This is a genomic window from Streptomyces sp. NPDC048664, from assembly GCF_040650555.1.
In the GTDB taxonomy this organism is placed as follows: Bacteria; Actinomycetota; Actinomycetes; order Streptomycetales; family Streptomycetaceae; genus Streptomyces.
On sequence record NZ_JBEZHK010000012.1, the window covers coordinates 113026 to 170409 of the forward strand.

Annotated in this window: 47 protein-coding genes (1 of these 47 only partly in view); 18 read left to right on the forward strand and 29 right to left on the reverse strand. The window is 72.1% G+C overall.

Translation table 11 applies throughout. The annotated features are described in order from the left end of the window. Positions 1 to 107: 107 nt before the first annotated feature. Both AB0C59_RS15960 and AB0C59_RS15965 read right to left on the reverse strand, forming a co-directional pair. On the reverse strand, positions 108 to 1613 hold the full coding sequence (locus AB0C59_RS15960) for a DUF4192 domain-containing protein (RefSeq protein WP_363004791.1): 1506 nt from the start codon (positions 1611 to 1613) through the stop codon (positions 108 to 110). Between the two features lie 142 nt (positions 1614 to 1755). Continuing rightward, on the reverse strand, positions 1756 to 3915 hold the full coding sequence (locus AB0C59_RS15965; RefSeq protein ID WP_363004793.1) for a DEAD/DEAH box helicase: 2160 nt from the start codon (positions 3913 to 3915) through the stop codon (positions 1756 to 1758). Between the two features lie 535 nt (positions 3916 to 4450). Here AB0C59_RS15965 and AB0C59_RS15970 point away from each other — a divergent pair. Beyond that, positions 4451 to 5086 (forward strand): hypothetical protein, encoded by a 636-nt coding sequence (locus tag AB0C59_RS15970; RefSeq protein ID WP_363004795.1) that lies wholly within the window; start codon positions 4451 to 4453, stop codon positions 5084 to 5086. 73 nt (positions 5087 to 5159) lie between these two features. Here AB0C59_RS15970 and AB0C59_RS15975 read toward each other — a convergent pair whose 3' ends face one another. From AB0C59_RS15975 to AB0C59_RS15995, 5 genes are all read right to left on the reverse strand, one after another. Continuing rightward, positions 5160 to 5768, reverse strand: a complete 609-nt coding sequence (locus AB0C59_RS15975) for a hypothetical protein (protein WP_363004797.1) — start codon at positions 5766 to 5768, stop codon at positions 5160 to 5162. A 70-nt stretch (positions 5769 to 5838) separates the two neighbouring features. After that, entirely contained in the window at positions 5839 to 6540 is a 702-nt protein-coding gene (locus tag AB0C59_RS15980; protein WP_363004799.1) for a ribonuclease HII, read from the reverse strand. A 412-nt stretch (positions 6541 to 6952) separates the two neighbouring features. Next, a complete protein-coding gene (locus AB0C59_RS15985) occupies positions 6953 to 7858 on the reverse strand; it encodes an ADP-ribosylglycohydrolase family protein (protein ID WP_363004800.1) in 906 nt (301 codons plus the stop codon). A gap of 86 nt (positions 7859 to 7944) precedes the next feature. Then, positions 7945 to 8601, reverse strand: a complete 657-nt coding sequence (locus AB0C59_RS15990) for a histidine phosphatase family protein (protein WP_363004801.1) — start codon at positions 8599 to 8601, stop codon at positions 7945 to 7947. 79 nt (positions 8602 to 8680) lie between these two features. Then, a complete protein-coding gene (locus AB0C59_RS15995; RefSeq protein WP_363004803.1) occupies positions 8681 to 9286 on the reverse strand; it encodes a YdbC family protein in 606 nt (201 codons plus the stop codon). A 160-nt stretch (positions 9287 to 9446) separates the two neighbouring features. Between AB0C59_RS15995 and AB0C59_RS16000 the strand changes: the two genes are divergently transcribed. Beyond that, positions 9447 to 9995: a TerD family protein gene (locus AB0C59_RS16000; protein ID WP_363004805.1), complete on the forward strand. Its 549-nt coding sequence runs from the start codon at positions 9447 to 9449 to the stop codon at positions 9993 to 9995. 121 nt (positions 9996 to 10116) lie between these two features. Here the strand turns inward: AB0C59_RS16000 and AB0C59_RS16005 are convergent, their stop codons facing one another. Both AB0C59_RS16005 and nrdR read right to left on the reverse strand, forming a co-directional pair. Beyond that, entirely contained in the window at positions 10117 to 13002 is a 2886-nt protein-coding gene (locus AB0C59_RS16005) for a vitamin B12-dependent ribonucleotide reductase (protein ID WP_363004807.1), read from the reverse strand. Between the two features lie 150 nt (positions 13003 to 13152). Then, entirely contained in the window at positions 13153 to 13704 is a 552-nt protein-coding gene (gene nrdR, locus AB0C59_RS16010) for a transcriptional regulator NrdR (RefSeq protein ID WP_363004809.1), read from the reverse strand. A gap of 555 nt (positions 13705 to 14259) precedes the next feature. Between nrdR and lexA the strand changes: the two genes are divergently transcribed. After that, positions 14260 to 15039, forward strand: a complete 780-nt coding sequence (gene lexA / locus AB0C59_RS16015; RefSeq protein WP_363004811.1) for a transcriptional repressor LexA — start codon at positions 14260 to 14262, stop codon at positions 15037 to 15039. Between the two features lie 169 nt (positions 15040 to 15208). Here the strand turns inward: lexA and AB0C59_RS16020 are convergent, their stop codons facing one another. The 4 genes from AB0C59_RS16020 to AB0C59_RS16035 all read right to left on the reverse strand — a co-directional run bounded on the left by AB0C59_RS16020 (position 15209) and on the right by AB0C59_RS16035 (position 22342). After that, a complete protein-coding gene (locus tag AB0C59_RS16020; RefSeq protein WP_363004813.1) occupies positions 15209 to 17248 on the reverse strand; it encodes an ATP-dependent DNA helicase in 2040 nt (679 codons plus the stop codon). Positions 17249 to 17458: 210 nt separating this feature from the next. Next, the gene (locus tag AB0C59_RS16025) at positions 17459 to 18193 is read right to left on the reverse strand and encodes a GNAT family N-acetyltransferase (protein WP_363004915.1); all 735 of its coding nucleotides are present in this window, start codon (positions 18191 to 18193) and stop codon (positions 17459 to 17461) included. Between the two features lie 507 nt (positions 18194 to 18700). Beyond that, entirely contained in the window at positions 18701 to 20656 is a 1956-nt protein-coding gene (locus AB0C59_RS16030) for an IucA/IucC family protein (RefSeq protein WP_363004815.1), read from the reverse strand. Positions 20657 to 20902: 246 nt separating this feature from the next. Beyond that, complete coding sequence (locus AB0C59_RS16035) at positions 20903 to 22342, reverse strand: diaminobutyrate--2-oxoglutarate transaminase family protein (RefSeq protein WP_363004817.1); 1440 nt, start codon at positions 22340 to 22342, stop codon at positions 20903 to 20905. A gap of 350 nt (positions 22343 to 22692) precedes the next feature. Between AB0C59_RS16035 and AB0C59_RS16040 the strand changes: the two genes are divergently transcribed. Then, positions 22693 to 23919, forward strand: a complete 1227-nt coding sequence (locus AB0C59_RS16040) for a hypothetical protein (RefSeq protein WP_363004819.1) — start codon at positions 22693 to 22695, stop codon at positions 23917 to 23919. Between the two features lie 98 nt (positions 23920 to 24017). On the opposite strand, the gene hflX is transcribed toward AB0C59_RS16040, so the two are convergent. The 6 genes from hflX to miaA all read right to left on the reverse strand — a co-directional run bounded on the left by hflX (position 24018) and on the right by miaA (position 32561). Then, positions 24018 to 25508, reverse strand: coding sequence for a GTPase HflX (gene hflX, locus AB0C59_RS16045; RefSeq protein WP_363004821.1), 1491 nt, complete (start codon positions 25506 to 25508; stop codon positions 24018 to 24020). Between the two features lie 211 nt (positions 25509 to 25719). Continuing rightward, positions 25720 to 27306 carry a M1 family metallopeptidase gene (locus AB0C59_RS16050; protein WP_363004823.1) on the reverse strand — a complete coding sequence of 529 codons (1587 nt, stop codon included), beginning with the start codon at positions 27304 to 27306 and terminating at the stop codon, positions 25720 to 25722. A gap of 126 nt (positions 27307 to 27432) precedes the next feature. Next, positions 27433 to 29610, reverse strand: a complete 2178-nt coding sequence (locus AB0C59_RS16055; RefSeq protein WP_363004825.1) for an HD domain-containing protein — start codon at positions 29608 to 29610, stop codon at positions 27433 to 27435. A 443-nt stretch (positions 29611 to 30053) separates the two neighbouring features. Then, the gene (gene dapF, locus AB0C59_RS16060; protein WP_363004827.1) at positions 30054 to 30959 is read right to left on the reverse strand and encodes a diaminopimelate epimerase; all 906 of its coding nucleotides are present in this window, start codon (positions 30957 to 30959) and stop codon (positions 30054 to 30056) included. Between the two features lie 66 nt (positions 30960 to 31025). Then, positions 31026 to 31514, reverse strand: a complete 489-nt coding sequence (locus AB0C59_RS16065; RefSeq protein WP_363004917.1) for a hypothetical protein — start codon at positions 31512 to 31514, stop codon at positions 31026 to 31028. 108 nt (positions 31515 to 31622) lie between these two features. Further along, positions 31623 to 32561 (reverse strand): tRNA (adenosine(37)-N6)-dimethylallyltransferase MiaA, encoded by a 939-nt coding sequence (gene miaA, locus AB0C59_RS16070; protein ID WP_363004829.1) that lies wholly within the window; start codon positions 32559 to 32561, stop codon positions 31623 to 31625. 207 nt (positions 32562 to 32768) lie between these two features. Here miaA and AB0C59_RS16075 point away from each other — a divergent pair, with 207 nt between their 5' ends. Continuing rightward, a complete protein-coding gene (locus AB0C59_RS16075) occupies positions 32769 to 33017 on the forward strand; it encodes an antitoxin (RefSeq protein ID WP_363004831.1) in 249 nt (82 codons plus the stop codon). Between the two features lie 43 nt (positions 33018 to 33060). Here the strand turns inward: AB0C59_RS16075 and AB0C59_RS16080 are convergent, their stop codons facing one another. From AB0C59_RS16080 to AB0C59_RS16090, 3 genes are read right to left on the reverse strand one after another with little or no spacing between them, the layout of a single operon-like run. After that, positions 33061 to 33777, reverse strand: coding sequence for a class III extradiol dioxygenase subunit B-like domain-containing protein (locus AB0C59_RS16080; protein WP_363004833.1), 717 nt, complete (start codon positions 33775 to 33777; stop codon positions 33061 to 33063). A gap of 46 nt (positions 33778 to 33823) precedes the next feature. Next, positions 33824 to 35347, reverse strand: coding sequence for a tRNA (N6-isopentenyl adenosine(37)-C2)-methylthiotransferase MiaB (gene miaB, locus AB0C59_RS16085; protein ID WP_363004835.1), 1524 nt, complete (start codon positions 35345 to 35347; stop codon positions 33824 to 33826). Between the two features lie 3 nt (positions 35348 to 35350). Next, on the reverse strand, positions 35351 to 36535 hold the full coding sequence (locus tag AB0C59_RS16090) for an MFS transporter (RefSeq protein ID WP_363004837.1): 1185 nt from the start codon (positions 36533 to 36535) through the stop codon (positions 35351 to 35353). A 298-nt stretch (positions 36536 to 36833) separates the two neighbouring features. On the opposite strand from AB0C59_RS16090, the gene AB0C59_RS16095 reads away from it, so the two are divergent. After that, a complete protein-coding gene (locus AB0C59_RS16095) occupies positions 36834 to 38393 on the forward strand; it encodes an LCP family protein (protein ID WP_363004839.1) in 1560 nt (519 codons plus the stop codon). 12 nt (positions 38394 to 38405) lie between these two features. Here AB0C59_RS16095 and AB0C59_RS16100 read toward each other — a convergent pair whose 3' ends face one another. Then, positions 38406 to 38810 carry a MazG nucleotide pyrophosphohydrolase domain-containing protein gene (locus AB0C59_RS16100; protein WP_363004841.1) on the reverse strand — a complete coding sequence of 135 codons (405 nt, stop codon included), beginning with the start codon at positions 38808 to 38810 and terminating at the stop codon, positions 38406 to 38408. A gap of 95 nt (positions 38811 to 38905) precedes the next feature. On the opposite strand from AB0C59_RS16100, the gene AB0C59_RS16105 reads away from it, so the two are divergent. Continuing rightward, on the forward strand, positions 38906 to 39904 hold the full coding sequence (locus AB0C59_RS16105; protein WP_363004843.1) for a TAXI family TRAP transporter solute-binding subunit: 999 nt from the start codon (positions 38906 to 38908) through the stop codon (positions 39902 to 39904). 208 nt (positions 39905 to 40112) lie between these two features. Here the strand turns inward: AB0C59_RS16105 and AB0C59_RS16110 are convergent, their stop codons facing one another. Together AB0C59_RS16110 and AB0C59_RS16115 are read right to left on the reverse strand one after the other, a co-directional pair. Then, a complete protein-coding gene (locus AB0C59_RS16110) occupies positions 40113 to 41537 on the reverse strand; it encodes a HAMP domain-containing sensor histidine kinase (protein ID WP_363004845.1) in 1425 nt (474 codons plus the stop codon). Between the two features lie 9 nt (positions 41538 to 41546). Beyond that, positions 41547 to 42236: a response regulator transcription factor gene (locus AB0C59_RS16115; RefSeq protein WP_363004847.1), complete on the reverse strand. Its 690-nt coding sequence runs from the start codon at positions 42234 to 42236 to the stop codon at positions 41547 to 41549. Positions 42237 to 42566: 330 nt separating this feature from the next. Between AB0C59_RS16115 and AB0C59_RS16120 the strand changes: the two genes are divergently transcribed. The 8 genes from AB0C59_RS16120 to AB0C59_RS16155 all read left to right on the forward strand — a co-directional run bounded on the left by AB0C59_RS16120 (position 42567) and on the right by AB0C59_RS16155 (position 49428). After that, positions 42567 to 43343: an amino acid ABC transporter ATP-binding protein gene (locus AB0C59_RS16120; protein ID WP_363004849.1), complete on the forward strand. Its 777-nt coding sequence runs from the start codon at positions 42567 to 42569 to the stop codon at positions 43341 to 43343. A 94-nt stretch (positions 43344 to 43437) separates the two neighbouring features. Then, the gene (locus AB0C59_RS16125) at positions 43438 to 44271 is read left to right on the forward strand and encodes a glutamate ABC transporter substrate-binding protein (protein ID WP_363004851.1); all 834 of its coding nucleotides are present in this window, start codon (positions 43438 to 43440) and stop codon (positions 44269 to 44271) included. A 102-nt stretch (positions 44272 to 44373) separates the two neighbouring features. After that, positions 44374 to 45042: an amino acid ABC transporter permease gene (locus AB0C59_RS16130; protein ID WP_363004853.1), complete on the forward strand. Its 669-nt coding sequence runs from the start codon at positions 44374 to 44376 to the stop codon at positions 45040 to 45042. Further along, a complete protein-coding gene (locus AB0C59_RS16135) occupies positions 45039 to 45941 on the forward strand; it encodes an amino acid ABC transporter permease (protein ID WP_363004855.1) in 903 nt (300 codons plus the stop codon). Before AB0C59_RS16130 ends, AB0C59_RS16135 begins: the two co-directional genes overlap by 4 nt. Positions 45942 to 46137: 196 nt before the next feature. After that, positions 46138 to 47829, forward strand: a complete 1692-nt coding sequence (locus AB0C59_RS16140; RefSeq protein ID WP_363004857.1) for an FAD-dependent monooxygenase — start codon at positions 46138 to 46140, stop codon at positions 47827 to 47829. A gap of 370 nt (positions 47830 to 48199) precedes the next feature. Continuing rightward, the gene (locus tag AB0C59_RS16145) at positions 48200 to 48418 is read left to right on the forward strand and encodes a putative leader peptide (RefSeq protein WP_363004859.1); all 219 of its coding nucleotides are present in this window, start codon (positions 48200 to 48202) and stop codon (positions 48416 to 48418) included. A 72-nt stretch (positions 48419 to 48490) separates the two neighbouring features. Then, positions 48491 to 49027: a cysteine dioxygenase gene (locus AB0C59_RS16150; protein WP_363004861.1), complete on the forward strand. Its 537-nt coding sequence runs from the start codon at positions 48491 to 48493 to the stop codon at positions 49025 to 49027. Then, positions 49024 to 49428: a rhodanese-like domain-containing protein gene (locus tag AB0C59_RS16155; protein ID WP_363004863.1), complete on the forward strand. Its 405-nt coding sequence runs from the start codon at positions 49024 to 49026 to the stop codon at positions 49426 to 49428. The genes AB0C59_RS16150 and AB0C59_RS16155 overlap by 4 nt, the downstream gene beginning before the upstream one ends. Positions 49429 to 49501: 73 nt before the next feature. Here the strand turns inward: AB0C59_RS16155 and recX are convergent, their stop codons facing one another. Both recX and recA read right to left on the reverse strand, forming a co-directional pair. Next, complete coding sequence (gene recX / locus AB0C59_RS16160) at positions 49502 to 50275, reverse strand: recombination regulator RecX (protein WP_363004865.1); 774 nt, start codon at positions 50273 to 50275, stop codon at positions 49502 to 49504. Between the two features lie 3 nt (positions 50276 to 50278). Next, positions 50279 to 51403 carry a recombinase RecA gene (gene recA, locus AB0C59_RS16165; protein WP_363004867.1) on the reverse strand — a complete coding sequence of 375 codons (1125 nt, stop codon included), beginning with the start codon at positions 51401 to 51403 and terminating at the stop codon, positions 50279 to 50281. 282 nt (positions 51404 to 51685) lie between these two features. Between recA and AB0C59_RS16170 the strand changes: the two genes are divergently transcribed. Further along, on the forward strand, positions 51686 to 52456 hold the full coding sequence (locus AB0C59_RS16170; RefSeq protein ID WP_363004869.1) for a hypothetical protein: 771 nt from the start codon (positions 51686 to 51688) through the stop codon (positions 52454 to 52456). 22 nt (positions 52457 to 52478) lie between these two features. On the opposite strand, the gene AB0C59_RS16175 is transcribed toward AB0C59_RS16170, so the two are convergent. After that, positions 52479 to 53723 (reverse strand): AI-2E family transporter, encoded by a 1245-nt coding sequence (locus tag AB0C59_RS16175; RefSeq protein WP_363004871.1) that lies wholly within the window; start codon positions 53721 to 53723, stop codon positions 52479 to 52481. A 60-nt stretch (positions 53724 to 53783) separates the two neighbouring features. Further along, entirely contained in the window at positions 53784 to 53978 is a 195-nt protein-coding gene (locus AB0C59_RS16180) for a DUF3046 domain-containing protein (protein WP_363004873.1), read from the reverse strand. Positions 53979 to 54058: 80 nt separating this feature from the next. Between AB0C59_RS16180 and AB0C59_RS16185 the strand changes: the two genes are divergently transcribed. Then, on the forward strand, positions 54059 to 55003 hold the full coding sequence (locus AB0C59_RS16185; protein ID WP_363004875.1) for a hypothetical protein: 945 nt from the start codon (positions 54059 to 54061) through the stop codon (positions 55001 to 55003). 413 nt (positions 55004 to 55416) lie between these two features. Beyond that, positions 55417 to 57384 carry the beginning of an ATP-dependent helicase gene (locus AB0C59_RS16190; RefSeq protein ID WP_363004877.1) on the forward strand. The gene runs 3090 nt beyond the window's last position, so 1968 of the gene's 5058 nt are visible here — the first part of the coding sequence; it begins with the start codon at positions 55417 to 55419; its stop codon lies off the right edge, out of view.

The window sequence follows — 57384 nt, forward strand, 5'->3', positions numbered from 1 at the left end:
AGGGCGCCCTGCCGGACGCACCGGACGCGAGGGTCCCGAAGCCGGTCGGACGGCGCCGGCGGCTCGGCCGGCCCCCGACCCGGAACGATCACGCGCCCGGGAAACGATCACGCGGTGCCCTCGCCGCCCTCCCCGTCCGGACCTCGGCGGATCGTGAACCCGTGCGAGGCGGCACCCCTTCCCGCACGCGAGGGCGCGTCGCCCCCGGTCGGGCCGCCATCGCCGGGATGCCGGGGCCGGGTGACGTCCACAGCGGGGGGACGTCGGCCCGCCTGCCCACCGTGCCGGGGCGGGCGCGCCCTGCGGCGCCGTCGGGAGGCGGCCCGACGCCCCCGCGACGTCGCGGGGGCGTCGGGCCGCAGAGCGGAACGGCCCGTCTCCCGCCCCTCCTCCCCCCGCTCCGTGCGTGCCGACCGCAGGCAGCGGCGGACGGACTCTGGATCCAGACCCTCGTTGCACGCCTGGTGCAGCAGCCGGGCGAAGAGGTAGTCCGAGTCGGCGCCCAGAGCCATGGCGAGGGCCTCACGGGCCTCGACCTCGTCGCCGGTCGACCAGGCGACCCACCCGGCGAGCGTCAGCGGCGCGGCGGCGTGCTCACTGTAGGACCGGACGCAACGGCGGGCCAGGGCACGCCACAGCCGCAGCGCCGGAGCCGCTTCCGCGCCCTCCATCCACTCCGCGGCACGATCGCGCGTCGTACGGTCCTGCAGGCCCAGGATGATGGCGGCGGCCTCGTCGTGGCCGATCAGGCCGTCGTCACGGAGGTCGACCGACCGGGCACCGGACACGGGCGGCGCGTCGGCGAGCCGCGCCATCACCCGCTCGGCCAGATCGAGCGTCTCCTGCGCGACGGCCTCACGACCCTCACCGCTCAGGATCCGCGGCGTGAGCGTCAGATTCGCGGCGTCCAGCGCGACCTCCTGCTCGAAGGCGGCGGACGTCTCCCAGGGACTGAGTCTGATCCGGAACTCCTTGAGGGTCCCGCGCACTTGGAGGCCCGCGTACGTCGCGGCGGCCGCCAGCACGGAGGTACCGGGCAGGCCCATCGCACGCCCCTCGGGCGGGCAGCAGCTCGGGTCCGGGCAGCAGTACGACCAGAAGCGGCCCTCCGAGAGGCACAGGGCCTCGACCACGGGGACGTCGAGGCTGCCGCAGGCCGTGCGCAGCGCCTGGGCCAGCGGCCGGAGGCGCTCCATCACGTCACGCCCCGTCTCCGAGGCGGCCGGCTCCTGGACCAGGTAGGCGACCATCCTTTCCGGCTTGGCCCCTCTGCGCTCGCTGCCGGCGACCAGGCCGTGCGCGAGCTGCTGGGCCACGGCCGGCCAGTCGCCCTGCTGAACGGGGATGCCGGTGCGGGCGCGCGCTCCGAACCTCCCCTGCCTCTCGCGGTCCCGCAGCGCCGCCAGCACGATGCTGTCCTCGGGGCGGTACCCGAGCAGATAGGGCAGGGCGTCAGCCAGCTCGGCCGGGGTGCGCAGCGTGACCTGGGCCTCGCCGCACGGGACCGGCGCGCCCTCGTGCCCCAGGTCGGTGAAGGGCCGGCCGCCCTCACGCGCGGAACCGCCCATGTCGCCGATACCGGAAGAACCCGCTGATTCGTCGTGATTCGTCATGCGGACACCATCTCGCGAATCGCCACGGCCCGTTCGGGCCTGTGGACAACCACCTTGTGGACAACCGCTGCGAGACAACCGACCTACGGACGACCGACCCGAGGACGACCGACCTGGGGTCGACAGGCCTGGGGACGACCGCTCACCCCGATGCGGCGAGCACCAAGGGCAGGACCTGTCCGCCGCCTGCCCGGCGGAGCAGGCGGGCGGCGACGGCAAGGGTCCAGCCCGAGTCGGTGTAGTCGTCCACCAGCAGAAGGGGCCCCGGAGTCCGGCTCAGGGCGTCCGCCAGGTCCTGAGGGACGGTGAAGGCCCCGGACAGCGCCCTGAGGCGTTGGGCGGAGTTGCTGCGGCGCGGCGCGTGCCCGGTGTCCGGCGCGGTGTACGCCAGGGAGCCCAGATGGGGAATGCGGCCGACGGTCGCGATTCCCCGGGCCAGGGAGGCCACCAGTTCCGGCCTGGCCAGGGAGGGCACGCAGACGACTCCCACCGGTCTGGCGACGGCGTCCGGGCCGTTCGCCGCCCAGCCGCCCGGGGAGCGCGCCCAGTCGGCGAGCACGTCCACCGCCGCCCGCAGGACGTCGTCGGGGACCGGCCCGTCCGGCGCGTTCTCGGCCAGGAGCGGGCGCAGCCGGTTGCCCCAGCCGATGTCCGAGAGCCGGCCCAGGGCGCGCCCGGTGGCGCACTGCTCCGCCGCCGGGATGCGCCCCTTGAGCTCGATGCCCAGTGCGGGCATCCCGGTCGGCCACATCCGGCGGGGCTCCACCTCCACCCCGGGGCGGTCCAGTTCCTTCACCGCCGCGGTCAGGGTCTCGGCCGAGACGGAGGAATCGGCCCACGCCCCCGCACAGTTGTCGCAGCGGCCGCAGGGCGCCGCCCCCTCGTCGTCCAGCTGCCGCCGCAGGAACTCCATCCGGCACTGATCCGTGCTCACGTAGTCGCGCATGGCCTGCTGTTCGGCCGCCCGCTGCCGCGCGACCCACGCGTAGCGCTCCGCGTCGTAGACCCATTCCTCGCCGGTGGTGATCCAGCCGCCCTTCACCCGCTTGACCGCCCCGTCCACGTCGAGGACCTTGAGCATGGTCTCCAGCCGGGTGCGCCGCAGGTCGACGACGGCCTCCAGGGCCGGCACGGACAGCGGACGCCCCGCCTCGGCCAGGGCGGCGAGGGTCTGGCGCACCTGCGCCTCGGGCGGAAAGGCCGTGTCGGCGAAGTAACGCCAGATGGCCGCGTCCTCCTTGCCCGGCAGCAGCAGCACCTCGGCGTGGGCCACACCGCGGCCCGCGCGGCCCACCTGCTGGTAGTAGGCGATCGGGGAGGACGGTGAGCCCAGGTGCACCACGAAGCCCAGGTCCGGCTTGTCGAAGCCCATGCCCAACGCCGACGTCGCGACCAGCGCCTTGACCCGGTTGCCCAGGAGGTCCGCCTCGGCCTGCAGACGGTCCGCGTTCTCGGTGCGTCCCGTGTACGACGCCACCGGGAAGCCGCGCTGCCTCAGATAGGCGGTGGCCTCCTCGGCCGCGGCGACGGTGAGGGCGTAGATGATCCCCGAGCCGGGCAACTCGTCCAGGTGCTCGGCGAGCCAGCCCAGACGGTGGGCGGCGTCCGGCAGTCGCACCACGCCCAACCTCAGGCTCTCCCGCTCCAGGGGGCCCCGCAGCACCAACGCCTCGCCCGCGCCCGTCCCCAACTGCTCGGCCACGTCGGCGGTGACCCGCGCGTTCGCGGTCGCGGTCGTGGCCAGCACCGGCACACCGGGAGCGAGCTCGGCGAGCATCGCCCGCAGCCGGCGGTAGTCGGGGCGGAAGTCATGGCCCCAGTCGGAGATGCAGTGCGCCTCGTCGACCACGAGCAGACCGGTCGTGGCCGCGAGTTTGGGCAGCGTCTGGTCCCGGAAGTCGACGGAGTTGAGGCGCTCCGGGCTCACCAGGAGGACGTCGGTCTCGCCGCGCTCCACCTCCTCGTGGATGGCGTCCCACTCCTCGGGGTTGGCCGAGTTGATCGTGCGCGCCCTGATCCCGGCGCGTGCCGCCGACTCGACCTGGTTGCGCATCAGCGCCAGCAGCGGCGAGACGATCACCGTCGGTCCGCAGCCGCGCCGGCGCAGCAGGGCGGTCGCCACGAAGTACACCGCCGACTTGCCCCAGCCGGTGCGCTGCACCACAAGGGCACGCCGGCGCTCCTGGACCAGGGCGGCCACCGCCTGCCACTGGTCCTCCCGCAGCCGGGCCGAACCCCCCGGCCCGCCGACGAGCTCGGCGAGGATGGCATCGGCTTCGGCGCGGAGCTCCAGATCGTCCATGCCCCCATGCAACCCGACGGCACTGACAATCGGCCACTTCACCGCGAGTGATAGCGTGGTCACAGCACGTCGACGGACCGGGGACGGCCCAAGAGCGGACCGGGAGCGGACCGGGAACGGCCCGGGAACGGGTCGAGACCGACGGCCTGAGGCATCGAGGCCGGGTCGGCAGGGCGCGCCGGCCCGTCGGGGCGGGGTGCCGCGACGGGGGTGCGCGACGTCGCACGGTGAGACGTTCACCCTGGTCCTGGCCGCGTCCGCGTGCCCTCCCCGCTCCCGGGGAACGCGGCGGGAGGGCCGGGGGTACGCGGGGCGCGGGGGCGAGGGAGGGGATATAGGCCACAGATCACCTGAAACCGGTCGGGCGCCTCAATTGCTCGTTGCCGCATTCCAGTTCGACGGCGAGAATTGAAGTCCACTCCCCGCACGGCTCGTCGACAGTCCGTCAGGGCTCCGCCGTGGTGTGCGCTTCCCCAGTCCGACCCCGCCAGTCCGACCCCGCCCCCCATGTGGGCGCGCAGCCGAAGGGAGGATCGTGACCTTCGGATTCGCTTCGTCACCGGCGGCATCCCCGTCGGGTCCAGGCGGGTCGTCCGCCGCTTCCGCCAACCCTCTGGTGCGGATGCTCGAACCGGCGGAGTGGGCGGCCGCGGGCATTCCGCTGCTGCGCGACCCCCGGGAAGTGGTGAGCGGGCTGCACGCCCGGCACCGGCCTCGGCCGGCCACCGCCGTGGTGGCCGTCCTCGATCCGGACGAACGCCTGCGGGCAAGCGCCTCGTTCATCCGCAGACCCGCCCCGGCGGACGGCTGGATGTTCCGTAACGCGCTGCTCGACCAGTTGCGTCGCGTCATCCCGCACGACCTGCGGCGCCGCACTCCGGCGCGCACCGCGGTACTGCTCTACTGCCGGGAGGGCGAGGCGGGTTGGACGGAGGAGGACGGAGCGTGGATGTGGGGTCTGCGCGACGCGTGTACGTTGCACGGCCTGCGCTGCGGCGCGTACATCACGCTGACCCGCGACGGCTGGCAGGTCCTCGGCGAGGGCCGCGGCGGACGCCGCCCGAACTCGGACTCGCCTGCCGAGGCGTTCGACCTGCTGGGGGCACCGCCTCCGCGACCGCGCACCGGAGGTGCCGGCTCGGAGGTGCTGCGCCGGGCCGCCGCCCGCTGACCTGTACGGTCACGCCGGAGGGGCGCCGTACAGGTGCCGCCGATGCGGCACCCGACGCGACGTCCCGGACCGCTCAGACGCCCGCGCCCAGCACCGAGTTGATCTGCTCGGGGTCACCGCAGACGATCAGCAGGGCACCCGCCCGGCCGCGGGCCAACGGCAGGGCGGCGGCGACGGAGTCACCGGTTCCTCCGTTGACGGCGACCACGACCACCGGACGGACGGCGGCACGGGACACGACGGCGGCTGCGGCGTAGAACACGTCGTCACCGGCGTCGTGCTGCCCCCAGTAGGCGACCTCACCGAAGGACAGTTCGTGCGCCGCCCACGGGTGCGGGTCGCCGGTGGTGATCACCAGCACGTCGCCGGGGGCGCGGCCGGCCTCCAGCAACAGGTCGACGGCTTCCTCGGCGGCGTCCAGCGCGCCCTCGGCGGAAGCCGGAATCAGCTGGATCTGCGCCGTGGCCGCCGCGGTGGGCGGCTCGGGCTTGGCAGCTGCCGGCTCGCGCGAAGTGCGCTGGGCCGGCATCGGCCGTGCGGGCCCCGGACGGCCTGGACGTGCCGGGGCAGCCGGGCGGGGGCCGGGAACGGGACGAGGGGTCGGCGCGGTACGTCCGCCAGTGGCGGCGCGGGGACCCTGGGCACTCTCGTGAATCTGAGGCTCCTCGGGAATGAGAGGCATGAGCTGATTTTTATCAAACGCCGGTGCGACAAGCCTCGGCGGGTGGGGTTGGGTGGGATCGGAACGCGGGTCAGAAGTCGAAGCCCAACTGGCCTTCGATCTCCGGTGCGTTTCCGGCCACCCAGCTGCGGACCTTCTTGAGATGCCGCCACTGGGGCAGCGCATCAAGATACGCCCACGACAAACGGTGGTACGGGGTGGGGCCCCGGTCCTCCAGTGCGGCCCGATGCACGGGAGAGGGATACCCGGCGTTGGCCGCAAAGGCGAAGTCTGCATGGTCGACGCCCAGTTCGGCCATCATTTTGTCACGATGGACCTTGGCGATGACCGAGGCGGCCGCAACGACCACACACGACTGATCGCCCTTGATCACCGTACGGACCTTCCAGGGCGCCCCGAGGTAGTCGTGCTTCCCGTCGAGGATGACCGCGTCCGGGCGTACGGGCAGCGCCTCAAGGGCGCGGACCGCCGCGAGCCGGAGGGCCGCGGTCATCCCCAGGTCGTCGATCTCCTCTGGGGAGGCGTCCCCGAGCGCGTACGCGGTCACCCACTCCTTGAGCAGCGGCGCCAACTCGGTACGCCGTTTGGCGGTCAGCAGCTTGGAGTCGGTGAGGCCCTCGGGCGGTCGACGCAGGCCCGTGACCGCCGCGCAGACGGTGACCGGGCCGGCCCACGCGCCGCGCCCCACCTCATCGACACCGGCGATGACCTTCGCTCCGGTCGTTGCGCGAAGGGAGCGCTCGACGGTGTGAGTAGGTGGTTCGTACGGCATGGCGCCCCTAGCCTACGCCGCCTGGATCTCCTCGCGACACCCCGGTTCCCCTCACCTCGCCGGCGGCCGCACGGATTCGCACCCGCACAGCGTCGAGCGAGGACCGAGCGAAGACCGCTCCGGGGTGGAGGTTCGGCGGAAGCGGAGGCCGGCGGGGTCCGGAAGCACGGTCACGTCACCGACATCGGACGTCCGGCGCCGCCACGGGTGCCCGTGAGCCCCTTCGGCGCCGGTCGTCCATGGCAGGGCCCGCACGACCGCCACCGGGCAAGGGACTTGACGACGTAGCATCCGCAACGCCTCCCCCGACGGCGCGGGATCGTACGTGCACAGGGCGCATGCGGGCGAGCCGGCAACGCGGCGAGGTGCCGTGGCGGTCGTCGCGCGCCCGCTGTGGGACACGGGGCTGCCCTCAGGTCGACGGCGGCGCCCACCGCGGCAGTGGCTCCGTGCGCCGCAGCCACTCCTCGGGCGGCGACCCGGCCGTCCCGGCGGCGAGCACCCCGCCCACGATGGCGCAGTTCGTGTCCACGTCGCCGCCGACCTGCGCGGTCGACCAGAACGCCTGCTCGTAGTCACCGAGGGCGCGCGCGGCCGACCACAGCGCGAAGGGCACCGTGTCGTGCGCCGTCGTACGCCGTCCGCAGCCCAGCACCGCCGCCACGGTCGTCGCGTCGGAGTAGTCCAGCATGTCCCGCGCCCTGCGCAGCCCCGCTCCGACGGCGCTCTTCGGGACGAGCGCGACGACACCGTCCAGCAGGGCCGCGGGGGTGGGAAGCCCTGCCGGGTCGGCGGCCAGGGCGGCCGCCGCGGCGACGGCCATGGCTCCCACCACGGCCTCCCGGTGCTGGTGGGTGGGGTAGGCGGAGATCTCCGCCTGATGGGTGGCCTGCTCGGGGTCGTCGGCGTACCAGGCGCCCAGGGGCGCGATGCGCATCGCCGCGCCGTTGCCCCACGATCCGCGCCCGTCGAACAGGGCAGCGGCCAGCTCACGCCAGTCGCCGCCCTCCCGGACGAGCCTGAGCAGGCGGTTCACGGCGGGCCCGTAGCCCCGGTCGAAGTCGTGGTGCTCGGCGAACGAACGGGCCAGGTCGTCCTGGTCGACACGGCGGTGCCGGGTCAGGACGGAGACGACGGAGCAGGCCATCTCCGTGTCGTCCGTCCACTGCCATGTGCCGGGTGGCAGCTCGCGGTTCCTGAGCAAGGGGTGGTTCGCGGGGACGAAGAACTGTGAACCCAGTGCGTCCCCCACCGCCAGTCCGCGCAGGCTGGCCAGGGCGCGCTCCAGGCGCCCGTCGAATGAGGAGTCAGCGATCATCGCCCTGCCACTTTATCCGCCCGCACCGTGATCCGGCAGGGACACCCTGACCCTTCGGAGATCATCCGGTCATCCCATCCAGCTGGTCATCCCATCCAGTAGGGCTGCGGGTCACGCCAGCGCTCGAACGGACGATCGATTCGATACTTTCCGTCGTCCCCGAGGACGAGGGTGCGCGTCTCGCCGTTGCCCGGGTTCGAGAGCGATTCGAACTCCGCGACGGTCCAGTGGAACCAGCGCATGCAGAACAGACGCATGGCCAGCCCATGGGTCACCAGCAGCACGTTGGGCGGATGGTCCGGCGCCTCGAAGCTGCGGTACAGGCTCTCCAGGAAGCCGCCCACCCGGTCGTAGACGTCGGCGCCGGACTCCCCCTGGGCGAAGCGGTAGAAGAAGTGCCCGTAGGCGTCCCGGTACGCCTTCTGGAGCCGGACGTCGTCGCGGTCCTGCCAGTTCCCCCAGTCCTGCTCGCGCAACCGGGGCTCTTCGCGGATCCGCACGAGGTCGGGGTCCAGGCGGAAGGCGCGGAGGGTCTCGTGCGTACGACGGTAGGGGGACACGTACACGCTGACGTGCTCCCTGCCGAAGGCCTCACGAAGTCGCTTGCCCGTCTCCTCCGCCTGCCGCCACCCCTTCTCGGTGAGCGGCAGCGAGTGGTCGGGCTCGCGTTCGTACACGGTGTCATCGGCATTGCCCACCGACTCGCCGTGCCGGACAAGGACGATGCGCCGTGGTCGTGCCATGCCAAAACCCTAGATCGGGTGACGCCCGCACGGGCAATCGAGGGGCCTCCGTATGGCTTTCATGCCGAATTGCGCATGTTCATACGGTCCAGGCGGACTCCAGGTCGACGAGGTCACCCGTGAGCGCCGCGACATCCGCCTCCGTCTGAGCCCTCAGCGCCAGGCGCTCCACCCGCTCCTCACGGTACTTTCCGTGCTCGGCGGCCGACTGCCACATCGACAGGACCAGGAACTCGTGTCCCGGCGCCTCACCGAAGAGCCCGCGGATCATGCCCGGTGAGCCCGCCATGGCCGGGTTCCAGACCTTCTCCTGCATCAGCGCGAAATGCTCCGCCCGCTCCTCGTGCACCCTCAGGTGCGCGACCCTCACCAGGTCGGCGTCCGTGAAGCGCGGCTCGAAGCCGGTCTTCACGTCGAAGCGGTGATCGAACAGCCTGACCTGCTGGTCCTTGAACGTGCCCGACTGCGCGGCGGCCAGCCGGTCATGCGATCGCGCCATGAACGAGTCGTAGAAGGCGCGGCTCTCCCAGAACGCGAAGACATGCACCACGCCGGGCCTGCTCCGGCTCCAGCCACCACCTTGTCCCCGGAAACCCGGCTCACCCAGCAGCCCCGCCCACTTTCGCTGCCCCCGCTCGAAGCCGCGGCGGTCCACCACGGTGCAGCGAATCCACTTGACCAGCACCGCGCCATCGTAAGGCCCCGTACGCGGCAGCGGTCCTACTCCGGCCGAGTCCACCCGGGCGAGCGCAGCCGCACAGGAGGCACAATGGACAACCGGCTCTCTTTGTAAGGCAGTTCACACCGGGCGCGTGGAGAAGTCGGGGACGGGGAGGAGACGCGGGATGAGCGGTTTCAACAAGGGCATCCACAAGGTCGAGCTCGCGGTGAAGTGGGATCCGAGTCCGCCCGGCCAGCCGCCCACCGATCTCGACATCGTGGCCGCGACCTACCCGGCCTCGGCGCCTTACGGCGATCCGGCCTACGTCGTGCACTTCGACAGCCGCTCCCCCGACGGCACGATCTACCTCAACCGCGACAGCGTCGACGGCAGGGGCTTCGGCTGGGACGAGGTCATGACGATGGAACTCGACCGGCTCGACGAGCGGTACGCGCGCGTGGTGGCCGGTGTCGTCATCCAGCAGCGCACGGGCCGCAGGACGTTCGCGGGCGTGCTGAACCCCGCGTTCCGTCTGCGTGAGGGGTACACCGTCCTCGCCGGGGACCAGTTCGGCACCGTCCTCGGAGCGACGGCGGCGACCCTGGCCGAGTTCGTGCGCGACGGCTCAGGAGAGTGGGTGCTCGTCCCCGGGGTCCATGGCTACGACACGGACCCGGACGGTTTCGTCCGGGCGATGGGCGAGTCCCGCGACTCGGCGCCCCGCGACTCCTGAGCCCGCCCGGGCAGACGCCGGCGAGGGGCGCCCGGAACCGATCCGGACACCCCTCGCCACCAGCCACTACGCGAACTCGCGCCTCAGGGCGATCGCCGCGTCAAAAGCGACTCGGCCCTGTTCAGCTGCAACCGCTGGTCGAGCCGCAGCCCTCGCAGATGTAGCAGGAGCCCGCCCGCTGCATCTTCGTGCCGCAGGAGAAGCACAGCGGGGCGTCCGCCTGGATGCCCAGCTGCATCTCCACCAGCTCGGCGCTGGTGTGCGCCTGCTGCGGGGCCGGCGGTGCCGAGGCGGCCTCGGGCTTCGGCGTGGCGACCGCCTTCAGCTCCTGGGCGCGCGGCGCCGACTGGGCCAGGCCCTCCACGTCGACGTCCTCCTCGGAGGCCTCGTACGAGCCGGTCTCCAGGTGGCGCTGACGCTCGTCCGCGGAGTGGATGCCGAGCGCGGAGCGCGTCTCGAAGGGCAGGAAGTCCAGCGCCAGGCGGCGGAAGATGTAGTCGACGATCGACTGGGCCATCCGCACATCCGGGTCGTCCGTCATACCGGCCGGCTCGAAGCGCATGTTCGTGAACTTGGAGACGTAGGTCTCCAGCGGCACGCCGTACTGCAGGCCCACCGAGACGGCGATGGAGAAGGCGTCCATCATGCCAGCGAGAGTCGAACCCTGCTTGGACATCTTGAGGAAGACCTCGCCCAGACCGTCGTCCGGGTAGGAATTGGCGGTCATGTAGCCCTCGGCGCCACCGACCGTGAAGGACGTGGTGATCCCGGGACGGCCCTTGGGCAGGCGCTTGCGGACCGGGCGGTACTCGACGACCTTCTCGACCTGCGGCTCCGCGGCTTGCGCCTCGGCCTTCTCCTGCGCCGGCTCCTTCTTCTTGGCGGAGAGCGGCTGGCCGACCTTGCAGTTGTCGCGGTAGATGGCGAGCGCCTTGATGCCGAGCTTCCAGGCCTCGAAGTAGATCTCCTCGACCTCCTCGACGGACGCCGACTCCGGCATGTTGACCGTCTTGGAGATGGCGCCGGAGATCCACGGCTGGATCGCGGCCATCATCCGCACGTGGCCCATCGGGGAGATGGCACGCTCGCCCATGGCGCAGTCGAAGACCTCGTAGTGCTCCTGCTTGAGGCTCGGCGCGTCGATCACATTGCCGTGCTCGGCGATGTGGGCGACGATCGCCTCGATCTGCTCCTCCTGGTAGCCGAGGCGGCGCAGCGCCTGCGGCACGGTGCCGTTGACGATCTGCATCGAGCCGCCGCCGACCAGCTTCTTGAACTTGACCAGCGCCAGGTCGGGCTCGACACCGGTGGTGTCGCAGGACATCGCGAGACCGATGGTGCCGGTCGGCGCGAGCACGGACGCCTGGGAGTTGCGGAACCCGTTCTTCTCACCGAGGCGGAGCACGTCCTGCCAGGCCTCCGTGGCGGCGGCCCACACCGGGGTGTCCAGGTCGTCCATGCGCACGGCCGTGGTGTTGGCGTCCGCGTGCTGCTTCATGACGCGCAGGTGCGGCTGCTCGTTGCGGGCGTAGCCGTCGTAGGGGCCGACGACCGCGGCCAGCTCGGCCGAACGCTTGTACGCCGTTCCGGTCATCAGGGAGGTGATGGCGCCGGCGAGGGCGCGACCGCCGTCCGAGTCGTACGCGTGGCCGGTCGCCATGAGGAGGGCGCCGAGGTTCGCGTAGCCGATGCCGAGCTGGCGGAAGGCGCGGGTGTTCTCACCGATCTTCTGGGTCGGGAAGTCGGCGAAGCAGATCGAGATGTCCATCGCGGAGATGACCAGCTCGACGACCTTGGCGAAGCGCTCGACGTCGAAGGACTGGTTGCCCTTGCCGTCGTCCTTGAGGAACTTCATCAGGTTCAGCGAGGCGAGGTTGCAGGACGTGTTGTCCAGGTGCATGTACTCGCTGCACGGGTTCGAGCCGTTGATACGGCCGGACTCCGGGCACGTGTGCCAGTGGTTGATCGTGTCGTCGTACTGGATGCCGGGGTCGGCGCAGGCCCAAGCGGCCTCGGCCATCTTGCGGAAGAGCGCCTTGGCGTCGACCTCCTCGATGACCTCACCGGTCATCCGGGCGCGCAGCCCGAAGTTCGTGCCGCCCTCGACCGCCTTCATGAAGGTGTCGTTGACGCGAACCGAGTTGTTGGCGTTCTGGTACTGGACGGAGGTGATGTCCTCTCCGCCGAGGTCCATGTCGAAGCCCGCGTCGCGCAGCGCGCGGATCTTCGCCTCCTCGGTGACCTTGGTCTCGATGAAGTCCTCGACGTCCGGGTGGTCGACGTCCAGGATGACCATCTTGGCGGCGCGGCGGGTGGCGCCGCCCGACTTGATCGTTCCCGCCGAGGCGTCGGCGCCGCGCATGAACGAGACGGGGCCCGAGGCGTTGCCGCCGGAGGAGAGCAGCTCCTTGGAGGAGCGGATGCGGGAGAGGTTCAGGCCGGCGCCCGAGCCGCCCTTGAAGATCATGCCCTCTTCCTTGTACCAGTCGAGGATCGACTCCATGGAGTCGTCGACGGACAGGATGAAGCAGGCGGAGACCTGCTGGGGCTGCGTGGTCCCGACGTTGAACCAGACCGGGCTGTTGAAGCTGAAGATCTGGTGCAGGAGGGCGTACGCCAGCTCGTGCTCGAAGATCTCCGCGTCGGCGGGGGAGGCGAAGTACGCGTGCTCCTCGCCGGCCTTGCGGTACGTCTTCACGATGCGGTCGATCAGCTGCTTGAGGCCGGTCTCGCGCTGCGGGGTGCCGACGGCACCGCGGAAGTACTTGCTGGTGACGATGTTGACCGCGTTCACCGACCAGAACTCGGGGAACTCGACGCCACGCTGCTCGAAGTTGACCGAGCCGTCGCGCCAGTTGGTCATGACGACATCACGACGCGCCCACTCGACCTCGTCGTACGGGTGCACGCCCGGGGTCGTGTGGATGCGCTCGACACGCAGTCCCTTGGTGGCCTTCCCGCCCTTGGCCCGGGAACCTCGTGCCGGACCGCTCGCCGTCTCTGTCATGCCGCCTCCCTGTATCGGGCAAAAACGCCCTGAAGTGCCCTTTTGTTCCCAGAGCACTGTGTTCTGTCTGCTTGCCACGCGCGCCGTACAGGGCGTGCGTGGCGGGTCTGTGTGCGCCGCCGACGAGGCCGGTTCCGCCCGGCCCGTCCGTCAGTCGGCGGCGGTGGCGGGCGCGGGGGCGCCGGCCGCCCCCTCGGTCCCGCGGTCGCTCCCCTGGTGCTCCACGTCCGGCTCGTCACCCACGGCTGGGCACGCGCGCTCCCGCTTCCTGAGTTCCACGACGGCGGCCTCGAAGTCGTCCAACGAGTCGAACGCCCGGTAGACGGACGCGAACCTCAGATAGGCGACGAGGTCGAGTTCCTGGAGGGGGCCGAGTATGGCCAGGCCCACGTCATGGGTGGTCAGTTCGGCGCCCCCGGTGGCGCGCAGCGCCTCCTCGACCCGCTGGCCGAGCTGGGCGAGCGCGTCCTCGGTGACAGGTCGCCCCTGGCATGCCTTGCGCACACCGTTGATGACCTTGGTACGGCTGAACGGCTCGGTGACTCCCGACCGCTTGACCACCATGAGCGAGCACGTCTCCACGGTCGTGAAACGACGGGAGCAGCCGGGGCACTGGCGGCGCCTGCGAATGGACGTGCCGTCGTCGGTCGTACGACTGTCGACGACGCGGCTGTCCGGGTGCCTGCAGAAGGGGCAGTGCATGGCTCCAACCCTCCTTTTCAGCACGACTCATGAGCCTCGCCGGACCACATGGGCCCCTCGAAGCAGCCCCAAGCATAGGCGATCGCATGGGGCGCGGAGACCAGGGGCACCACAACTTGTGGGACGCCGTCGAAATCCGACCACTACATATAGCGATTGCCTCGCACATACAGCTACGACACGCCAACGGCGGCGCGGATTGGCAAGTGCCAGGGCGCGCATCGGCGCGCGTCCCGGGGTCGCGCGCGCACGGACCGTGCACGGATACGCGGATACGGTGGACGGCGCACGGAGGAAGAGGGCCGGAACCCGGCTCGCGGTGCGACGGGTGGCAGACTGAGCGGCGACCCGTGGTGACCCACGGGGCCCGCGTCCCCCGGCGGTGAAGGGTAGCGCAGGAGGGACTCCCGACCCCTCGGAGTCCACGTCGGCCATACACCCGGGCCCGCGATCACGTCAGATAATTCGCCGTTTTTCACTCGAACGTGTGTTTGGCGCAACCTTTCGAAAGCAACTACCGTTGTGCTGCACGGGAGACCATCGAGAGGGGCCGACGTGACCACCACCGCAGACAGTGCCACCATCACTGCCCAGGACCGCTCCGAGGGCCGACTCGATCCGGTGCATGCCATGAACGAAGCCACGAACCATGAGGAACCAAAGAGGTCCCTCCCCGGCCGACCTCCAGGCATCCGCGCGGACAGTTCGGGCCTGACCGACCGGCAGCGCCGGGTGATCGAGGTCATCCGGGACTCCGTGCAGCGGCGCGGCTACCCGCCGTCGATGCGCGAGATCGGGCAGGCCGTGGGCCTGTCCAGCACCTCCTCGGTGGCACATCAGCTCATGGCGCTCGAACGCAAGGGCTTCCTGCGCCGCGACCCGCACCGACCGCGCGCGTACGAGGTGCGGGGCTCGGACCAGTCGGCCTCCGTGCAGCCGACGGACACCGCGGGCAAGCCCGCCGCGTCGTACGTACCGCTGGTCGGCCGTATCGCCGCCGGTGGCCCCATCCTCGCCGAGGAGTCCGTGGAAGACGTCTTCCCGCTGCCTCGTCAGCTCGTCGGCGACGGCGAGCTCTTCGTCCTCAAGGTCGTCGGCGACTCCATGATCGAAGCCGCGATCTGCGACGGCGACTGGGTCACGGTCCGCCGCCAGCCCGTCGCCGAGAACGGCGACATCGTGGCGGCCATGCTCGACGGCGAGGCCACCGTGAAGCGCTTCAAGCGCGAGGACGGCCATGTCTGGCTGCTGCCGCACAACGCCGCCTATCAGCCCATCCCCGGTGACGAGGCGACAATCCTCGGCAAGGTCGTGGCGGTGCTGCGGCGGGTGTGACCCCGTCGCGGCGGGCGGGCTTCGCGACACTCGCCCCTGATCCGGGCCCCGGAACCTCTGCGCCGGTTCCGGGGCCCATGCTGTGCCCGCGCCCACCCGCGCCCCTGCCCCGTTGCCCCGTAGGAGCCGCCGAGATCCGCCCGGGGTCACACCCCCGGGCGGCCGGAGATCAGGCGCCCGCTTCCTTCGCGTCGGCGCCTTCCGTACCGGATTCCGGTGCGCTCGGCTCCTGGGGACCCGTTTCCCGCGCCGTGGCCGCGGCGTCGATCGCCGCCAGCGACCTGCGGACCTGGTTGCGGTCCGTCGTGTACCAGAAGTCGGGCAGCGAGGTCTTCAGATAGCCGCCGTAGCGTGCGGTGGCCAGCCGCTGATCCAGCACGGCGACCACGCCCCGGTCCCCCGATGCCCGTACGAGACGGCCGGCGCCCTGGGCCATCAGCAGCGCCGCGTGTGTGGCGGCCACCGCCATGAAGCCATTGCCGCCGGCGTCCTCGACGGCCTTCTGGCGCGCGCTCATCAGCGGGTCGTCGGGGCGCGGGAACGGGATCTTGTCCATGACCACCAGCTGGCAGCTGGGGCCGGGGACGTCGACGCCCTGCCAGAGCGAGAGGGTGCCGAAGAGGCAGGTCTTCGGATCGGCCGCGAAGTTCTTGATCAGCTCGCCGAGGGTCTCCTCGCCCTGGAGCAGGATCGGGAACTCGGGGATGCGGGTGCGCAGTTCCTCCGCGGCGAGCTGAGCGGCCCGCATCGAGGAGAAGAGCCCCAGAGTGCGGCCACCGGCCGCCTGGATCAGTTCCGTGAGCTCGTCCAGCATGTCCGCGCGGTCCCCGTCGCGAGCCGGACGGGCCAGGTGCTTCGCGACATACAGGATGCCCTGTCTCGGATAGTCGAACGGGGAGCCGACGTCGACGCCCTTCCACTGCGGGAGGTCGTCGCCCGCCGTGCCCTCGGGGGCGAGGCCGAGCGATGCCCCGACCCCGTTGAAATCGCCGCCCAGCTTCAGCGTGGCGGAGGTGAGGACCACCGAGCGGTCGGTGAAGAGCTTCTCCCGCAGAAGACCGGACACGGACATGGGGGCGACGCGCAGCGACGCCCCGAAGCGGTCATGACGCTCGTACCAGACGACGTCCCACTCCGATCCGTTGGTGATCCGCTCGGCCACGTCATGGATCGACTCCACGGACGCCAGCGCCTGCTTGCGGACGGCGTCCTCGTCCTGCACCGACTTGTCGCGGGTGCTGCCGAGGGACGAGATCACCGTGCGCGCGGCGTCGCGCAGCGCCATGAGCGCATATCCGAGGTCCTCCGGGATCTCCTCCAGCCGCCCGGGCAGAGCCAGCTCCATCAGCCTCTCGAAGCCCTCGGCGGCCGTCTGGAGCTGGTCGGCGGTGCGCTCGTCGACCAGCTTGGCCGCACGGCGCACCGCCCGGTTGACCTGGCCCGTCGTGAGTTCGCCGGTGGCGACGCCCGTCACCCTCGACACCAGTTCATGGGCCTCGTCCACGATCAGCACCTCGTGCTGCGGCAGGACCGGGGCGCCCTCGATGGCGTCGATGGCGAGCAGCGCGTGGTTGGTGACGATCACCTCGGCGAGCTTGGCGCGCTCGCGGGCCATCTCGGCGAAGCACTCGGCCCCGTACGCGCACTTCGACGCGCCCAGGCACTCGCGGGAGGAGACCGACACCTGCGCCCAGGCACGGTCCGAGACACCCGGGGTGAGATCGTCCCGGTCGCCGCTCTCCGTCTCCTGGGACCAGTCGCGCAACCGCAGCAGGTCCTGGCCGAGCTTGCTGGTGGGCGCGGCGGCCTCGAACTGGTCGAAGAGGCCGTCCTCCTCGTCCTGCGGGACGCCCTCGTGCAGACGGTGCAGACACAGGTAGTTCGACCGGCCCTTGAGCATCGCGAACTCGGGGCGGCGGCGAAGCTGCGGGTGGAGCGCCTCCACCGTGCGCGGCAGATCGCGCTCCACGAGCTGGCGCTGCAGCGCCAGGGTCGCCGTCGCCACGACGACCGGCTCCCCGTGGGCCAGCGCCGGCACGAGGTAGCCCAGCGACTTTCCGGTGCCGGTGCCGGCCTGGACCAGCAGATGGGAACCGTCGTCGATCGCCTCCGCGACAGCTTCGGCCATGGTCACCTGACCGGGGCGTTCCGTGCCGCCCACGGCGGTGACGGCTGCGTGCAGGAGTTCGGGGAGTGAGGGCTTCGTCATAGCCCGACCAGCCTACGGCCCGGCACCGACAATCGGGCGCGCACACCGACAGCGCACCGGGGGCTCGTACGGCGCCCGAGGCGCTGCGGCGCGTGCGGGACCGGGGGCGAGTGGGGCACGTGGCTCCTCGGTGGGGCGGCGGGTGGGAAGAGGCGGAAGGGGGCGGCGAAGTCTGTTCCGGAGGCGGGAACCACGGGCTGCCGCGGGCCGTTACTGAGTGTGATGAGGTGGTGGCAGGGGGCGTGGGGCCCGCTCCCTGATCATCAGGGCGGCTCGTTTCCCGGGCAGGTCGAGCTCGGCCGAGAAGCGGAAGCCGGCGGTCAGGAAGGCGGCTACGGAGGGGGTGTTGCGCAGGTCCGGTTCGGCGACGACGCGCATACAGGAAGGGCGGTGGTCGAGGACGAGCTCGGCCACGGCACGCAGCAGGGTGGAGCCGAGGCCGCGACCGCGGTCGGCGACAGCTCCGATGAGGAGATGGATCCCGGTGTCGTGAGGACGGGCGGGGTAGTGGCGGGAGAGGGGATCGAGGTCCGCGCGGTAGATCTCCCAGTAGCTCATCGGGGTGCCGTCGAGAACCCCCAGGCAGGGGACGCTCCGGCCGTCCCCGGACAGCTGGGGGCGCAGATGCGACTCGGTCACGGAGCTGTCTCCGGCCAGGTCCCAGAAGACCGCCACGGCGGGGTCGTTCATCCAGCGGGAGATCAGCGGGAGATCCCGGTCGAGGACCACGGGAAGGAGGTGGAAGATGCCCGCGGGCGTGGAGGTGGTGGCCCAGTCGGCCACGTGATCGAGGAGATCGTCGTCCCACGACGGGCGAGACCGCCCGGCGCGCGAAGCGGCCTGCACGGGCTTCGCGAGAACGGCGGGTCCACCGTGTCCACCGGCCTCGGCGGACACAGCGGGCTCGGCGGGCTCGGCGGGCTCGGCGGGCTCGGCGGGAGCCATGCGAGCGGGGGCGGGTTTCGGCTCGCCGGTCGCCTCCGGCGGGTGGGGCAGGGCGTCTGTCGGGCCTGCCGCTGTGGGGAGGCCGGGCGGCGGCCCTGCGGCGCCGCCGGGCCCCTCGGTCGGATCCGGCTGCTCCCCTGTCGGTAGGGCCGTCTCGGGCCTGGTGGCGCGTCCGGGAGGGCCGGTCGGTCCTGGGGAGCTGCTCGGCTCGGACGCGTCGGGAGGTGCGGTCGGGTCGTCGCGTTCGGTGAGGGCCGCCGGTACGCCGCCGCTCTCCTCCTGCTGCGCCCTCAAGGCCAGAAACAGCTCGGGGAGGCGCAGGTCGAGGGTGTCCTCGCAGTCCGAACCGACCCGTGGTCCGTGACAGGCGGCGGTCTCCGACCGGGGATCGGCATCGGACACCGTGCTGGACTCCGTGGCGGGGGCCGAGGCGGCGCCGGTGCCGGCACGGGCGTTGATGGGAGGCACGGCGGCGTTCCTCTCAGGAGTCGGGACGGGGCACGTCCGTCAGGAGTGAAGGGGGTTGGTGATGGTGATGTAGACGGACTGGGTGTCCACCGGGCCGACGAGTTCGTCCATGCCGTGCAGCCGGGTCAGGAGGTTCGCCTTGCAGCGCAGGACGGGGGATTCGAGGAGCCGGGCGGGAAGGGACGAGCGTGGGCGGCCGGCCTCGGTCGCGGCGCCGGTGAGGAAGCGGCGGAACGCGGCGATCAGCAGGCGTTCGTCGGCGAGGCGCTGCGATCCGAAGGCGCCGATGAGGCCGAACACGTTGTTGATGCCGAGGTAGTAGGCGAAGCGTTCGTCGGTCACGTCGTCGGGGACGAACGTGTCGCTGTGTTCTCCGATGCCGGGCAGCCGCGCGTCGAGTTCGGCGCGGCGGGACTCGCGGAAGTAGTAGCCCTGATTGTCCCGGTAGCGGCCGCCCGTGGGCCAGCCCGCCGGGTCCAGCAGGACCACGGTGTTCTGCTGGTGTGCCTCCAGGGCGACTCCGGCCTCGCCGTCCAGCCAGAGCACCGGACGGACCACCTGTTCGAGGTAGCGCAGGAACCATTCGGTGGCGACGGCGTCGCGCGAGCGGCCGGTGCGCCCGGCGAGACGGGTGACGATCTCGGCGAGTCGGGAGCTCAGCACGGTGCGCCCCTGCCCGCCGGGCAGGGCTCGGGGGCGGGGTGAGACGAGCCCGGCGACGCAGGACGCGTCGTCCGTCGGCCCGAACGGGTTGTGGCGGATCACCATGTCCAGGCCGGTGACGGGGGTGCCGTTCTCGCCGTCGACGGCGAGCCAGGCCGGGTCGCGCACGATGTCGAATCCGGGGTGCGCGGACCGCCACTGCTTGCTGAGGCCGCCGCGCAGCAGCCGGTGGACCTCGACTCCGCGGCGCAGTTCCTTGCGGAGGTTCTCCCGGCGGGAGTTGGTGATGCGCACGCCCAGGGACAGTTTCAGCATGGCGGGGGCGCCGGAGCGGTGGACCGTGCGTACGGAGGAGGTGGGGCGCCAGGGCTCGCCGTGCGGGCCGAGGTCGCGGAGCAGCCCCGCGTCCAGCAGCGCGGCGACGTCGGGGCGGTGCCGGATGTCACGTGCCTGCCAGGGGTGCACGGGCAGGGCGGTGAAGCCCTCGGGCAGCGGAAGGTGGCTGCCCGCCAGACGCCGGGTCAACTGGTCGGCGGGCACGGGCCGGCCGCGTTCCGTCCACGCCGAGTCGGCCGCGAGCACCGTCGGGGCCACGGCCATCCAGTGGAGCGGGAAGGAGCCGCGCAGTTCGGGTGAGTAGAGGCGTGCCTCGGTGTCGGAGAGTCCCTCGCGGCTCTTGGCGGTGGGGTGCATCGGGTGGCCGAGCACGAGGGCCTGCTCGGCGGAGAGGAAGAGGTCGTCCTCGTCCGCGGGTCGCTCCCTGCGCTCCGCGATGAAGGCCGCGGTACGGCGGGCGGAATCGGCGGCGCGGGCCACCAGGTCGGCGAGGTGGCCGGGAGCGGAACCGGGTGCGGGACGCGGGGCCCATCCGCGCGTGGCCGGCGAGGCGAGGGCGCTCTCCGCCGGCTCCCGGGCCAACAGGGCCGCGACCGTCACCGCGTCCACGGGAGGGGCCGATTCCGGGGCGCCGGCCAGGCGCGGCGGGCCGAAGCGGTGCCAGCCGGTGGGCGACCAGTAGTGGACGGGTACGAGGAGGGTCGTGCCGCTGGCGGGGAGCGGCAGGCGCAGGGTGCCGTCGGCGGGGACCGGGAGGTCGTGCTCGCGGGTCCAGCAGCGCAGCAGGTTCTCTGTGGTCGCGGCCTGGGCCGCCGTGCAGGGGTCGGGGTGCTCCAACAGGTCGACGGCGGCGCCGCGTACGCCCTCGAACTCCGGTGACGCGCCTCCTTGCCTGGGGACGGCGGCGTGTGCGGGGGCGGGCGCGGTGGCGTGCGGGGAGTCCGTCTCCCGCTCGCTGGTGCGGGAGCCGCCGTCGGCGGTGGGGGTGGCGTTCAACGTCGGTCCTCTGGTGGTCTCCGGCCTGTGCGGCGACGGGCCGAGTGGTGGGGGGATGGACGGGAGGGAGTGGGCCGGGGCGGGGCACGAAAGGGGAGGCGGGTCCCACCGCGCCGGACCGGACCGGACCGGACCGGGTCGCCGGACGGAGTCACCGGGTCGGGTACCGGATCGGGTGGAGGGACGCGTGCGGTCGGCGTGGTGCGTCAGGACCGGTTGCCTGACGCACGGTTCCCGGCGAGCGGCTCAGGGGCGGACGGGGCCCCGGGCCACGGCGGCCACGGCGTCCGCCAGCCGGTCGAGGACCGCGTTCGTCTGTTCGTCGCTGATGGTCAGCGGGGGCAGCAGCCGGACCACGCCGGCGTGCCGCCCGCCCAGTTCCACGATCAGACCGCGCCGCAGGCACTCCCGTTGGACCGCGGCGGCGAGGCCGGGCGCGGCGGGGTGGGGGCCGGCGCGCTCGTGGTCGGAAGCCGGGGCGCGCCGGGACTCCGTCCCGGGCTCGGCCTCCGGCGCGGCCTCGGGATCCACCAGTTCGATGCCCATCATCAGCCCCCGGCCGCGCACGTCCCCGATGCAGGGGAACTCGGCGGCCAGCGCGCGCAGTCGGTCCATCATGCGGGCGCCGAGGGTGGCGGCGCGTTCGGCGAGGCCGTTCTCCCGGACGTGGGCCAGGGTGGCCGCGCCGGCGGCCATCGCGAGCTGGTTGCCCCGGAACGTGCCGGCGTGGGCGCCGGGTTGCCAGACGTCGAGGTCCTCGCGGTAGACGATCACAGCCAGGGGCAGGCTGCCGCCGATCGCCTTGGACAGGACCATCACATCGGGTTCGACTCCGCTGTGCTCGACCGCCCAGAAGCGGCCGGTGCGGCCCACACCGGTCTGCACCTCGTCGACGATCAGGGGGATGGACCGGGCCTCGGTGATCTGCCGCATGCGCCGCAGCCAGGCGTCCGGCGCCGGATGCACGCCGCCCTCGCCCTGGACGGGTTCGAGGATCATCGCGGCGGGCAGCGGCACCCCCGACTTGGCGTCGTCGAGAAGCGACTCGGTCCAGGTGGCGGCGAGTTCCGCGCCGCGCTCCTTGCCGACGCCGAAGGGGCAGCGGTAGTCCTGCGGATACGGCAGCCGGGTCACCCGCACGTCGGTCGCGCCGCCGGACACCTCCAGGGCGCCGGCGGTCATGCCGTGGTAGGCACCGGTGAAGGCGAGGACACCGCTCCTGCCGGTCGCCAGGCGCACCAGCTTGAGCGCCGCCTCGACGGCGTCCGTGCCCGCCGGACCGCAGAACTGCACACGGGCGCGGTCGGCGAAGCCGGCGGGCAGGGTGCGGAACAGCTCTGTGGTGAAGGCGTCCTTCACGGGTGTGGCCAGGTCCAGGACGTGCAGCGGCGCGCCCGAGTCGAGAACCTTGCGGATCGCCTCCAGGACGACCGGGTGGTTGTGGCCGAGGGCCAGTGTCCCCGCGCCGGACAGGCAGTCGAGGTAGCGCCGGCCGTCGGCACCCTCGATGGTGAGGCCACGGGCCCGCACGGGCACGATGGGGAGGGCGCGCGCATAGGTGCGCGCGGCCGATTCGCGCGCCGACTGCCGACGCAGAATGCCCTCGTGCGCCGCGCGCGCGGTCGCGCTCCCGCGTTCGTCCGGCTCGCCCTGCACGGGCACCGCCGCGGCATCCGTCACGGTCACGACGTCAGTTCCTCCCGCTGTCCAGAGGGGATCGGAACGCGCGTCGTACATCGACGGCAGTTCACCCCGTACATACCAACGACGCGAACGCCCTGCGGAAGCGGGCCGGATGAAGATCCTTGACGGTGATCCACGAGGCGGGTCCTTGACGCCGTGAGGAGCCCCCGGCGTTGATCGACTCCGTGATCCAACCGTTGCCGTTCCACCGGAAGTCCCCCACAGCGAGCGCCTAATGTGTAGTGCCGTTCCGCACGACCCGTGCGCGTCCGCGCGGCTCCGCCCCTCGGCGGCCCGCCGGCGCCGGATCGGCGGCGTCGTCACACCGGTTCATCCCAGGGGGAGTTCAGCCCATGCGATCCATACGCCCGTTCCCGCCCACCCGTCGAGGAGGGAAGGCGCGCCGCACGGCCTCCCCCGTACTGGCCGCGGTGGGTCTCGCCACGGCGCTGACCCTGACCGCGACCGCGTGCGGCCCGGGCGGGGACGACAAGGCGAGCGCGGACGCGAGCGCCTCCGCCACCGCCACCGGGGACGCCGGGGTGCAGATACCTGACGACGTGAAGCAGAAGCTCAGGGAGCACGGCATCGACATCGACCAGTGGCGGGGCGGTGCCTGGAAGAAGTGGGACAAGCGCGACTGGCTGCGCGAGGCGGACCAGTTCATCAACCCGATCATCAAGGGTCTGTGGAATCCGGACCGGATGCGCGAGGCCAACGACCCCGACAAGGGGGTCAGCGACAGCGACCTCTCGGGCGACCAGGGCGTCACGGACCCGACCCCGGCGCCGGTGACCGCGCAGGCCGTGCCGGCCTCCTACCACGAGAGCGCCCCCGCCTCGGGCAAGGTGTTCTTCGACGCGCCCGAGGGCACGATGGTCTGCTCGGCGACCGTGGTCGAGGACCCGGCGCATCCGGGGAAGTCCAACCTGGTCTGGACGGCCGGGCACTGCGTTCACGCCGGCCGGAAGGGCGGCTGGTACCGCAACCTCGCGTTCGTGCCGGACTACAACGACTCGGGCAGGAGCGCGGCCCAGCTGAAGAACGCGCCGCGGGAGGAGGTCGCCCCCTACGGCGTCTGGTGGGGTGACTGGGCGCAGACCTCGAACCAGTGGATCGAGCGGGGCGACGAGACCGGCGGCCACGGCGCGCCGTACGACTTCGCCGTCATCCACGTCACGCCGGAGAAGGGCAGCGGCGGCAGGTCCCTCCAGGAGACGGTCGGCGCGGCCCTGCCCGTGGACTTCGACGCCCCGGCCGTGCCGCAGGTCGACAGCATCACCGCCTCCGGCTACCCGGCCGCGCGCCCGTTCGACGGGCAGAAGCTGTACCGGTGCCAGGACAGGCCGGGCCGGCTGTCCCTCGCGAAGGCGGATCCCACGATGTACCGGATCGGCTGCACGATGACGGGCGGTTCGTCGGGCGGCGGCTGGGTGGAGACGGGCTCCGACGGCAAGCCGGCTCTGGTGTCCAACACCTCGATCGGCCCGGAGACCTCGGGCTGGCTCGCCGGACCGCGACTGGGCGATGTCGCCAAGGGCGTCTACGAATCGGTGAGCGGCAAGTTCGCGAACCGGTAGGACCAGTAGGACGGTAGGACCAGTAGAACCGGCAGCTGTCCACGGCCAAGGCCCGTTTCCCCTCGGAACGTGCGTTCCGAGGGGAAACGGGCCTCGGATCAGCGTGCGGAAGCGGGAGCGTACGGCTCCAGTTCGGCGGCCAGTTCCTCGTGCACCCGGGCCTTGAGCAGCGTGCCCTCCGGGGTGTGCTCCTCGGAGATCACCTCGCCCTCGGAGTGGGCGCGCGCGACCAGCCTGCCCTGCGTGTACGGCACGACCGCCTCGATCTCGACCGAGGGCCGCGGCAGCTCGACGTCGATCAGGGCGAGCAGCTCGTCGATGCCCCTGCCGGTGCGGGCCGAGACCGCGAGGGAGCGCTTCTCGATCCGCAGCAGCCGCTGGAGCACCAGCGGGTCGGCCGCGTCCGCCTTGTTGATCACGACGATCTCGGGCACGTCGGTGGCGCCGACGTCCCTGATCACCTCGCGCACGGCGGCGAGCTGCTCCTCCGGCGCCGGGTGCGAACCGTCCACCACGTGCAGGATCAGGTCGGAGTCGCCGACCTCCTCCATCGTGGAGCGGAACGCCTCGACCAGGTGGTGCGGCAGGTGCCGTACGAAGCCGACGGTGTCGGCCAGGGTGTACAGCCGCCCCGAGGGCGTCTCGGCCCGGCGCACGGTGGGGTCCAGGGTCGCGAACAGCGCGTTCTCGACCAGGACGCCGGCGCCGGTGAGGCGGTTGAGCAGGGAGGACTTTCCGGCGTTGGTGTAGCCCGCGATGGCGACCGACGGCACCCTGTGCCGCTTGCGCTCCTGGCGCTTGACCTCACGGCCGGTCTTCATCTCCGCGATCTCCCGGCGCATCTTCGCCATCTTCTCGCGGATCCGACGCCGGTCCGTCTCGATCTTGGTCTCACCGGGACCACGGGTGGCCAGGCCGCCGCTGCCGCCGCCCATCTGCCGGGACAGCGACTGGCCCCAGCCGCGCAGCCTGGGCAGCATGTACTGCATCTGCGCGAGCGCGACCTGCGCCTTGCCCTCCCGGGACTTGGCGTGCTGGGCGAAGATGTCCAGGATCAGGGCCGTACGGTCGATGACCTTGACCTTGACGACGTCCTCGAGATGGATCAGCTGGCCGGGGCTGAGCTCACCGTCGCAGACGACCGTGTCGGCGCCCGTCTGCAGCACGATGTCCCGCAGCTCGTTCGCCTTGCCGGAGCCGATGTAGGTGGCCGAGTCGGGCTTGTCACGGCGCTGGATCACGCCGTCGAGCACGAGCGCGCCGGCCGTCTCGGCGAGGGCGGCCAGCTCCGCGAGCGAGTTGTCCGCGTCCTGGGCGGTGCCCGAGGTCCACACTCCGACGAGTACGACGCGCTCCAGGCGCAGCTGCCGGTACTCGACCTCGGTGACGTCCTCCAGCTCGGTGGACAGACCTGCCACGCGGCGCAGGGCGGCTCGCTCGGAGCGGTCGAACTGATCGCCGTCCCGCTCCATGTCGATCTCGTGGCTCCAGGCGACGTCCTCTTCCATCAGGGCATCGGCCCGAAGTCCCTCGGGGTGGTCGTTCGCAAAGCGCCTGGTGTCCTGGGAAGGGGAAGAAGAGGAGGTCATTGGATCCTTATGTCGTTGGAAGTCGTCGGGGACTCGTCGGAAGTCGTGGTGAATTCCGCCTGGCGTCGGGGGGTGACGTCATCGGTCATACCCCCCGCCCACTGCGGTAACGCTCGAACGGTCCGGGACATTCCCGGCCGCCCGTCGCCCTGGGGGGCGGCGCCGCCGACCTGAAAATGGTCGCACGGCGCGACCCGCGGCGTCATCCGACTTACCACTTGGTCCGGGGACCCGCATGTCCCGTGGCTCGGGGCACGGCGTGCCGCGTGGCATGCCGGGTGCTCTTGGTCCCGGCCTGCGGAGCGTCGCTCTTCCAGTCGGGGTGTCCGGGCATGGGCGGGGTCTTCGCGCCGTAGAGCCAGCCCTGGAGGAAGGTGCTCAGATCCCGTCCGGCGACCCGGGAGGCGAGCGTCTCGAAGTCGGCGGTGCTCGCGGTGCCGTCCCGGTGCTCGGCCACCCAGCGCCGCTCCAGCCGCTCGAACGCGGGGGTCCCGATCTCCTGCCGCAGCGCGTAGAGGACGAGGGCGGCTCCGTCGTAGACGTTCGGGCGGAAGATGCTGATCTTCTGCCCGGCCGTGGCCGGTCGGGGGGCGGCCGGCGGGCCCCCGGAGGCGCGCCATGTGTCGGAGAGCGTGTACGCGGCCTTCATCCGGGTCTCCATGGGCCGCTTCGCGATCTCCTGCGCGTACAGGGCCTCGTACCAGGTGGCGTGGCCTTCGTTCAGCCACAGGTCGGACCAGGTGCGCGGGCTGACGCTGTCGCCGAACCACTGGTGGGACAGCTCGTGCACCATGATCGATTCGACGTACCACTTGGGGTAGGCGGTCTCGGTGAACACGCCCTTCTCGAAGAGGGAGAGCGTCTGTGTCTCCAGTTCGAAGCCCGTCTGCGCCCCGGCGATCAGCACCCCGTAGGTCTCGAAGGGGAAGGCGCCGACCTTTCGTTCCATCCAGGCGATCTGTTCAGGCGTCTTCGCCAGCCACGGTTCGAGGGTCTTCGCGTCCTTCGCGGGCACGACGTCGCGGAGGGGCAGTCCGTGCGGTCCGGCGCGGTGCGGCACGGCGCTGCGGCCGATGGAGACCTGGGCGAGTTCCGTCGCCATGGGGTGCCGGACCCGGTAGCTCCAGGTGGTGGTCCCGGCGCTGTGCCGTAGGTCGACGGGAAGGCCGTTCGCCACCGCCGTGTAGCCGTCCGGGACGGTCACGTGGAAGGTGAACATCGCCTTGTCGGACGGGTGGTCGTTGCAGGGGAACACGAGGTGGGCGGCGTCCGCCTGGTTGGCCATCGCGAGCCCGTCACCGGTCTGCACCCAGCCGCCGTCCGAGCCCTTCGCCGCCACCGGGTCGCTGGTGTGCCGCACGGTGATCCGCAGCGCGCTGCCCTGGGCGAGCGGCGTGTCCGGCGTGACCACCAGGTCGTCTCCCGCGCCGGTGAAGGAGGCGGGCTCCCCGTTGACGTCGACGGACCGCACCGTGCCGTGCGCGAAGTCCAGGTTGAGGGTGCGCAGGGTGGCCGTGGCACGGGCGTCGATCCTGGTGACGGCCGTGAGCGGCTTGGTGTTGCTGCCGGGGTAGGTGAAGGAGAGGTCGTACGCCAGGACGTCGTAGCCCGGGTTTCCGAGCGTCGGGAAGAGACGGTCGCCGATGCCCAGGGCCACGGGGGTCGGGGGCGTGGTGGCCGCGATCAGACAGCCGCAGACCGCGGAGGCGAGCAGGGTCGCCTTGGCACGGCGTGCGCGGGGGGTGCGGCGGGGGCGAGGGGCATGCGGGGGGTACGGGGCGTGCGGGGTGCGGCGCATGGTCCACGGCTATCAGCGTGGGCCTGCGGCGCGGGGAAGACGCGCCCTCGGGGGTGGGGGAATTGCGCTCGCGCGGCGCAGCGGTGGGGTGCGGGCACGTGGTCCCTGCGGGTGGGTGGGGGTGGTTCAGAGGGCTGTCGCGGGGTGTTGGGCCCTTGTCACGTCGTAGACGCCTGCCACGTTGCGCATCGCGCGCATCAGGGAGGGCAGGTGGGCGGCGTCCGGGAGTTGCAGTGTGTAGGTGTGTCGTACGCGCTGCTGGGTGGGTGGTTCGACGGTGGCCGAGACGATCCCGGCGCCCTCCTGGGCGATCGCCTCCGTGAGGTCCGCGAGGAGGTGCGGGCGGCCGAAGGACTCGGCGACGAGCGTGACCCGGCACTCGGTGGTGCCGCCCCAGCGGACCTCGATCGCGGCGCGTCCGTCGCTCCTCATCCGGGCCGCGCCCGCACACTCGGCGCGGTGGACGGTGACGGCGCCCCCGCGCACCACGAAGCCGGTGACCTCGTCGGGCGGTACGGGCGTGCAACAGCCCGCGAGGCGCACCGAGGCGCCCGGCAGGTCGACGACCACGCCCGCGGCGCGGGTGCCGGTCGCGTCCGGGGTGGGGTGGGCGGGCAGCGCGGGCGGGCGGGTGCCGGGGGCGAGCGCGGTGGTGCGCGCCGAGGTCGCGTCCGGTGCGCTCTCCTCCAGGGTGCGGGCGTCGTCGAACGCGTCCGTGTGGTGGGGGTGCGCGGCCAGCCAGCGCTGGATGGCGATCCGGGCGGCGGCCGTGTGCGCGTGCTCCAGCCACTCGCGTGAGGGTTCCGAGGCCGGGTCCTGGCCCATGAGGAGCTGCACGGTGTCACCGTCCCTGAGGACCGTGCTCAGTGTCGCCAGCCGGCCGTTGACGCTGGCGCCGATGCAGGCGTGCGCGTCCTCCCCGTACTGGGCGTACGCGGCGTCGACGCAGCTCGCGCCCTCGGGCAGCCCCAGCGTGCCGCCGTCGGGTCGGAACACGGTGATCTCCCGGTCCTGGGCGAGGTCCTCGCGCAGCGTCGACCAGAAGGTGTCCGTGTCGGGGGCCGCCTGCTGCCACTCCAGCAGCCGGGAGAGCCATCCCGGGCGGGTGGGGTCGGCCCGTTCGCCGTCGGCGGGGTCGTCGGAGGCGGGGGCGTAGGGGTTGCCGAGCGCGATGACGCCCGCCTCGGCCACGCTGTGCATCTGGTGGGTGCGGATGAGGACTTCGGCGATCTCGCCGTCTCCGGTGGCGACCGCGGTGTGCAGCGACTGGTAGAGGTTGAACTTGGGGACGGCGATGAAGTCCTTGAACTCGGAGACCACCGGGGTCATGCACGTGTGCAGTTCCCCGAGGACCCCGTAGCAGTCGGCGTCCTCGTGCACGAGGACCAGCAGGCGGCCGAAGTCGGCGCCGCGCAGCCGGCCCCGTTTTCGGCAGATGCGGTGGACCGAGACGAAGTGGCGCGGCCTGATGAGGACTTCGGCCTGGATCCCGGCCTCACGCAGTACCGTGCGCACCTGTTCGGCCGTACGGGCCAGGGTGTCGTCGCCGTGCGCCGCGTTCTCGTCGACGAGTTCCCTGGTGTGCTCGTACTCCTCGGGGTGCAGGATCGCGAAGACGAGGTCTTCCAGTTCGGTCTTCAGCGCCTGGACGCCGAGGCGTTCGGCGAGCGGGATGAGCACGTCCCGGGTGACCTTGGCGATGCGCTCCTGTTTCTCGCGGCGCATCACGCCGAGGGTGCGCATGTTGTGCAGGCGGTCGGCGAGTTTGATCGACATGACCCGGACGTCGTTGCCCGCGGCGACGAGCATCTTGCGGAAGGTCTCGGGTTCGGCGGCGGCTCCGTAGTCGACCTTCTCCAGTTTGGTCACGCCGTCCACGAGGTAGCACACCTCCTCGCCGAACTCCCGGCGCACCTGGTCGAGCGTCACCTCCGTGTCCTCGACGGTGTCGTGGAGCAGGGAGGCGGTCAAGGTGGTGGTCTCCGCGCCGAGTTCGGCGAGGATCAGCGTCACCGCGAGAGGGTGGGTGATGTACGGTTCGCCGCTCTTGCGCATCTGGCCGCGGTGGGAGGACTCCGCCAAGACGTAGGCGCGGCGCAGGGGGTCGGCGTCCGCGTCCGGGTGGTGGGCGCGGTGCGCCTCGGCGATGTGGCCGATGGCGTCGGGCAGCCGGTCGCGGGTGGGCGAGCCGAGCAGTGCCGCCAGCCCCAGGCGGCGCAGGTCGATCCGGGGGCGGCTCTTCCTGCGGTGCGTCCCCGGTGTCGCGGGCGCAGGGGTGGCGGGATTCGTGGCCTCCGCACTCATGGGCACCTCCGGCTGCGTGGACCGGCGGACGGGATGCCCCAGGGCGAACACGGCACAGGGGATGGCAGCGGTCCCCCGTCCGGGCCGGTGCTTGATGCTACCGAGCCCATCACGCATGCCCGACCGGCTCTCGCCGAGCGTGAAGGGGATCACCCATTCGAGCGACGGAATGGGCGTTTACGGTTTTCCGCCAAGGGGATTGGCGCCCCCCATGGATTCGAACACGCCATCTGCGCCTGAACTGCGGATCGGAGAGTTCCGGCAGGTGTGGGCTGCCGACCGGGGCCGGACACCGGCGTCGTGCGGCACGGTTTTCGGCCACGTCCGGCAGTGTCCGCTCGGGTCCGGTCGCCGAAATTCAGCCTGGGAGTGCCACCGCGTGCTTCAGCGCGCCCCGCGGTCGCCCCCCTCGAAGGCGTCGAGGGGGGAGCTGGAGGCGTCGGTCAGCGGGCGGCGGCGGTCGCCCACCAGTGGGCGTCGGTCTCGCCCTCGGCGACGATCACCGCGGGTCCGGTCATCTCGATCTCGCCGTCGGGGCGCTCGGTGATCACCAGGGTTCCACCGGGGAGGTCCACCCGGTACGTCGCCGGGGCGCCCGTCAGCGCCGGGTCGGCGCCGTCGCGGCGGGCGGCGGCGACGGCGACCGCGCACGCTCCCGTGCCGCAGGAGCGGGTCTCCCCGGAGCCGCGCTCATGGACGCGCATCGCGACGTGCCCGGGGCCCCGGTCGACCACGAACTCGACGTTCACTCCGTCCGGATACGCGGAGGCGGGGCTGAACGAGGGGGCCGTGTAGAGGGTGCCCGCGTCCGCGAGGTCGTCGACGAACGTGACCGCGTGCGGGTTGCCCATGTTCACATGGCGCGCGGGCCGGGCGCGCTCCCCGACGACGACCGTGACCTCGCCCTCGGGCAGGAGGGCCTTGCCCATGCCCACGGTGATGTCGCCCCCGGCCGCACTGTCCGGCCCGGAAGCCGACCCGGCCTTGGCGATGTGCACCGTCTTCACTCCTGCGCGTGTGGCGATCGCCAGGTCGCCCTCGGTGACCTTTCCGCCGCGCTGGAGGTAGCGCGCGAACACCCGCACGCCGTTGCCGCACATCTCGGCGACGGATCCGTCCGCGTTGCGGTAGTCCATGAACCACTCCGCCTCGGCGGCCATCTCCCGGGCCTCGGGGTGTGCCGCGGACCGCACCACGTGCAGCAGTCCGTCGCCGCCGATGCCCGCGCGGCGGTCGCACAGGGCGGCGACGGCGGCCGGGGGCAGGTCGATGGCGTTCTCGGGGTCCGGGACGATCACGAAGTCGTTCTCGGTGCCGTGCCCCTTGAGGAAGGCGATCCGCGTGCTCATCCCTCGATCGTACGGGGTGGCCCCGACAGCGCCGGTCGACGGTCCACAGGGCGGGCGCCCGCCCGGTCAGCGCAGCCGGGCCACGCGTCCGACGGCCAGCACCACGACCAGGGCCACCACCGCCGCGTATCCGAGGACCACGCGCCAGTCCGGGCGCCGCCCGGAGCCCCGCGCCGGCAGTCCCGGCCAGGTGGAGCCGACCCGGCGGGCGGCCATCATGCCCCAGCCGGCCGCGCACGAGAAGATCAGCAGACCGAGCATGGCGACCACGGCACCGCCGTCGCCGAACTCGAACGCCAGAGGGAAGGCGAACATCAGGGAGCCGACCGCCGCCAGTGCCACGATGGGCGCGAGCTGCCAGATCCGCAGTCGGCGTTGCGGGCGCAACTCGACCTCGACCTCGACCCCGGACACCAGCAGCTCCGGCTCCGGACCGTCGTCGGTCACCCCGCCCGGGGGCTGCTCGTCGGGACCGTCGGAGCTGAGCGCCTGATCCCCACCCGCCGCGATGTCGTACTGCGCGCCGTGTGCGGTGTCGCGAGGGCCGGCCTCCATCGCCACGCGCCCTCCCAACTCGGACTCCACTTGGTCGATCGAAACTTGATGATGGCATGCCCCCCGAGTCCCGGACCGCGACCGGAGCGTCCCGATGCCATCACGTGATCAGGCTGTAACCGCTCGTTCGAGCAACGCCAGTGCGAGGTGCGGAAGTTCCCCTCGGTCGACGGCGGCGCCGCTGAGCCAGTGCACGCGCGGGTCGCGGCGGAACCAGGAGTCCTGCCGGCGGGCGAAGCGCTTGGTGGACCGGACGGTCTCGGAGCGGGCCTCCTCCAGCGTGCACTCCCCCGCGAGCGCCGTGAGCACCTGCTGGTAGCCGAGCGCGCGGGACGCCGTACGCCCCTCGCGCAGGCCCCGCGCCTCCAACGCCCGCACCTCGTCCACGAGCCCGCCCTCCCACATCCGGTCGACCCGGAGCGCGATGCGCTCGTCCAGCTCGGGGCGCGCGACGTCGACGCCGATCTGGACGGTGTCGTAGACCGCGTCGTGGCCCGGCAGATTGGCGGTGAAGGGGCGCCCGGTGATCTCGATGACCTCCAGTGCGCGGACGATACGGCGGCCGTTGCCGGGCAGGATCGCGCGTGCCGCCTGCGGGTCCGCGGCGGCCAGCCGCGCGTGCAGCGCCCCCGGACCGCGCAGGGTCAGCTCCTCCTCCAGCCGGGCGCGCACCTCGGGGTCGGTGCCGGGGAACTCCAGGTTGTCGATCGCGCCGCGCACGTACAGCCCCGAGCCGCCCACCAGGACGGGCCAGCGGCCCTCGGCGAGCAGGGCGTCGATGCGCGCGCGGGCCAGGCGCTGGTACTCGGCCACGGACGCCGCGACGGTCACGTCCCAGATGTCCAGCAGGTGGTGCGGTACGCCGCCGCGCTCCTGCGGGGTCAGCTTCGCGGTGCCGATGTCCATCCCCCGGTACAGCTGCATGGAGTCGGCGTTGACGACCTCACCGCCCAGCTGCTGGGCGAGGAAGACACCCAGATCGGACTTTCCGGCCGCGGTCGGCCCGACGACGGCGATGACCCGCGGCGCGGGGGCTGCACTCCTCATCGCAACAGTCTCGCAAACGCCCGCACCCCACCTCGAACGAGTTCACGTGAGGTGCGCCTCGCGCCGGCCTTCGCACCGGGCACGCGCCACACACCGGGCCACGCGGTATTTCGCCCGCACGGGTAACGTATGGAGTGGATATGAGCGTTTTGGAACGATGACTTCGCCGAGGCGCCCGCACGCACTGTCCGCAGGGGAAGGTGGATCATGGGTCTCGTGGACAACCTGAAAACCAAGGTCTCGGAGTTCGCCCAGCATCACGAGGGCAAGGTCGATCGCGGTCTCGAGAAGGCGGCGAAGATGATCGACGAGAAGACCAAGGGCAAGTACAGCGACAAGATCCACACCGGCACGGACAAGGCGAAGGGCGCGATGGACCGCATCGCGCACATGGACTCCGACCAGCCGGGCGGCGGAACGCCGCCGGGCTCGCAGCAGCCGCCCACGGCCCCCTGATCGCGCCGATCCCGGGCCCCGCCTGTCCCTGAAGGGACAGCCCTTAGGCCCAGGCCGCCACGAGATATCCGACGCCGTACGGCGCGTCCTCGTACAGGAGCGCTCCGGACAGGCCCGCCCCCTCGGCCGCGCCGGCGAGGACTTGCCAGGGGACGCGCCCGCACGCGCCGAGTTCCCCGGCCAGGTCGGCGTCCAGTGCGCCGAGGGCGGCCGTGTCCGCCGCCGCCAGCGCCCGCGCGACCTCCGCGTCGAACCCCGCCGCGCGCTCGTCCAGATAGCCCGGCGCCTTGACCGTGCGGCAGGCGCTGCCGTCGCCCATGACCAGCAGCGCCACCCGGCCTTCCGCACCGGCGAGCTCCGCCCCGATCCCGGCGCATCGCCGCGAGGGGAGGTCCTGCGCGACACCCAGCCCCGCGACGGGCGCGGCGTGCCAGCCGGTGCGGTCCAGCAGCCAGGCGGCGACGGCGAGCGAGGGCGCCAGCCGCGGCGCGCCGGCCGCCACCGGCACGGCCGGGCCCAGCCGTACGTCGAGGTCCACCCCGAAGCCGCGGAACGACCCGGGTGCGCCCTGGGGATACGCGAGGCTCCCGCTCACCTCGGCGGGGCCCACGACCACCAGCCGGTCGGGGCGCGCGGCGGCGAGCACGCCGAGCGCGTCCACGCAGGCGGCCCGGGCACCGTCCAGTTCCGGCGCGGCGCCCGCGGCGACCTCGGGGACGAGCAGCGGCGGGCAGGGGCAGACGGCGGCGGCGACCAGCATGATCCGCAGCGTAGCCCGGGGCGGCGCCCGCGCGTCGGACGCGGGATCAGTCGCAGCCGCAGGCTCCGGCGGTGACCTCGGGCAGCGGGGCGGGGGCGCCGATCTTCGGCAGCCCCAGCATCACACCGGTCGGCCCCGCGGCCTCGGCCGCCGTGTTGCGCTTGGCCCACGCGTCACCGGCGGCCGTGCGGCGCACGCCCAGGGCAGGGCCCTCGGCGAGCAGATGGTGCGGGGCGGCGTAGGTGATCTCGACCGTCACCACGTCACCGGGGCGGACCTCCTCGTCCGGCTTGGTGAAGTGCACGAGGCGGTTGTCGGGGGCGCGGCCGGAGAGCCGGTGGGTGGCCCCGTCCTTGCGGCCCTCGCCCTCGGCGACCATCAGCTCCAGGGTCCGCCCGACCTGCTTCTTGTTCTCCTCCCAGGAGATCTCCTCCTGAAGGGCGACCAGACGCTCGTAGCGCGCCTGGACGACCTCCTTGGGGATCTGGTCCTCCATGGTGGCCGCGGGCGTGCCGGGGCGCTTGGAGTACTGGAAGGTGAACGCCTGCGCGAACCGGGCCTCGCGCACCACGTGCAGCGTCTGCTCGAAGTCCTCCTCGGTCTCGCCCGGGAAGCCGACGATGATGTCCGTGGTGATGGCGGCGTGCGGGATGGCCGCCCGCACCTTCTCGATGATCCCGAGGTAGCGCTCCTGCCGGTAGGAGCGCCGCATCGCCTTGAGGACGGTGTCCGAGCCGGACTGCAGCGGCATGTGCAGCTGCGGCATCACGTTCGGCGTCTCGGCCATCGCCGCGATGACGTCGTCGGTGAAATCGCGGGGGTGCGGGGAGGTGAAGCGGACGCGCTCCAGGCCCTCGATCGCGCCGCACGCGCGCAGCAGCTTGCTGAACGCCTCGCGGTCGCCCATGTCGGAGCCGTAGGCGTTCACGTTCTGCCCGAGCAGGGTGATCTCGGACACTCCCTCGCCGACGAGGGCCTCGACCTCGGCGAGGATCTCGCCCGGCCGGCGGTCCTTCTCCTTGCCGCGCAGGGCCGGGACGATGCAGAAGGTGCAGGTGTTGTTGCAGCCGACGGAGATCGACACCCAGGCCGCGTACGCGCTCTCGCGGCGCGTGGGCAGCGTGGAGGGGAAGGCCTCCAGCGACTCGGCGATCTCGACCTGCGCCTCCTCCTGGACGCGGGCGCGCTCCAGCAGGACCGGCAGCTTGCCGATGTTGTGCGTGCCGAAGACGACGTCCACCCAGGGCGCCTTCTTCACGATGGTGTCGCGGTCCTTCTGGGCCAGGCAGCCGCCGACGGCGATCTGCATGCCCGGCCGTTCGGCCTTCCTCGGCGCGAGGCGGCCGAGGTTGCCGTAGAGCCGGTTGTCGGCGTTCTCCCGCACGGCGCAGGTGTTGAAGACGACGACGTCGGCGTCCCCGTCCGACCCTTCGGGCGCGCGCACGTAGCCGGCCTCTTCGAGCAGCCCGGACAATCGCTCGGAATCGTGGACGTTCATCTGGCACCCGTAGGTGCGCACTTCGTATGTCTTGACGTCCACTGTCTGGCTCCGGTCGCTGCTGCTGGTCATGCGTCAAGCGTAAGGGGGTCCGGAAAACCCGGACGCCACACCTGAGCGCCGCGCGGTCGCCCCTGCCGATGCGGCCACCCCCGCGACGAGGGCCGCCGCGAAGCAGACCATGGTGACGGGGGTGCCCCAGTGGTGGACGAGGACGCTGAAGAGCACCACGGGCAGCCCGAGGCCCGCGTACGCGGCGACGAAGCTGACGGCGAGGACCCCCGCCCGGGAGGCCGGGGCCGCGGCCGCGACCGACCGGGCGACGCAGACGGTGAACAGGACTCCCCCGCCGGCCCCCGCGACCGCCGTGGCGGTGAGGAACAGCCAGAGCCCCGTCTCGTGGACGGACAGCGCCACCAGGGCGAGGCCCAGGGAGAAGGCCGCGATCCCCGCCGCGAGCAGGCGGCGCGGCGGCAGCGGGGCCAGGGCCAGTTCGGCCAGCGCGGCCGCGCTGAACATCAGGAACGGCGCCAGACCGGCCACGAACGCCGAGGAGACGTGGAACTCGGTGTGCAGCAGGACCGCGCCCAGCGCGGTGACCAGCCCGAAGAGCGCGAAGGAGCAGAAGCCGAACCCCACGGCGGAGATGTACAGCCGCCGCGCGCCGGGACGCAGTGCGAAGCGTGCCGGCCTGAACCGCGTCGCACGGCCGACCTCGACGGTCTCCGGCGTGAGCAGGGCGAGCAGCAGGCAGACCGCGAGCGCCGCGGCGAAGCCGGACTGGGTGGCGGTGAGCGGATGCGGCACGCCGACCGCCACCGCCCCGGCCACCAGGGGGCCGAGGGCCAGTCCCCCGAGGCCGGAGGCGGTCGCGACCGCCTCCGGCAGCCCGGAGCGGGCGGTCCGCGGGTGCGCTCTCGCGTACAGGTCGTGCAGGTAGGCGGTGGCCGTGGACGCCATGAGGCCGATGCCCACCCCGTTCAGGAGCCGGCCCACCACCAGGCCGGCGAGCCCCTCCCACCAGGTGAGGAGCAGGGCGGCGCCCACGGCCACGGCGAGCGCGGCGACGACGACGCGCCGGCGGCCGAGGCGGTCGGACAGGTGCCCGAGGCCGAGAAAGCCCACGGCGGCGCCGACGGCCAGCATGGCGAACACGACGGTGATCGCGGTCGGCCCGAACCCGTCGCGCTCGGCGTAGAGCGGCCACAGCGGGGCGGGAGCGGTACCGAACGCCATCAGGACGGTGTACGCGAGCGCCACGAACCAGAATCCCGCTTCGGGCCCCACCTCCGGGCGCTTCGGCGCCCACCGCCTCCCCCCGCGCGGGGAACGGGTCATTCCGGTTCCAGTGGCACGAATCACGTGTCATACCTCACACCATGTGAAACATTGCGCAACTTTAAAGTGCAGACAAGCGTCTTCATGTCGCGAAGAAGTAGATGAACCAGCCGAAACGAGCGAGAGCGGGTGGTGTCCGCTCGCGGCCCGGTCCGCGAACGGGGCTCGCACCATCGCACCGACCGACCGTCCCCTGAAACCGGACCGGATGAGGGCACCCATGACGATGACCAGCGGCCGACGCTCCGCATCGCCGCGCCCAGGAGGCGAAGGCGGCGACGGTCAGGACGACGGGTCACCCGCGGGCCGCCCCGGACGGATACGCGGCCGGCGCGCACGGCTGGCGCTCACGCTCTGCCTGTCGCTGCTGATCCTGGTGACGGCCGGAGCCGGCTGGATCTACCTGCGGCTGAACGGCAACATCGACACCTTCGACGCCGGCGGCCTGTCGGACGACCGGCCGCCCGCCGGTTCCTCGAAGGGCGAGAACGTCCTCGTCATCGGCTCGGACGCGCGCACCGACGGCAACAGCGCGCTGGGGGGCGGCGAGAAGGACGACATCGGCCGCTCCGACACGGCGTTCCTGCTGCATGTCTACGCCGACCACAAGCACGCGGTCGCCATCTCCATACCGCGCGACACCCTGGTCACGATCCCGCCGTGCAGACTTCCCGACGGACGCTGGACGAGGACGCAGTCCGACACCATGTTCAACGAGGCCTACTCCGTCGGCGAGACCGCCAAGGGCAATCCGGCCTGCACCCAGAACACGGTCGAGAAGCTCAGCGGGCTGCGCGTGGACCACACCGTCGTGGTCGACTTCAAGGGCTTCGCGGGCCTGACCCAGGTCGTGGGCGGAGTGAAGGTGTGCGTGCCGCAGGACGTCTACGCGCGTGACCTGAACCCGCACCTCACCAGCCGCGGCACGCTGCTGTTCCCCAAGGGCGAACAGACGGTCTCCGGCCAGAAGGCCCTGGACTACGTCCGCATACGGCACGGCATCGGCGACGGCTCCGACATCGGCCGCATCAAGCGCCAGCAGGCCTTCGTGGCCAGCCTGATGAAGGAGGTGAAGGACAAGGGCCTGACGCCGACCAAACTGCTGCCGCTCGCGGACGCCGCCACCAAGTCCCTGACCGTCGACCCCGGGCTCGGCTCGGCCGACAAGCTCATATCCTTCGCGATGTCCCTCCAGGACATCGATCTGCACAACACCAAGTTCGTCACCATCCCCTGGCGCTATCAGGGGGAGCACGTCGCCGTCGTCCAGCCGGACGCCGACGCCCTGTGGGCGGCCCTCAAGGCCGACCGCACCCTCGACGGCACCGACGCGAGCGGCGGGAAGAAGGCCTCCGCCCAGGCCGCCGCGTCCGCCTCACCGAGCCCCTCGGCCCCGGTCTCCGGCGCAGGGGTGAGCCTCGCCGTCTACAACGGGACCACCACCAAGGGCCTCGCCGCGCGCGCCGCGAGCGCCCTGACCACGCAGGGCTTCGCGGTCACCGGCACCGCGACGGCGAAGACCCAGGACCACGCCACGACGCTCATCGAGTACGGGCCCGGCGACGAGGCCGCCGCGCGGACCGTGGCACAGGCGGTCCCCGGCGCGCGTCTGGTGTCCATGACGGCACCGGGACTGAGCCTGGTCCTCGGCCAGGACTACGTGGACGCGCCCGCGGCCCCGGCCTCCACGTCCCCGGCCCCGACCGGGGTGCCCAGCCAGGTGGCCGACGGCGCCCGGTCCGCCGACGACAACCCCTGCGCCAATCTCACGTACGGCTGACGCGCGGCGCCCTCAGGGCTGCACGGCGGTCCAGCCCTGGCGGCGCAGGACCGCCGCCACGTCCGGGGCGCGGTAGTGGTCCCCCTTGAGCACCTTGCCGTCGGCTCGCCGGGAGACCGTGCCGTCCGGGCCGACCTTGGTCATGTTGGCGCGGTGGATCTCGGCGATCACCGGGTCCAGGTCGATGCCGTGGACCAGGGCGGTCCCGTAGGCCACGTACACGAGGTCGGCCAGTTCGTGCGCCAGTCTGTCGAGCGGCCCGTCGACGCACACCTCGGCGACCTCCGCGGCCTCCTCCGCCAGCAGTTCACCGCGGTGCGCGGCCAGTTCGGGGGAGACCTCCGTCGGGACCGTACGGGTGTCGAGCCCGAAGGCGCGGTGGAACTCACGGACGAGGGAAGCGGGAGAGGTGTGCATCGGGCGACCCTACCGGCCCGGCCGGCGCTCCCTCCGTCGTCCTCGCCCGCGCCCGCCCTGGCCAGAGGAGCCCGCGGGCTGGCAGGATCGCGCGCATGTTCCAGGCACTCCCCCGCACCGGCAGACGCTGGGCGCTGACGGGCTCGGTGGCGGCGGTGGCCGTCGCCGGGCTGCTGCTGTGGTGGCTGCTGCCGCTCGGCGACGAGTCTCCCCGCGGCACCGTCACCTTCAGTACGGGCACCCCGACCGGCGTCTACCAGAAGTACGGCACCCTGCTGCGGAGCGCCGTCGCCAAAAACATGCCCGAGCTGGACATCCGGCTGCTGAACAGCGACGGGTCGCAGGAGAACGTGGAGCGGGTGGCCACGGGGCAGGCGGACTTCACGTTCGCGGCGGTCGACGCGGTGGAGACGTACCGGCTGCGGAACAGGCCCGGGGCGAGTCAGCTGCGCGGGTGCGCGCGGCTGTACGACGACTACGTGCACCTCGTGGTGCCGCGCGACTCCGACGTGCGGTCGGTGGCCGATCTCAAGGGGCGCCGGGTCGCGGTCGGACAGAGCGGTTCCGGTGTACGGCTGGTCGCGGAGCATGTGCTCAAGGCGGCGGGGGTCGATCCCGAGAAGGACATCACGCCTCTGGCCGACGGTATCGGGACCATGCCGGGTCTGCTGGAGCAGCACAGGATCGACGCGTTCTTCTGGTCGGGCGGGCTGCCCACCAGCGCGATCACCCAGTTGTCGAAGCGTGTGGCGATCCGGCTGGTGCCGATCGGGGCGGACCTGGTGGCGAGGCTGCACGCCCAGGGAGGTGCGTCACGCTACTACCGGGCGGCCGTGATGCCCGCCGACGCCTATCCGGAGGCCGAGCAGGGCTCCGCGGTGCCGACCGTCGCCGTCGCGAACCTGCTGGTGACCCGGGACGACATGGACGCGGGGCTGACGGAGCAGCTCACGCGGGCGGTGATCGACAGCCGGGACCGGATCGGGGCGCAGGTGCATGCCGCGCAGCTGGTGGATCTGCGGACGGCGCTCTACACCGATCCGTTGGCGTTGCATGAGGGGGCTCGGCGGTATTACCGGTCGGTGAAGCCGTAGCGCTCCGCTGGGGGGTGGTGGTGCGGTGCGGGTGCGTGGAGGGATTTTGCGCAGTTCCCCGCGCCCCTGGTCGGGGGGCCGGCGTCCGTCTCACAGTGCGGGTGCGTGGGGGTTTTGCGCAGTTCCCGCGCCCCCGGTCGGGGGGCCGGCGTTCGTCTCACGGTGTGGGGGTTCGCGCCGTTCCCTGCGGCCCTTCTTGGGTGGGGCTTCACTGTGGGGGGCGGGTTCTGGGGATGGTCACTGTTGCCTTGAGGCCTGTCGGGATGTTGTGGGCGTAGGTGATCGTTCCGCCGCCCGCTGCCAGGAGGACCCGGGTGATCGACAGGCCGAGGCCGGAGCCCTTGATGTTCTGGTGCGCGGGGCTGCGCCAGAAGCGGTCGCCCACGCGGGTGAGTTCCTCGTCGCCGAGGCCGGGGCCCTCGTCGGTGACGGCCACCGTGACGCTCTGGCCGGCCGCCTCGACCTCCACGCGGACGCACGCCCCCGACGGCGTGAACTTCACCGCGTTGTCGATGACCGCGTCCAGCGCGCTGGACAGGGTCACGGCGTCGGCCCAGCCGGTGGTGGGCGGACAGGACCCGGTCAGCCGTACGCCCTTGGCCTCGGCCACGGGCCCCCAGGCGGCCACCCGTTCGGCGGTCAGGGCACCGAGGTCGGTCACCTGGAGGTCGGCTTCGGCGTGCTCGGCCAGGGCCAGGTCGAGCAGGTCGTCCAGGACCTGGGCCAGGCGCTTGCCCTCGGTGCGGACCGAGGCGATCTCCTCGTTGCCCTCGGGCATCTCCAGCGCGAGCAGCTCGATGCGCAGCAGCAGCGCGGAGAGCGGGTTGCGCAGCTGGTGGGAGGCGTCGGCGACGAACGCCCGCTGCTGTTCCAGGACTTCCTCGACGTTGTCGGCCATCTCGTTGAACGACCGGGCCAGCCGACGCAGTTCCGGTGGTCCGCCGGCGGCGGCGACCCGGGACTTGAGGCGGCCGGTCGCGATGTCGTGGGTGGTCGCGTCCAGGACCCGCACGGGCCTGAGCACCCAGCCGGTCAGGCGCAGCGCGGCCCCCACCGCGAGCAGCATCGCGGCGATCTCGCCCGCGCCGATGAGCAGCCAGCCGTGCAGGATGTTGGACCGCATCTGCCCGGTGGGCGAGTCGGTGACGACGACGGCGACCACGTCACCGTCGCGGATCACCGGGGAGGCGACGACCAGCCGGGTCCGCTGCCAGGGCCAGACCTGCTCGGGGTCATGGCTGCGGCGCCCCAGCAGGGCCTCGTTGAAGGCGTCACGGCCCTCCCCCCGCTGCGGTAGGTACCAGCCCTCGGGCGCGTGGGCCATGGGGGCGTCGTCGCGGTAGTAGACGCCCGCCTTGATGCCGTACACGCTGTAGTACGAGGCGAGTTCCTGGCGCAGGGTCTCGCCGCGTTCGTCCTGCGACGTCTCCGCCGTGTCCGTCGTGCGGGAGGCGGCCGTGGGCCGCTCCGTGACGAACTGCGCGAGGGCCGCGAAGCGGGCGGTGTCGTCGATGCGGTCGACGACGACGCGCTGCTGCTGGGCGGCGGCGATGCTCACCGCGAGCGGCAGGCCGAGCGCGAGCAGCACCGCCGCGAGCAGGACGATGAGCAGCGGAAGCAGTCGTGCGCGCATCCGTCCCCGTCAGGCGGCCGGGGCGACGAGCCGGTAGCCGACGCCGCGGACGGTCTCGATCAGCGCGGGCATGCGCAGCTTCGCGCGCAGGGAGGCGACATGCACCTCCAGGGTGCGGCCGGTCCCCTCCCAGCTGGTCTCCCACACCTCGCTGATGATCTGCTCGCGCCGGAACACGATGCCGGGACGCTGGGCGAGCAGCGCCAGCAGATCGAACTCCTTGCGCGTCAGCTGGACGACCGCCCCGTCCACGCTGACCTTGCGGGTGGGAAGCTCGATGTGCACGGAGCCGAGGCGCAGCGCCGTCTCGGTGGCGCCGGTGTCGTCGAGGCTCGGGGTGCGGCGGCTGACGGCGTGGATGCGCGCGAGCAGCTCCCCGGTGTCGTACGGCTTGACCACGTAGTCGTCGGCGCCGAGGTTGAGGCCGTGGATGCGGGAGCGCACGTCGGACCGCGCGGTGACCATGATCACCGGTGTGCTGGTGCGCTTGCGGATCTTGCTGCAGACCTCGTAGCCGTCCTGGTCGGGCAGGCCGAGGTCGAGCAGCACGACGCCGAAGCAGGCGCTCTCGGGGACGACGAGTGCCTTGAGCGCCTCCTCGCCGCTGCGGGCGTGGGTGACCTCGAAGCCGTGCCGGGACAGCACCGCGGACAGGGCCGCCGCCACATGGTTGTCGTCCTCGACGAGAAGAAGTCTCATGTCCGGCCCCCTCCGGTTCCTCGGTCCTACGGTCCTCGCTGCCTGCCGGTGCCGACAAGGCCACACCGGTAGGCGTCGCCCACGCGAACGCACGCGCCCTCGCGCGTGCACCCTGGCAGTCACGCCGATGAACAAGGACGACGTCAAGCGGCATCCGGTTGCGCGCGGCTTCCGTTATCCAGCCGGTACGTGCCCGAAGGGCCCGCACTACCGCTCGTATCCAGCCGCTACCCGATCGTGATGCTCAGATCTCCCTCAGATGTGATGACGCTGGTCATCAGCCCTCACTACTGTCCTCCGAAACCGAGCGAGGACGGAGCCAATCAGCATATGACCGAAGTATCGGTGGCTAAGGACGCGGGGTCCGCGACCGACGACCTCGTCGTCCTGAGCAGCGTCGACAAGCACTTCGGTGCCCTGCACGTGCTCCAGGACATCGACCTGACCGTCACCCGTGGCGAGGTCGTCGTGGTCATCGGCCCCTCGGGGTCGGGCAAGTCCACCCTGTGCCGCACCATCAACCGCCTGGAGACCGTCGACTCCGGCCAGATCCTGATCGACGGCAAGCCGCTGCCCCAGGAGGGCAGGGAGCTGGCCCGGCTGCGCGCCGACGTCGGCATGGTCTTCCAGTCCTTCAATCTGTTCGCGCACAAGACGGTGCTCGAGAACGTGATGCTCGGCCAGATCAAGGTCCGCAGGACGGACAAGAAGACCGCCGAGCAGAAGGCGCGGGCCCTGCTCGACCGGGTGGGCGTGGGAACCCAGGCGGACAAGTACCCCGCGCAGCTCTCCGGTGGCCAGCAGCAGCGCGTCGCCATCGCCCGCGCCCTGGCGATGGACCCCAAGGTGATGCTGTTCGACGAGCCGACCTCGGCCCTGGACCCCGAGATGATCAACGAGGTCCTGGAGGTCATGCGGCAGCTCGCCCAGGAGGGCATGACCATGGTCGTGGTCACCCACGAGATGGGCTTCGCCCGCTCGGCCGCGAACCGGGTCGTCTTCATGGCCGACGGCCGCATCGTCGAAGAGGCCACCCCGGACCAGTTCTTCAGCAATCCGCGCAGCGACCGGGCCAAGGACTTCCTGTCGAAGATCCTGCACCACTGACGGCTCCAGCCCGCGTGCTCCCGCGCCGCCCGCACGCACCGGCCCCCTGACCGCACCCCCGCACCACTTCGCCACCACCCAAAGGACGTTCACCATGAAGCTCCGCAAGGTCACCGCAGCCTCGGCCGCCGTTCTCGCCCTCGCCGTCGCGGCGACCGCGTGCAGTTCCAAGGACAAGAGCGACGGCGGTTCCGGGGGCGGCAAGAAGATCGCGATCGGCATCAAGTTCGACCAGCCCGGCATCGGCCAGAAGACGCCGCAGGGTTACGCGGGCTTCGACGTCGACGTCGCGAAGTACGTGGCCAAGAAGCTCGGTTACAGCGAGAACCAGATCGAGTGGAAGGAGTCCAAGAGCGCCGACCGCGAGACCATGCTCCAGCGCGGGGACGTCGACTTCATCGTGGCCTCGTACTCGATCACCCCGGCCCGTCAGGAGAAGGTCGACTTCGCCGGCCCCTACCTGCTGGCCCACCAGGACGTGCTGGTGCGCGCCGACGACGACAAGATCAAGGCGCCGTCGGACCTCAACAAGAAGAACCTGTGCTCCGTGACCGGTTCGACCTCGGCGCAGAACGTCCACGACAAGCTGGCGCCCAAGGCCAACCTCCAGCAGTACCCGACGTACTCGGCCTGCCTGTCCGGCCTGCAGAACAAGGCCATCGACGCGCTGACCACGGACGACGCGATCCTCGCCGGCTACGCCTCGCAGGCCCAGTTCAAGGGCAGGTTCAAGCTCGGCGGCTTCAAGATGACGAACGAGAACTACGGCATCGGCGTCAAGAAGGGCAGCGACCTCAAGGCGAAGATCAACAAGGCCCTCGAGGACATGGTCGCCGACCACTCGTGGGACAAGGCCGTCAAGGACAACTTCGGCCCCGCCGACTACAAGAACGAGCCCGCGCCGAAGATCGGCGACATCAAGAGCTGAGTCAGCGCAGTCGGCGCCCGAGCACGCGGCGCCTGACACGGGTGCGCCGCCCACCGGGGGCGGCGCACCGGAGCCAGTCCACACGCGGAAGCGCGGGAGATCGTGTTCGACTTTCTTGAAGGTTACGACCTGCTGGGAGCCTTCTGGGTGACGCTTCAGCTCACCCTGCTCTCGGCCGCCGGTTCCCTGATATGGGGCACCCTGCTGGCCGCCATGCGTGTCGGCCCGGTGCCGCTGATGCGCGGCTTCGGCACCGCGTACGTCAACATCGTGCGGAACACGCCGCTGACGGTGATCATCCTGTTCACCTCACTGGGCCTCAACCAGACGCTCCAGATCAGCCTCGGCGCGCACAACGACTTCGCCACCGCCAACTTCCGTCTGGCGGTGCTGGGTCTGACCGCCTACACCTCGGCGTTCGTCTGCGAGGCGATCCGCGCCGGCATCAACACCGTGCCGGTCGGCCAGGCGGAGGCGGCTCGTGCCCTCGGACTGAGCTTCACCCAGGTGCTGACGATGATCGTGCTGCCGCAGGCGTTCCGCTCGGTCGTCGGCCCCCTGACCAACGTCCTGATCGCGCTGACCAAGAACACCACCGTGGCCGCCGCGATCGGTGTGGCCGAGGCGGCCCTGCTGATGAAGAAGATGCTGGAGAACGAGGCACAACTGCTGCTGATCTCCGCGGTGTTCGCGTTCGGCTTCGTGTGTCTGACCCTGCCGACCGGTCTGTTGCTCAACTGGGTGGGCAAGAAGGTGGCGGTGAAGCGATGAGTTCCGTGCTGTACGACGCGCAGGGCCCCCGGGCCAAGAGGCGCAACCTCGTCGTGTCGGCCGTGTTCCTGCTGGTCCTCGCCGCGGTCGGCTGGTGGGTCGTCAAGAGCCTGAACGACAAGGAACAGCTCGACTGGGAGAAGTGGAAGCCGTTCTTCTCCGGCACCGAGGCGTGGACCACCTACATCCTCCCCGGTCTGCAGAACACCCTGCTGGCGGCGGCCGCCTCGATGGTGATCGCGCTGCCGCTCGGCGCGGTCTTCGGTATCGCGCGGCTCTCCGACCACGTGTGGATCCGCGTCCCGGCCGCCGTGGTCGTGGAGTTCTTCCGCGCCATCCCCGTGCTGATGCTGATGGTCTTCGGCATGGCGGCGTACTCCTCGTACTCCGACCTCAGTTCGGACGACCGCCCGCTGTACGCCGTCGCCACCGGCCTGGTGCTCTACAACGCCTCGGTGCTGGCGGAGATCGTGCGGGCCGGCATCCTGTCCCTGCCCAAGGGCCAGACGGAGGCGGCGCACGCCATCGGTCTGCGCAAGACCCAGACCATGACGTCGATCCTGCTGCCGCAGTCCGTCACCGCGATGCTGCCCGCCATCGTCAGCCAGGTCGTCGTGATCGTGAAGGACACCGCGATCGGCGGAGCGGTCCTCACCTTCCCCGAGCTGCTGTCGTCGGCCAGCACGATGAGTTCCTACTACGGCGCCAACGTCATCGCCAGCTTCACGATCGTGGCCGTGATCTTCATCGTCCTCAACTTCTCCCTGACGTCGTTCGCGGGCTGGCTGGAGCGACGGCTGCGGCGGGCCAAGAAGTCGACCGGAGCGGTGGTCGCGCCGGGCATGGCGGCGGACATCCGGGAAGCGGAGTCGACGGGCACCAGCGGAGCCATGCTCTGACAACCGGTCATATGGCGTGAACAGCACGGAGGCGGTGGCGCGCGCGCCACCGCCTCCGTCGCGTCCGCCACCGCCTCCGTCGCTTGACGGGCGCACCAGCAGTGGGTTGCATACGTTCTGTGATCGCGCACCCTGCTCCCACCACCTGTTCACCCATGTCCCCTGGGGCACAGCCGAGGGCAGGGGGCGCCGCGCCGTGGACCCGGTGATCATCGTCGGGGCAGGGCCCGTGGGGCTCGCGCTCGCGCTCGCGCTGGCCCGTCAGGAAGTCCCGTCCGTCCTCCTGGACGAGGGCCCGGGCAAGGACGAGCAGCGGGCGGCGCGCACCGTGGTGCTGCGCGAGGACACCGCCGATCTGGTGGCACGGCTGGCCGGGACACCCCTGGCCGGGGCCGGACTGCGCTGGACCGGATGGCGCGCGATGCGGCGCGGCCAGACCACACGGAAGGCCGCCTTCACGGCCGGGGGCGACGAGGCGGAGGGGCCCGAGGAGGACCACGGCACCGCCGCCGGCGCCCGCACGGGTACGGCCCAGGACCCCGTCGAGTCCGAGGGCCCCGCCCCCCTGCACATCGCCCAGCACCGGCTGACCGGCGCCCTGCGCGAGGCCGTCGCCGGTGAACCTCTCGTCGACGTCGCCCTGGACAGCCGTTTCGACTCCCTCGAACAGGAGTCGTCGGGCGTCACGGCGCACACCCGCGGCCCGCGGGGCACCTGGTGGCGCGGCAGCTACCTGGTCGGCTGCGACGGCCCCCGCTCGACGGTGCGCAAACTCCTGGACATCCGCTTCCCGGGCCGCACGGCCGTGGAGCGCCACGCCGTGGCCGCGCTGCGCACCGAACTGCCGTGGCCCGGCGAGGCGCTGCTGCACCGAGCGCCGCCCTGGCGGTTCACCGGCCCCTCGGGCGGCGAGGTCTCCGCACGCCCCCTGCCCGACGGGGTGTGGCGCCTGGACTGGCTGCTGCCACCGGGCAAGGACCTGGTCACCCCGGAACTGCTGGTGGCCCGGGTCCGGGAGACGCTCGCGGGCTGGCAGGGCGGCACCGCCGTGCCCTACGACCTGCTGGACACCGGCGTCCACACCGTGCACCACCGGCTCGCCCGCCGCTGGCGCTCCGGCCGGGTCTTCCTCGCCGGGGACGCCGCGCATCTGCTGGGCGCGCTCGGCACACAGGGGCTGGACGAGAGCCTGCGGGACGTCGACAACCTCGCCTGGAAGCTGGCGCTCGCCTGGCACCACGGCCCCCACGAGGCGCTGCTCGACAGCTACCAGACCGAGCGCCGCGCCGTGGTCGCCGCCCGACTGCGCGCCGCCGACCAGGCCTTGCCGCTGCTGCGCGGGCACTCGGGACTGCGGTCCTATCTGCCGGGGTCCGCCCGTGGGCATGACGCGCTGCTGGCGGACGGTCATCTGGGGCGCGGCCCGCTCGGTGCGCCGGGGGCGTACGCAGCCTCACCGCTGACGCCCTCGCCCACCGAGTGCGCGGCGCCGGTGGGCACCGCGCTCGGGGCCCCGGCCGTGGACGTCCGGGTGACGGCCGAGGACGGTTCGCTGGTGCGGCTGCGCGACCGGCTGGGGCGCGGACCGCTGCTGGTGGTGCTGGTGGCGCCGGGCACGGGGGTGTGGGAGCGCAAACACTGGGTGACGGCCGGGATCATGCCCCGGTTGGCGGCGGCGGTGACGGCGCTTCCGCATGCCGCGGAACTCCTGGTCGCCGAGAGCTACCCGGGCGCCGCCCCCCACACGGTCCTCCTCATCCGCCCGGACGGCCATCTGGTCGCCGCCCTGAGCGGAGTGCGCCCGGCGGACCTGTATCAGGCGGCGGAAACGGCACTGGGCGGCCCCGCGAAGACCGAGGCAGAGGCGGCGACGGCGCGCGGACGCTGAGGCTACGGGACCTCGCAGCCGGGTCGGGACCCCGCAGCCGGGTTCGGGGGCGGGTCTCCTGCGGGGGCGGGGGGCGCGAGTGCGTGGGCCGGGGGGCACGGGTGCGTGAGCCGGGGCGCGGGTGCGTGGGCGTCTCAGAAGCCATCGGTGAGGCCTCCTCCGGGGCGTGGGCCGGAGGCGCGGGGCGTGCGCCGGGGCTCGCGGTGGAGGCCCTCGCGGTCGGGTTCGGGGACGGGTCTCCTACGGGGCAAGGGGGCGCGGGCCGGGGCCGGGCGCGAGTACGTGGGCGTCTCAGAAGCCATCGGTGAGGCCTCCTCCGGGGCGTGCGCCGGGGCTCGCGGTGGAGGCCCTCGTAGTCGGGGCTCCACCGATGGCTCGGGGCGGCGGTGGCGGTGACCGGCGTGGCCGGAGGCCGGGAACGGTGGGAGACCCCGCGGTGGGGGTGTGTCCGGATGGTGACCGCCGGTTGACCGGCCCTGGCCTGCGTGGTCTACTCCGGATCGTGACCGACACCTGTGTGCGCCTGTGGCGGAGGGTCCATATGGACCTCCTCCGCTATGCGGGCTGCGTGTGTCGTCCGTCCTGCTGAACTCGCGACTCCCCGCCCGCGCACCGTGATTCCACCGGTGCGCGCCCCTGCGAACCCTCAGGACGGTACCCCTTGCCCGTGTCCTCCCCCAGCGCATCCGTCTCCGCCCGACCGCGCACTCCCACCCAGGCCGAACTCCTCGACTTCGCGCGCCGGACCGCCGCCGACACCACGTTGGTCGCCTCGCTCCCCCTGGACCCCGAGGGCCGTACCTGGGTACGTCTCGAAGGCCCCGGCGGCAGCGAGGCATGGCTGATCGGCTGGCCGCCCGGCACCGGCACCGGCTGGCACGACCACGCCGACTCGGTCGGAGCCTTCGTCACCGCTTCGGGCGAACTGCGGGAGAGCTCCCTCGCCGCCCGGCTGCCGTCCGACGGTTGGAAGACCCTGGAACTCACGGAGGGCGTGGACCGGGAACGGCTGCTGCCCACCGGCAGCGGGCGCTCCTTCGGTCGACACCATGTCCACGAGGTGCTCAACGCCTCCGCCGAGCGGCACGCCGTCTCGGTGCACGCCTACTACCCGCCCCTGCCCCGGATCCGCCGCTACAGCCGTACGGGCCAGGTGCTGCGCCTGGAGCAGGTCGAGCGCCCGGAGGACTGGCAGTGACCGCCGCACCCGAGGGCCCCACCGGCATCGACGAACTCCTGGAGAGGGTCCGCGAGACCCTGGACAGGGTGGAGGCGGTGCAGGCGTACGAGGCCGCGAGCTCGGGTGAGGCCCTGCTCGTGGACATCCGGTACGCGGCGCTGCGCGACCGTGACGGGTTGATCCCCGGCGCCCTCGTCGTGGAGCGCAACGAACTGGAGTGGCGCCTGGATCCGCGGGGGAGCCATCGTCTGCCCGAGGCCACGCGTCACGACCTGCGGGTGGTGGTCGTCTGCAACGAGGGCTACGCCTCCAGCCTGGCCGCCGCGTCGCTGCACGCGCTCGGCCTGCACCGTGCCACGGATCTGGTGGGCGGCTTCCAGGCCTGGAGGGCGGCGGGACTCCCGGTCAGCACGTCCTAGTACGGCGCCGACCGAGGCCCTCCCGGCCCTCGGCCATGTGCTCCGGCCCGCCCCCGGCCCGGGGCACACCGCGTCAGAACCCCCCGCCCTCCAGCCCCTCGGTGTCCTCCCCCTCCTCCTCCAGCGCCTGACGGACCACCCGCAGGGCCATGCCCTCGGGGTAGCCCTTGCGGGCGAGCATGCCCGCGAGGCGGCGCAGCCGCTTGTCGCGGTCGAGGCCACGCGTCGCGCGCAGCTTGCGAGCGACGAGTTCGCGCGCGGTGGCCTCCTCCTGCTCGCTGTCGAGCTGCCCCACGGCCTCGTCGATCAACGCGGAGTCCACCCCCTTGGTCCGCAACTCCCGCGCAAGCGCCCGGCGGGCGAGCCCCCGGCCGTGGTGGCGGGACTCCACCCATGCGTCAGCGAAGGCGCCGTCGTCGATCAGGCCCACGTCCTCGAACCGTGACAGGACCTCGTCGGCCACCTCCTCGGGTATCTCCCGCTTGCGCAAGGCGTCCGCGAGCTGCTTGCGCGTGCGCGGGGTCCCGGTGAGCAGGCGCAGACAGATCGCCCGCGCCCGTTCGGCCGGGTCTCCCGAGGACTCGCCCTCCTTCGCCCTCGGGGAGGAAGCGGAGCCTGAGTCCTGTGCGCCGTCGGCGGGTTCCCCGAAACCGCGACGCCGCCCTCGCCCCCGTCCGCCGCGTGCACGATCGTCACGCGGCGCGTCCTCCTCGTACGCTCCCGCGCCCCCGCGCAGGTCGTCGCCTTCCCCGTCCCCGCCCCCGACGGCCCTTCCGTCGCCCCCGTTCCCCCTCGGCCTCGGGGCGACGGAATCGGTGAACTCCGCCCAGTCGGTTCGCCGTGTCATGGGTCAGCTCTTGGCCGCGGGCGCCTTGGCCTTGGTGGCCTTGGCCGCTGTGGCGGGGGCCGGCTTGGCGGAGTCCTCGGCCGGGGCGGCACCGGCGGCGTCCGCGCCGGGCTCGGCGGCGGGCTCCTCCGGACGCACGCCGACGCCCAGCTTCTCCTTGATCTTCTTCTCGATCTCGTTGGCCAGGTCGGGGTTGTCCTTCAGGAAGTTGCGCGCGTTCTCCTTACCCTGGCCGAGCTGGTCGCCCTCGTACGTGTACCAGGCGCCGGCCTTGCGGACGAAGCCGTGCTCCACGCCCATGTCGATCAGACCGCCCTCGCGGCTGATGCCCTGCCCGTAGAGGATGTCGAACTCGGCCTGCTTGAAGGGCGGGGCGACCTTGTTCTTGACGACCTTGCAGCGCGTGCGGTTGCCGACCGCCTCCGTGCCGTCCTTCAGGGTCTCGATACGGCGGATGTCGATGCGCACCGAGGCGTAGAACTTCAGCGCCCGGCCACCCGTCGTGGTCTCCGGCGAGCCGAACATCACGCCGATCTTCTCGCGCAGCTGGTTGATGAAGATCGCGGTGGTCTTCGACTGGTTGAGCGCGCTGGTGATCTTCCTCAGGGCCTGGCTCATCAGACGGGCCTGAAGGCCCACGTGCGAGTCGCCCATCTCGCCCTCGATCTCCGCACGCGGGACGAGCGCGGCGACGGAGTCGATGACGATGAGGTCCAGCGCGCCGGAGCGGACCAGCATGTCCACGATCTCCAGCGCCTGCTCGCCGTTGTCCGGCTGGGACAGGATCAGGTTGTCGATGTCGACGCCCAGCTTGCGCGCGTACTCGGGGTCGAGGGCGTGCTCGGCGTCGACGAAGGCGACCTGGCCGCCGGCCTTCTGCGCGTTCGCCACCGCGTGCAGGGTCAGCGTCGTCTTGCCGGAGGACTCCGGTCCGTAGATCTCCACCACGCGGCCGCGCGGCAGTCCGCCGACGCCGAGGGCCACGTCGAGCGCGGTCGACCCGGTCGGGATGACCTCGATGGGCTCCCTGGAGCGCTCGCCCATGCGCATGACGGCGCCCTTGCCGAATTGCCGTTCAATCTGTGCGAGCGCGGCGTCCAGCGCCTTCTCGCGGTCCGTGCCTGCCATGGGTTCCACCCGGTTTGCTTGAGTCGATCGCTTCACGCCAAAGACGCTAACGCCTACCACTGACAATGCGCCCCGACGCGGGTCCGGCCTGTGGACAACCAGGGCGCTTCCACAGGAAACCGCACCGAAATCCCCACCGTGAGCCTTGCCGGAACCCCCATGAGAATGGATGTTCGATTTTCGTGTCAAGCAGCCCCGCCCGACCCCGCTTACCCGCCTGATCGGCGATGAAAGAAACTGGGATCTTTCGGGGTACACGGGGAACAGCGGGGGCGACGAACGATGACGACGACAGGGACCGAGGTCGCGGGCGCGACGGACGAGCGGCCGGCGCCACGGCGGCCGAGAACCGGTCGGAACGTGCTGGTGGGTCTGGCCCTGCTCGTCGTCTCCGCGGCCGCCGCGCTGATCTGCTCTCTTGTCCTCACCAGCTGGCTGCCCGCCGACCAGGCCCGGTACCGGGAGTACGAGGCGGCCCGGGTGTGCCCCACCCGCGCGCCGGTCCCCCGTTGGGAGGACTGCCTGCGGAAGGTGGACCTCACCGTCGACAGCACCGACCTCGAGCCCAAGCACATGGGGGCGACCCTGCTCGGCCCGGAGCCCTTCCCACGGACCGTCGTGCCGTTCGGCGACCGGGGCCCCGTGCTGGCCGAACTGGATCCGCGGGACAAGGTCGTCGGCACCACGTGGCGCGGCGCCATCGTGACGATCACCCGCGGGGAGGATCGGCAGACCTCCTCCGACGCGCCTCGCGACGATCCCCAGATACCCGGCGCCGTGGGCACGTGGGCGGGGCTGCTGGCGGCGTTGGCGCTGATGTTCGGGGCGGTGCGGCTGGCCAGGCCGCGCGACCCCGGGTTCTTCACCTGGCGCCCGTACGGCAAGTGGCTCGTCATCGTCACGACGATCAGCTGCCCGGTCGTGGGCCTGTGCATCACGTGGGCGGGTCTTCCGTGGCCGTTCGTGCCCGCGATCTGCGGGACGGCCGTCGCCGTGACGGCGTTCTTCCTCCACCGGGACCTGCGGCTCGGGCGCGTGGGCCGACCGGAGTGACGGACGAGGCGCCCTCAGGCCCTCAGGAAGCGTCCTCCGTCCGCAGCAGCCGGCGCAGGCGCCCGGTGGGACTGCCTTGGCCCCGCCTGCGGTGCCCGTGGACACGGGGGTCGTCCGTGACGGCGTACCGCTTCACGTACGCCCCCAGGAACGCCTGGAGCGTGGCGACCGCGGGGATGGAGATCAGCGCGCCCACCGCACCCAGCAGAGCCGTGCCCGCGATGACCGACCCGAAGGCGACCGCGGGGTGGATGTCGACGGACCGGGCGGTCAGCTTGGGCTGCAGCATGTAGTTCTCGAACTGCTGGTAGACCACGACGAAGACCAGCACCCACACCGCGTACCAGGGCGCCACGGTGAAGGCGATCAGCATCGGCAGGGCCCCCGCCAGGTAGGTGCCGATGGTGGGGATGAACTGCGAGACCAGGCCGACCCAGACCGCGAGCACGGGCGCGTAGGGGATGCCGAGCGCCGCCAGCAGGATGTAGTGCGCGACGCCCGAGATCAGCGCCATCAGGCCGCGCGAGTAGAGGTAGCCGCCGGTCTTGTCGACGGCGATCTCCCAGGCGCGCAGCACCTCGGCCTGCCGGGCGGGTGGCAGCACCGAGCACAGGGCGCGCCGCAGCCGGGGCCCGTCGGCGGCGAAGTAGAACGAGAACAGCGCGATCGTCAGCAGCTGGAAGAGGCCGCCGAGGACCTGCGCGGAGACGTCCAGCACGCCGGTGGCGCTGTTCTGGACGTACTTCCTGAGCCAGTCGGAGTGGACCAGGCTGTCCTGTACGTCCACGCGCCTGAGCTTGGTGTGGAACGACGCGTTGATCCAGTGGACGACCGAGTCCAGGTACTGAGGAAATCCCTCGACCATCTTGATGATCTGGCCCGCGAGCATGGAGCCGAGCAGGGTGACGAACCCGGCCACCGCGATCGTCAACCCGAGGAACACCAGAAACGTCGCCAGCCCCCGGCGCAGGCCGTGCGCCGCCATCCAGCTCACCGCGGGTTCTATGGCGAGCGCCAGGAAGAACGCGATCAAGATGTTGATCAGCAGTCCGGTGACCTGGTGGAACGCCCAGCTGCCGAACTGGAACACGGCGACGAGGGAGAGGGCGAGCACCATGGCGCGCGGCAACCAGCGCGGCATGTGGGCGCCGGGCAGGGCGCCGCCACCGCCCGGGGGGCGGGCGGGCGGCGTCGTACCGAGCGGTGATTGCGTAGCTTGCGGTGAGTCCTGGTGAGGGACCTGCGCGGTGTCGTCTGTCGGGGCCACGGAGCAAGTCTCACCCACCTCGCCCGCATCCGGGGACGGCCGCCCCCTCTTCGAGACGCTTCAGCGCTTGTCGTACGGAACGTTCATGGTCGTGCACACGACGCGCCAGACGTCCTTGGCCTCCCAGCCGCCGTCCAGGGCACCGTGCACGGTGCGCCCGCCGAGCTCCGCCATCACATGATCGCGCGCGAAGGTTTCGGCGTACGCCTCACCGAAGTGATCCGCCATCCGCTGCCAGAAGACCGTCAACCGCATGACTCCAGTATCCCGCCCCTGAGAGTGGGCCCGGCCCATGGCCGCTCTCCCGAGCCGTGTTCCGTCCTACGGTCTGATCCATGGCCGAACCCGCAGCATCCCCGCTGTCCCCGACACCCCTCGCGCCCTCCCCGCGCTCCCGCGCCGAGCACTTCGTCTGGCTCACCGCGCGCGTGCTGGAGCAGCGGCGCTTCGCGTACCACTTCCTGGACGGCGAGGCCGACCCGGTGGAGACCGCGCTGGCCGCCTACCGCAATGCCGACGACGGATACGGTCACGCCCTCGAACCCGATCTGCGCGGCCCGGTCAGCCAGCCCCTGCACACCGCGCACGCACTGCGCGTGCTGGACTCGATCGGGCGCTGCGGCGGGCAGCGGGTGGAGCGGATGTGCCGCTATCTGACCGCCGTGTCCACCCCGGACGGCGCCCTCCCGGCGGTCCATCCCTCCCAGCGCGGCTATCCGGCCGCCCCCTTCGTGCCGGTGATCGACCATCCGCCGAGCGACCTGCTCGCCACGGGTCCCGTGGTGGGCCTGCTGCACCGGAACGACGTGTGGCACGCGTGGCTGTTCCGGGCCACCGACTTCTGCTGGCAGACGGTCGAACGCCTTCAGTCGTCGCATCCCTACGAGATCGAGGCGGCCGTGGCCTTCCTGGACTCGGTCCCCGACCGCTCGCGCGCCGAGAAGGCCGCCGACCGGCTGGGCCGCATGGTGCGCGAGCAGCGGCTCGCGGTCCTGGACCCGGACCACATGGACGCCTGTGCGGTGGCGCCCGGTTACGCCCCGGGTGAGCACCACTTCCCGTACGACTTCGCGCGCACCCCGGAATCCCTCGCGCGCGGGTGGTTCACCGACGAGGAGATGGCACGCGCGCTCGACCACCTCTCGGCCGATCAGCAGGAGGACGGCGGCTGGCCGATCCGGTGGCGCTCATGGGCTCCGGGCACCGCGCTGGAGTGCCGGCCCATGGTGACCATCGAGGCGCTGCGCACCCTGCGGTCGTACGGGCGCGTCATCGACTGAGACGAATCGACTGAGACGAGAGGCGGCGGGCCGGCGGCGTGGTCCGCTCGGCCGTGCCAGCGGCCGGGGCGGACGTCGGCAGCCGTACGAACGCGAGCCGGGAGCCCGGCGGCGCGGCAGCCCACCGCCTTCGCCGAGGCGGTACCGGCGTCCGTCCGTCCCCTCAGCCGCAGCCGCGCCGCCCGCGCCGGGGCGGCGGCGGACGCCCCGCACGGCGGATCGGGGCGACCCGGCGCCGAGCGGCCGGAGCACAGGGACCCGAGCAGCCGGAGCACCAGGGCCAGGTGGCCGGAGCACCAGGGCCGGGGCCCAGGCGGCGCCCGCCACGGCGCGCTCGGCGGTGCCCTTGCACGGCGGCGCCGGCGTCCGTGCAGGTCGGACGCGCTGTCAGTGGGTGGGTGCAGGATGGACGCATGGTCAGTTCCGCACACCGAGCCCTCGACGGCTTCTCCCCCGCGACCCGCGGCTGGTTCACGGGGGCGTTCTCCGCGCCCACCGCGGCCCAGGCCGGGGCGTGGCGGGCGATCGCCGAGGGTTCGGACGTGCTCGTGGTCGCCCCGACCGGCTCCGGCAAGACGCTGGCCGCGTTCCTGGCCGCTCTGGACCAGCTGGCGTCCACCCCGCCGCCGGCCGATCCGAAGAAGCGGTGCCGGGTGCTGTACGTGTCCCCGCTCAAGGCGCTCGCGGTCGACGTGGAGCGCAATCTGCGCAGTCCGCTCACGGGGATCCGGCACGAGTCGGTGCGGCTCGACCTGCCCGAGCCGGAGGTCAGGGTCGGTATCCGCTCCGGCGACACCCCGGCCTCCGAGCGCCGTGCCCTGGCCACCCGCCCACCGGACATCCTGATCACCACGCCCGAGTCGCTGTTCCTGATGCTGACCTCGGCCGCGCGCGACGCGCTGACGGGGGTGGAGACGGTGATCCTGGACGAGGTGCACGCGGTGGCGGGCACCAAACGGGGCGCGCATCTGGCGCTGTCCCTCGAGCGGCTGGACGAACTGCTGCCGCGGCCCGCACGCCGCATCGGCCTGTCCGCGACGGTGCGCCCGGTGGACGAGGTGGCCCGTTTCCTCTCCCCGCGCGGCAAGGTGGAGATCGTCCAGCCCGAGTCCGGCAAGGAGTTCGACCTCTCCGTCGTGGTCCCCGTGGAGGATCTCGGCGAGCTGGGCGGCTCCCCGGCCACGGACGCGGCCGAGGGGGCGGAGCGCCCGTCGATCTGGCCGCATGTCGAGGAGCGCATCGCCGATCTGGTCCAGGCGCATCGCTCCACGATCGTGTTCGCCAACTCCCGGCGCCTCGCGGAGCGCCTGTGCAACCGGCTCAACGAGATCGCGTACGAGCGGGCCACCGGCGAGACCCTGGCGGAGCATCACGCTCCCGCCGAGCTGATGGGGGGCTCGGGTGCGGCGCAGGGCGCGCCGGCGGTGCTCGCCCGCGCGCACCACGGCTCGGTCTCCAAGGAGCAGCGTGCCCTTGTGGAGGAGGATCTGAAGGCGGGCAGGCTGCCCGCCGTGGTGGCCACCTCCAGTCTCGAACTGGGCATCGACATGGGGGCGGTGGACCTCGTCGTGCAGGTCGAGTCGCCGCCGTCCGTGGCCTCCGGGCTCCAACGGGTGGGCCGCGCCGGCCACCAGGTCGGAGCCGTCTCCACCGGCGTGGTCTTCCCCAAGTACCGGGGCGACCTGGTGCAGGCGGCGGTGGTCACCGAGCGGATGCGGGCCGGCTCCATCGAGTCGCTCAGGGTTCCGGCGAACCCGCTGGACGTGCTCGCCCAGCAGCTCGTCGCCATGACGGCACTCGACACCTGGCAGTTCGACGACCTCCTGGCCATGGTCCGGCGGGCAGCCCCGTTCGCCTCGCTGCCCGAGTCGGCGTTCACGGCGGTGCTGGACATGCTCGCGGGCCGCTACCCGTCGGACGCCTTCGCGGAGCTGCGTCCGCGCGTGGTGTGGGACCGCGTCGCGGGCACGGTCACCGGACGCCCGGGGGCCCAGCGTCTCGCCGTCACCTCCGGGGGCACGATTCCCGACCGCGGGCTCTTCGGGGTCTTCCTCGCCGGCGCCGACCCGAAGAAGGGCGGCGGCCGGGTCGGCGAGCTGGACGAGGAGATGGTCTACGAGTCCCGGATCGGGGACGTGTTCACCCTCGGCACGAGCTCCTGGCGGATCGAGGACATCACCCGCGACCGGGTCCTGGTCTCCCCGGCTCCCGGAGTGCCCGGCCGACTGCCCTTCTGGAAGGGCGATCAGCTGGGCCGCCCGCTGGAGCTGGGCCGCGCGGTCGGCGCGTTCCTGCGCGAGGTGGGTTCCCTGTCCGAGCAGGACGCGCGGCCGAGGCTGCTGGCCGCCGGGCTCGACACCTGGGCCGCGGACAACGTGCTG

Bases quoted from the DNA above. Each gene is read 5' to 3' on its own strand.
- AB0C59_RS15960 (WP_363004791.1), bottom strand. From the start codon at position 1,613: ATGACGAATCACGACGAATCAGCGGGTTCTTCCGGTATCGGCGACATG.
- AB0C59_RS15965 (WP_363004793.1), bottom strand. From the start codon at position 3,915: ATGGACGATCTGGAGCTCCGCGCCGAAGCCGATGCCATCCTCGCCGAG.
- AB0C59_RS15975 (WP_363004797.1), bottom strand. From the start codon at position 5,768: ATGCCTCTCATTCCCGAGGAGCCTCAGATTCACGAGAGTGCCCAGGGT.
- AB0C59_RS15980 (WP_363004799.1), bottom strand. From the start codon at position 6,540: ATGCCGTACGAACCACCTACTCACACCGTCGAGCGCTCCCTTCGCGCA.
- AB0C59_RS15985 (WP_363004800.1), bottom strand. From the start codon at position 7,858: ATGATCGCTGACTCCTCATTCGACGGGCGCCTGGAGCGCGCCCTGGCC.
- AB0C59_RS15990 (WP_363004801.1), bottom strand. From the start codon at position 8,601: ATGGCACGACCACGGCGCATCGTCCTTGTCCGGCACGGCGAGTCGGTG.
- AB0C59_RS16000 (WP_363004805.1), top strand. From the start codon at position 9,447: ATGAGCGGTTTCAACAAGGGCATCCACAAGGTCGAGCTCGCGGTGAAG.
- AB0C59_RS16005 (WP_363004807.1), bottom strand. From the start codon at position 13,002: ATGACAGAGACGGCGAGCGGTCCGGCACGAGGTTCCCGGGCCAAGGGC.
- nrdR (WP_363004809.1), bottom strand. From the start codon at position 13,704: ATGCACTGCCCCTTCTGCAGGCACCCGGACAGCCGCGTCGTCGACAGT.
- AB0C59_RS16020 (WP_363004813.1), bottom strand. From the start codon at position 17,248: ATGACGAAGCCCTCACTCCCCGAACTCCTGCACGCAGCCGTCACCGCC.
- AB0C59_RS16025 (WP_363004915.1), bottom strand. From the start codon at position 18,193: ATGGCTCCCGCCGAGCCCGCCGAGCCCGCCGAGCCCGCCGAGCCCGCT.
- AB0C59_RS16040 (WP_363004819.1), top strand. From the start codon at position 22,693: ATGCGATCCATACGCCCGTTCCCGCCCACCCGTCGAGGAGGGAAGGCG.
- hflX (WP_363004821.1), bottom strand. From the start codon at position 25,508: ATGACCTCCTCTTCTTCCCCTTCCCAGGACACCAGGCGCTTTGCGAAC.
- AB0C59_RS16050 (WP_363004823.1), bottom strand. From the start codon at position 27,306: ATGCGCCGCACCCCGCACGCCCCGTACCCCCCGCATGCCCCTCGCCCC.
- AB0C59_RS16055 (WP_363004825.1), bottom strand. From the start codon at position 29,610: ATGAGTGCGGAGGCCACGAATCCCGCCACCCCTGCGCCCGCGACACCG.
- dapF (WP_363004827.1), bottom strand. From the start codon at position 30,959: ATGAGCACGCGGATCGCCTTCCTCAAGGGGCACGGCACCGAGAACGAC.
- AB0C59_RS16065 (WP_363004917.1), bottom strand. From the start codon at position 31,514: ATGGAGGCCGGCCCTCGCGACACCGCACACGGCGCGCAGTACGACATC.
- miaA (WP_363004829.1), bottom strand. From the start codon at position 32,561: ATGAGGAGTGCAGCCCCCGCGCCGCGGGTCATCGCCGTCGTCGGGCCG.
- AB0C59_RS16075 (WP_363004831.1), top strand. From the start codon at position 32,769: ATGGGTCTCGTGGACAACCTGAAAACCAAGGTCTCGGAGTTCGCCCAG.
- AB0C59_RS16080 (WP_363004833.1), bottom strand. From the start codon at position 33,777: ATGCTGGTCGCCGCCGCCGTCTGCCCCTGCCCGCCGCTGCTCGTCCCC.
- miaB (WP_363004835.1), bottom strand. From the start codon at position 35,347: ATGACCAGCAGCAGCGACCGGAGCCAGACAGTGGACGTCAAGACATAC.
- AB0C59_RS16095 (WP_363004839.1), top strand. From the start codon at position 36,834: ATGACGATGACCAGCGGCCGACGCTCCGCATCGCCGCGCCCAGGAGGC.
- AB0C59_RS16100 (WP_363004841.1), bottom strand. From the start codon at position 38,810: ATGCACACCTCTCCCGCTTCCCTCGTCCGTGAGTTCCACCGCGCCTTC.
- AB0C59_RS16105 (WP_363004843.1), top strand. From the start codon at position 38,906: ATGTTCCAGGCACTCCCCCGCACCGGCAGACGCTGGGCGCTGACGGGC.
- AB0C59_RS16110 (WP_363004845.1), bottom strand. From the start codon at position 41,537: ATGCGCGCACGACTGCTTCCGCTGCTCATCGTCCTGCTCGCGGCGGTG.
- AB0C59_RS16115 (WP_363004847.1), bottom strand. From the start codon at position 42,236: ATGAGACTTCTTCTCGTCGAGGACGACAACCATGTGGCGGCGGCCCTG.
- AB0C59_RS16120 (WP_363004849.1), top strand. From the start codon at position 42,567: ATGACCGAAGTATCGGTGGCTAAGGACGCGGGGTCCGCGACCGACGAC.
- AB0C59_RS16125 (WP_363004851.1), top strand. From the start codon at position 43,438: ATGAAGCTCCGCAAGGTCACCGCAGCCTCGGCCGCCGTTCTCGCCCTC.
- AB0C59_RS16135 (WP_363004855.1), top strand. From the start codon at position 45,039: ATGAGTTCCGTGCTGTACGACGCGCAGGGCCCCCGGGCCAAGAGGCGC.
- AB0C59_RS16145 (WP_363004859.1), top strand. From the start codon at position 48,200: ATGGCTCGGGGCGGCGGTGGCGGTGACCGGCGTGGCCGGAGGCCGGGA.
- recX (WP_363004865.1), bottom strand. From the start codon at position 50,275: ATGACACGGCGAACCGACTGGGCGGAGTTCACCGATTCCGTCGCCCCG.
- recA (WP_363004867.1), bottom strand. From the start codon at position 51,403: ATGGCAGGCACGGACCGCGAGAAGGCGCTGGACGCCGCGCTCGCACAG.
- AB0C59_RS16170 (WP_363004869.1), top strand. From the start codon at position 51,686: ATGACGACGACAGGGACCGAGGTCGCGGGCGCGACGGACGAGCGGCCG.
- AB0C59_RS16180 (WP_363004873.1), bottom strand. From the start codon at position 53,978: ATGCGGTTGACGGTCTTCTGGCAGCGGATGGCGGATCACTTCGGTGAG.
- AB0C59_RS16185 (WP_363004875.1), top strand. From the start codon at position 54,059: ATGGCCGAACCCGCAGCATCCCCGCTGTCCCCGACACCCCTCGCGCCC.